Below are 45,836 nucleotides of genomic sequence, written 5' to 3'. Positions count from 1 at the left end.
AGGCAGGTTACCCACGCGTTACTCACCCGTCCGCCGCTCAGTCACAAAAGTCTTCATCCGAAGAATCAAACTTAAGCGCTTCGCTCGACTTGCATGTGTTAAGCACGCCGCCAGCGTTCATCCTGAGCCAGGATCAAACTCTCGTTTAAAAATCTTAATTCCGATTTGACTCGGATTTAAAATCAAAGTTCGCTCCAGGTCAAGAAAACTACTAGCTTTCTTATCCCTTTTACTGTTTTAAGGTTGACATTGTCATTCAATGTCCGTTCTGAATTTTCTCTTAAAGAATCTTCAGGGTTGTTGTCTATTATTTAATTATCAAGGTCCTTTTTCTTTGTTGTCGTCTCATCGACAGCTCATTTATATTATCATATTCGCAACCGCTTGTCAACAACTTTTTTAAATTTATTTTTCGCTTTCTTTACATTAGACATCTCTGTCTTGCAAATTAGCTTTATTAGAATATCACGTTCATCGACATTTGTCAACAACTTTTTTATTCTATTTTTATCTTCTATCTTGTGTTAAGATATCGGATTAACGGAGAAAGAGGGATTTGAACCCTCGCGCCGCTATTAACGACCTACTCCCTTTCCAGGGGAGCCCCTTCGGCCAGCTTGGGTATTTCTCCAAATTGACTTCTCAAAAATTCATTTTTAAATTCGATTTAAAAATTTACTTTAAATTTCTTTAAAATTTACTTTCAAATCAGTCCGTTGATTACTATACAATATCTCGTCACATTTGTCTAGTCCTTTTTTAATTTTTTTGTAACTTTTTGTATGCACTACGCTGAACAATGAATGTGCCTCCTGATAAGTTCTTTCTTAAGAAAGCAAAAAATGTCTGACATGCAAAGAATCTCTCGCCCTCACATACCAGACATTTATTATGATCTTTATACTTTACTTTTTAGTTTACAGCTCTTATTGACCAAAGTTTTGCATAGTCATTGTGCATACAAGTCCAGACTCTGCGTCAAAGTCAATCTCGCAGCTCTTGTAGTAACTGTCATCTGAATACCAGCTATACATAGACAAACTATCTCCGTCATATGTGTCATCTGCTTCTCCATAAGCTCCAGTTACTGCATCTTTTGAAGCGCCCATCTGAAGCCCGCCTGGGAATATTACAGTAAGCCCGCCATTCTCCAGATCATAGTCATCCACAGAAACGCCACCGATCAGGCAGTCTTTTACTTCCATCGCTGTATCTGTATTGTTGATCGCATATGCCATAATCTCATTATCATTGGCATCCATGAAATAAACCAACTCATATTCGTTAGCATTCACCATATAATTTTCCGCTGTATATTCTGTATCCATACTCAGACCTGCTGCCTCAACATCGGCTTTTGTGCACGGAAATGTCAGGACTTTATCATTAATCTGTACTGTATAACTGTCCCAACTTGTGCCCAGTCCACTGCTGGCTGCTGCCGGTTCTGTAGTCTTTGCTGTTTTATCCGACTTATCGCTGTCATCCGCTTTTTTAGAATCATTCTTATCTTCGATTACATTTTCCACAACATTAGATACCGGATCGTCGTCGAAATCGCTGCTTCCAATTCCGATCACAATTGCAAATATAATATAAAAGATAGATACTACAAGCGCAGCTACTGTTCCGATAATCGTAAACATCTTCGCTTTCTTTGCTGCATTCTGCGCTCCTGCATAATCTCCACTTCTCTGCAGAGAATTGATTTTGCAGGCATATACAATTGCCACAATGCCCAGTGGCAGACAGCACAGTAATGTTGAAATGATAGCGAATATTAAATAGGTTGTTCCATTGATCGGCTTCTGCGGCTGACCATAAATCCCATTATTAGCATTATAATCTGCAGACGTGTTCTGTCCTGTACTTCCATACTGATACGGGTTCTCGTTATTCTGTCCTGCGCTTCCATACTGATATGGGTTCTCGTTATCCTGTCCTGCGCTTCCATACTGATATGGGTTCTCGTTATTCTGTCCTTCACTTCCATACTGGTACGGGTTCTCGTTATTCTGTTCCGCACTTCCATACTGATATGGATTCTCATTCTGTGCTCCACTTCCATTATCTGTTCCTGGCACGCCATATTCATAAGGATTCTGGTTTTCCTGCTGCTTCGCTTCTGCTGATTGTTCTGACTGTTCCTGCTTCTCCTCCGGCTCTACCGGTGCGCCACATGACGGACAGAACTTTGATTCTTCCGGCAAATCATTTCCGCAAAATTTACACTTCATACTCATTCCTCCTTTTATCTGACCCTTGTCGGGGATAGTAACACAAATGGATATGCATTTACATTTCTCAAAACTCCGTATATCAGTATAACTGCCAATATTGTCCATAATATCCACATCGGTATCCGTCGGCTTATGCTTTCTCTGCCTGTAAATAGCCACTGGCACGCGCATAATGCCAGGTATGCGCCTATCCACGGCAACAAAAGTACAAGCAACGGGTTATAGCGAAATGCCTGATAAATCTGACCGTGCAAAATGCAATAGCACGCGCGGCCTGCTCCACACCCCGGACAATAATAACCAGTCAGAGCGTAAATAATACATATCAACCATTTTGTATCTTTAGGACTATGATAATATAAAAATCGGCTTTCAGCAAGCATTATTGATAATATAGCTGCTGATAAAATCAGGCGGAACTGCCACTTGATTCTTCCGTCTTTTTCACAAATGTAATGTTTTATTTTTTGTGTCATTTTTCCGTCCCCCGTTATGCAAAAAGGAGTTCCGCATCTGCGAAACTCCTGAAACGGAGAGGGTGGGATTCGAACCCACGCGCCCTTGCGGACAAACGGTTTTCAAGACCGCCTCGTTATGACCACTTCGATACCTCTCCATCTATGCAATTGATATCGCTCTGTCAGCGACGATAGTTATCATATCATATACCCTTTGCACTGTCAAGAATAATTTTTGATATTTTTTCTTTTTTGTGAACCTTTTTTATGAACCAGCATAAACTATTTATGATATTTTTCTTTGCGTTTCGCAAGAAATACTTTTGCGATTTCCAAATCTTCCGGTGTTGTGATCTTGATATTTTCGTAAGAGCCTTCATATAATTTAACCGGTACTTTCATCATCTGTTCCACTACCATAGCGTCGTCAGTGATATTATCCGGCACCTCTTCCATCAGCTTTGCATAAGCATTTTCTATGAGATCTGCCTTAAAAATCTGTGGAGTCTGTACCGCCCAGATTAATTTTCTTGGCGGTGTATTCACTGCAAACTGATCTTCATCCACCAGTTTGACCGTATCTTTGCTCGGCATTCCGGCTACACAGGCACCGAATTTTTCTACATTTTCATATCCACGCGTAAGAATCTGCTCGTCCACGAACATTCTGGCGCCATCATGAATGAATACGTATTCCGGCTGTTCTTTGAGAGCATGAAGTCCGCGTAGTCCTGCCCATACGGAATCATAACGTTCTTTTCCACCTGGGATGATCGAGCATACTTTTGTAAGCTGATACTTTTCTACGATCTCGTCACGGACCCAGTTTTCCTGCCCTTCACCTACTACAAGTACAATATCATCGATGATCGCGGACTTTTGAAATGCATCCAAAGTATAAAAAATGATTGGTTTTCCGGATATTTCAATATACTGTTTTTGTATGGCGGTTCCCATACGTTTCCCCTGACCGGCAGATAATACGATTGCCGTACATTTCTTCTTATCCATATATTTCCCTCATTTTCCTCGTTTATATTGACGTTTTTATTCTTAATTTCTGTATCTGCTTTTACGTATTGCCTTAAGGTTCTTCTACCGTTCGCCCAGTTTCAGATTCGGCACTGCATTGAGATCCCATCCGCTTCTTGTGCCATTGATATACTCATAGTAAGCTGCCACGCCGATCATTGCTGCATTGTCGGTACAGAAAATCGGAGACGGATAATAGAATTCTACCCCTCTCTTTTCGCACGCCTCTTTCATAGCTGCGCGAAGTGCGCTGTTGGATGCAACACCACCGGCAATCGCCAGCTTGTCCACATGAAATTCTTCCACTGCATGCATCGCATTTGCCACAAGAACATCTGTCACGGCTTTCTGGAACGATGCCGCAATATCTGCCTGGCTGTATTCGATTCCTTTCATCTGGCAGCCGTTGATATAGTTCAGAACTGCGGATTTCAGACCACTGAAGCTAAAGTCATATGGTGCATCTTCAACGTGTGCGCGTGGAAATGCAATGGCTTCTGGATTTCCTTCTTTGGATACTTTATCAATCTTTGGTCCGCCCGGATACCCAAGTCCGATCGCGCGTGCGACTTTATCAAATGCTTCTCCTGCCGCATCGTCTCTTGTGCGTCCGATAATGTCAAATTTGCCATAATCTTTGACTCGCACAAGATGTGTGTGTCCTCCTGAAACGACCAGTGAGAAAAATGGCGGTTCCAGATCTTTGTGCTCAATGAAATTTGCTGCAATGTGACCTTCAATATGATGCACTCCGACTAATGGTTTCTTTGCTGCATATGCGATGGCTTTTGCCTCTGCTACACCGACCAGAAGTGCGCCTACAAGCCCCGGTCCGTAAGTAACTCCGATGGCAGTAATATCGTCTAATGTAACATTTGCCTCATCAAGAGCCGCCTGTACGACCTGATTTATCTTCTCTATATGCTTTCTTGATGCAATCTCCGGCACAACACCTCCGTAGAGAGTATGCAGTGCGATCTGGGAAGAGATCACATTGGAAATGACTTCTCTTCCGTTCTTTACGACTGCTGCTGCCGTCTCATCACAGGAGCTTTCAATTGCAAGAATCAATACATCTTCCTTCATATTCTATCCCTTCAATCTTCTGAATTCATTTTCATTAATCTGAAAATGTCAGTTCTACCGTTCGTTTATCTTTTGCTGCTATGGAATTCGGGAAGATTTTCTTCACCTCGTCCATATATTCTTCCGGGTGCGTCAGCGACGGACTATAATGCGTCAGCCACATTTCTGCGACTTCTGCTTCTTTTGCAAGCTGCGCTGCCTCGTAAAATGTCATATGCTTGTATTCTTTTGCTTTTTTCAGCTTATCCTTCTCACCGTACATTCCTTCGCAGATAAATAGATCGGAACCTTTCGCGTTGTTGCGGATAGAGTCCGTCGGTCTCGTGTCTGTGCAGTATGTCAGTTTAATTCCTTTTCGCGCAGGTCCAAGAACCATGTCCGGTGTGTATAAATTGTCTCCGGCCTGGACATTTTCACCTTTTTGCAGACTGCCCCAGAACTTCTGCGGAATTGCCGCTTCATTTGCACGATCCACGTCGAACTTCCCGGCGCGGTCGATTTCCATCGTGTAGCCATAGCAAGTGACGTTATGATTTACGCGAAATGCTTTCAGGCGATAGCCATTCATCTCAAATATCTGCTCCGGCTGTGTGATTTCGATGTATTTTATCTGAAATGGCAGTTCCGGCGCAATAACGCGAAGTGAGTTGACTACCCGCTCCAGTCCTTTCGGTCCAATCAGAGTCAACGGTTCCGTGCGGTCTGCATTTCCCATAGTCAGGAGCAGGCCCGGGAGTCCGCTGATGTGGTCGCCGTGGTAATGTGTGAAGCAAATCACATCGATGGGTTTGAAACTCCACCCTTTTTCTTTTATTGCAATCTGCGTACCTTCTCCGCAGTCAATTAGAAGACTGCTGCCGTTATATCTCACCAGAAGCGAGGTGAGCCAGCGGTACGGGAGGGGCATCATGCCGCCCGTTCCCAACAAACATACGTCTAACATATTTTACCTCTTATCCGGAGCCGCCAGGCAAATGTCCTGCCGGTCCGCTTGTTTTTGATTTTCTTCAGCGTCCGGATATTCGTGCAGACTCTGAATCAGATTTTTATTTTAAATTCGCTTATAATTTCATCGTAGCACTGCTCGCAGAGGTCAAATTCGTCCAGCCGGTTGTCTTTTTCCGAGAAATAGCCCCAGCGCTTGGATACTTCCAGTACGTCCTCGCGGGGAACCCCTTGGATTACCGGAATACTTCTGCCACAACGGTTGCAGATGATCTTATCGATTTCTTTTGTTTCTTTTACAGTTGTATGATACTGGCGCATACAATTCCTCCTTGAAGTCTGGTGTGCCTGTGTGGAAAATGTGTGGTATCTGCCACCTGGGCACCGGATTGATTCATTACGCCTATATTATATCTGGTCAGATGCGCATTTCCCAGTGGGAAGTGTTGGAGCATCTGCCAGTTCATTTCCAACTTCATTTTTCATGCAGCCGCGCCTGTGTTTTGGACAGGCTTCAGGCTCGGTCGCTGCCTGACTTTTGGACAGGCTTCAGGCTCGGTCGCTGCCTGAAGTTTCGACTTCACAACTCATAAGTATAGCATCTTCCGGCGGGTTTGCATAGAAATTCTTTCGCACACCGTCTTCGGCAAATCCTGCTGACTTGTAAAAATGTATTGCTGTTTCATTGGAAATACGAACATCCAGCAGCCATCTTGTAATATTCTGCTCGTAACTAAATGCACGCATTTTTTCAAGAAGTCTTACAGCTACCCCCTGCCGGCGATGTTGCGGCGATGTCGCAATTCTGGCGATTTCTCCCTCATCTAAAACATAATAAAAAATCACATAGCCAAGGAGTTGTGGCTTGCCTGCATGCTCCGGCGCCGTTGAAGCGCAGGAAACTGCAGTCTCACTTGCATGCTCCGGCGCCGTTGAAGCGCAGGAAGCCGCAGTCTCGCTTGCATGCTCTGGCGCCGTTGAAGCGCAGGAGCATGGCGGCGCTTGTCTGCTTATAATAGCCCAAATCCGTGCCTGAGGATTTTCAAGCGTATCCCTGATACTTTTTTCACTCCATGGATCCGGAAAGATATCGGATTCCAGCGTTGCAATCTCAGAAATATATTGCTGTTGGTCTTTTTTTATTTCTATTATTTCCATGTCTTCTGTCTTTTGATTTTTCTGTCTTTTGACTTTTCTGTCTTTTGGTTTTTCTATATTGCTTCTAGGCTCCATCTTATTATAGCTTCTTAAATATCCTGGATCAGCTCGTCTATTGCTTCTTCACTTGTTGCCCAACTTGTGCAGAAGCGCACTGCCGCATAGTCTTCATCTATCTGTTCCCAAAAACTAAACTGATATTTCTGTGCTAATTTTTCGCGGTCTTTCTTTGACAAGATCGGATACTGCTGGTTCGTGTAAGAATCAAAATACATTTTATATCCTTTTTCAAGAAATGCATTTTTTAACTTCATAGCTAATTTGTCTGCGTGAGCTGCAATTTTGAAATATAAATCGTCTGTAAACAATGTATCAAACTGGATTCCCAGAAGACGTCCTTTGGCCAGCATTGCTCCACTCTGCTTCATGCAGTAACGAAAATCTTTCTTAAGAGCGGATTTTGTGATTACGACTGCCTCGCCGAAAAGTGCTCCTACCTTCGTTCCTCCAATATAAAATACATCTGTATTTGCTGCAATATCTGCCAGTGTCATGTCTGATTTTTCAGACATTAATCCATATCCCATTCTTGCTCCGTCCATGAATAATGGCAGGCCAAGTTCTTTACAGGTTGCGTAAAGTTCCTGTAATTCAGACTTGCTGTAAATTGTTCCATTTTCCGTCGGATGGGAAATGTAGACCATGCCCGGCTGTACGATGTGCTCATGATCTGCGTCATTCCAGTGTGCATCGTAATATGCGCGCACCTGTGATGCTGTGATTTTTCCGTCTTTGCTTGGAAGTGCCAGGACTTTGTGTCCAGTTGCTTCGACCGCGCCTGTTTCATGCACGTTGATATGACCGGTCACTGCTGAAATTACGCCCTGATACGGACGGAGGATCGAGCGGATCACTACATAGTTCGTCTGGGTCCCTCCTACCAGGAAATGTACATCTGCCTCTGGTGCATCACAGGCTTTTTTGATCTTTTCTCTTGCCTGCTTGCAATATTCATCTTCACTATATCCAACCGTCTGCTCCAGATTCGTCTCCACCAGACGTTCCAGAATCTGTGGGCATGCGCCCTCTTCATAATCACACTGAAACTGAATCATTTCTTCGATACCTCTCATGTTGCTTTTTCTATATTATAGTTGCACGGGTTTTCAACATATCTGCTTATGCTTACGCCCCGCGGGTTTTTGATACATTTTTACTGTATAGATTTCGCTTCGCGCTCCTTGCGTTCGCGTTCTGCCTGTGACAGTCGCAGATAATCCGGCTCGTGTTCCATGGCAGTCTCTGTCTTTCCGGCAGCATAATAACGAAGTCCTAATGTTCCTACTGATGCTGCTCTTTGACGGTTCATGTTGGCCGGTGCAAACTGAATGTCTCTGCCTGCTTTTATTTCTTCTGTCAGAATCTCGTCTGTCAATCTCGCACGAAATACCGGCACACCATCTCCCAGGAAAATGATGCGTTTGTCATATTTTTTCAAATGGTCGCCTAATTCTTCGATGCTGATCGCCATCTGATCTTCCAGGACAACCAATTCATTTCCACAAAACTCGTAAATTCCGGTGTAGACCTGTCCGCGGCGCGCATCCATGATTGGGCACACGATGGCGTCTGTTCCGCACAGATTGTACGCCAGTCCTTCCAGTGTCGGGATGTGGATCAACGGCTTGTTCATGGCAAGTCCCAGACCTTTCGCTGTGGCGGAGCCGATGCGAAGCCCGGTAAATGAACCCGGTCCGCCGGCAACTGCGATGGCGTCGATCGTTTTCAGGTCAAGCTCGATCATGTCGGATACTGTGTCCAGCATCGGGAGCAGCGTCTGTGAGTGCGTCTTCTTATAGTTCACTGTATATTCCGCAATCACCTGTTCCTCTTCTTCTATCTTTTCAACAACAGCTACGCTGGCTACAAGGCCGGAGCTGTCCAGTGCTAAAATTCGCATATACTTATCCTCCGATAATCAAATCCTTTTTCCAAATTCTTTTCTATCTTAATCTCGGTGAAGTGTTCCGGCAATATTTCCTCGATCAGATTCGCCCACTCGATCAGGCTAACCCCTTCGCCGTAGACATAATCCTCATAACCGATCTCGTCCATCTCTTCCACATCACCAATCCGGTAAACATCAAAATGATAGAACGGCAGGCGCCCTTCATCATACACCTGCACAATTGTAAATGTCGGGCTGCTGACCGGCTCTGTAATGCCAAGTCCGGCGGCCAGTCCTTTTGTAAATACGGTCTTTCCTACGCCCAGATCACCGACAAGCGTGAACACTTGCCCCGGCTTCGCATGCTGCCCCAGTTCATATCCCAGGTCATAAGTATCTTGTTCTTTATTTGACTCTATGATTTTTTCCATCATCATGTCCTCCTTTTGCAAAGCAAAATTTTATACGAGGGCTACCAATGTTACCATCTACAATATTTCAGCAAACAGTAACGCTCTACCAAGATTTAAGTATAGCATATCTTTCATTTCCTTGCCATAGGTGTTATGTAAGTGATATATTATAGACAATACAGATTCAAATTATATTTTCACAGGAGGATATCACTATGAAATTTACATTTTTTCACAATAACATCAACGTCCTGGATCTGGACAAATCTGTAGAGTTTTACAAAAAAGCTCTCGGACTTGAAGTTACAAAAGAATTCCATGCACCGGACGGAAGCTTCAAACTCGTCTATCTCGGAGACGGCACAACACCACATTCACTGGAGCTGACATGGCTTCGCGACATGGACCGCCCGTATGATCTCGGAGATAACGAATCTCATCTGGCATTCCATGTCGATGACATGGACGCTGCCCTGGCACTTCACAAAGAAATGGATTGCGTGTGTTTCGAAAACCCGGACATGGGAATTTATTTCATCAATGATCCTGACGGCTACTGGGTAGAAATCTGTCCACAGTAGACAATTAAGACAATTCAAAAAGGGACAGGTTAAATTTTAATTGGGGACGGGGTTTTTTTGAAAAAACCCCGTCCCCAATTAAAATTATGCATCATACACATACAATTCGTGTAGTGCTCTTGTTGCGCAGATGTATTGATATCCTTGGTACATTTTGTTGTTACGGTCGCCGCCTACAACAAATACCTGGTCGAATTCTAAGCCTTTTGCCAGATAGTAGGTGGTTACTGTCAGGCCTTTTTTGAATTGTGCGCTGTCGCGGTTGATGTAATGTGCTTCTGCGCCTAGTTTGTGCATGATTTCTTGAATATGTTCTGCTTCTTTTTCTGTCATGGTGAGGATTGCTGCTGTTTCGTATTCTTCTTCTCCTAATTTCAATTTTCCGCTGATTTCTTTACATGTTTTTTCTAGTGTTTTTATGGTATGTCTTTCGACTGCTTTTCCGTGTCTTGCTACATACTGGATGTCTTTGGATCCGCCGACGGATTTGGCGTATTCTGCGATTTCGCTTGTGTTGCGGTAACTTTTGTTCATGACGATACGTTTGACTTTTTTCCCAAATATTTTTGGTAAAAATGTGAGAACGTCTTGTTGTTTTCCGGCGATGGTCTGTGCCTTGTCGCCCAGTATTGTCATGTTGCATGAAAACATTTTCGCGAGAAGTACGTACTGTAAATAGGAGTAATCCTGCATCTCATCAATGACGAGATGGCGGATGTTCTTGCGCTGGCCGGCTGCTGTCAGGCTGTATTTTAGATAGAGAATCGGGTAAACGTCTTCATATTCCAGTACGCGGCGCTCTGGCGGCATGTCCGGAAGTGCCGGGAATCCGTAGTCTTCCAGGAACCAGTTGTATATTTGACAAATGTCTCTGGTTACGTACATATTCATGAATTTTCTGCAAATGATTTCTTGTTCTTCGTCGTTTAAGCTGCGTCCGCGTAAGGTTTCGACTTCGTCGATAAAATAATCCATGACCGCGCCCATTCTATCTAAAAGTGGTGTACCGGTATATTTTTCATAAAAAAATTCCATGATTTCGCTGGCACTTTTGCGAATGCCCTTGAATTCTACATCTTCAAAATCTACCAGCCGGTCTTCCAGCTCGATCAGAAAGCCTTCGATTGCCTGAACGTATTCCACGGACTGCTTCCATTCGTAACGTTTTTGATCTGCATCATCCACTCCTGCGATTTCACGCTCGATTTGATGATACTTGTCTTCACAGTCGGCGGCTATCATTTTGCTATTCCAACCAGTCCCGGCTGAACTACTTTTTGAATTTCCACTTGGATTTTTCCCTTGATTTCCGCCTTGATCTCTATTTTTATTTCTATATATCGCATTTTCCTGATTCACAGCATTTCCATATATCGCATTTTCCTGATTGCCAGCATTTCCATATATCACATTTCCCTGCGTTGCAGTATTTCTCCTGAGTTCATGATATGCAAACAGATCAAAACTCATTTCCTGTATATTTTCCTCGCCAAGTTCAGGAAGAATATGGGAAATGTAGTCGGCAAACACGCCGCCTGGCGAGAGGATCAGGATATTTGATGAATTCAGATGCTCTCTGTCATGATACAAAAGATAGGCGATCCGATGTAGCGCAACGGACGTCTTGCCACTGCCTGCCACTCCTTGAATAGCCAGAATCTTGTCCTTCGTGTTGCGGATAATTGCATTTTGTTCCTTCTGGATTGTACGCACAATATTTTTCAGTTTCGTGTCGCTGTTGGCGCCAAGTTCCTGCTTTAAAATGTCATCGTCAATCTTCACATCACTCTCAAATTCATAGATCATCTTGCCGCCACGGATTTTGTACTGCCATTTGGACAGAATTTCTCCGTCCATGCGCCCACCCGGCGCTTCGTAGGACGCCTCGCCTTTGTCATAGTCATAAAACAGGCTGCTCACCGGGGCTCTCCAGTCGTAAATGAGTGGCAATGCGCCACGCTCTCTTGCGAAATTACCGATTCCGATGTAAAAATCTTCCGGCTCGTCTTCTCCGTCATAGACGAATTCTACACTTCCAAAAAATGGTGCATCCAGCATACGTTTCAGACGCCGGCGCATTTTCCAGTTCTCCTGATTGGCATTCACCTGCATTTTCAGTGCCTGCTGGTTGTCGTAATCCTCATATCCATACTGGTCCATTTCTGTATAATTATCCCAGTAATATTCATTCATACTGTTAATGTCCTGGCGTACCGCCTGTATATTTTCATCAATTTCTCCCAGACGTTTTTCTATCAGACCAAGTACCTCCGGCAGAAATTCACTTCCTTTACTCACAATCAATCCTCCAATTTTAATCATTGTAACTGAATTATCATAGCATTATCGGCAAAATATATCCACTTTTCTCGCTTGGAAATCGTGGAAAAATCATGGTATATTTTGCCGATAATTGTTTTTTCTGACACAATTTTTAAAAATCATTTCTAAAAATCGAGGGGCTGTAAAAAAAGAATAGTCCCCCAAAAAAGAAAGGACGCATGAAAAAACTCTCGTTTTTTTCACACGCCCCTCAATTGAATCAATGTTGGAAGAACATCTCCCATCCGTTATTTAATTTCTGCTGTTTCTACGATGAACTTGACGCTTCCGCTTGCGCCTTCTCTGATCCCGCCATAGTTGGTGTATGTCTTTTCTGCCTCTTTTACTGCCTTGAAATGATTCAGAACATTTGCAAGGTCATCTCCTGCAAGTTCTCCCAGTTTTTCAATTCCTTCTTCGTCGAATGTCTTCATTCCGGCTTCCAGAAGGCTGGCGCCCTGGGCGAGTGTTCCTGCGCCCGTGTTAAGCTGTGTACCAACGGAGCTTAACTGGCTTGTTCCGGTGCTGAGTGTAGCCGCCCCCTGGGCAAGCTGGCTGATGGCTGACTGGAGTTTTCCGCCGATTTCGGCCATATCCGGCATGTCAGAAAGGCTGTTAGATAAAGCCGTAAACTGAGTCACTAAATCCGCAAGAGCCTTCTGGGCTGTAGTCGTATCCACCTGCATGGCCTTTACTTCTGCCAGCGCATTTACCGCCTGGTCTATCGCTGTCTTAGCGCCAGACGCATTCGTAAGGGAAATATTCATGCTGTCACATTCTTTTTCAGCTGAACTTGATGTACCACTGGCCGTATTTACTGCATTTTCCAATTCTTCTTGTTGTTCCGATGTCAGCGATTTATAACTTTCTGTTTCTTTTAAACGATCCATGACATTCTTCTTTGTAGATGCTTCCGTTTCGGAAATTGCTGTATTTACTGCATTTTTTGCTTTTTCTTTCGCCTGATTCGACGCTTCTGTCTCCAAATCTGTAACGTTGATTTTATCCAGTTTGCTCTTGGCAGTGGTTACATTCTCACTGATTGTATTTACATACTCCGCCAGTGTTGTGACGCTTCCAAGCTCCTGCTGTAATATTCCAAGATCTTTCTGAATCTGTGTAACTGCCTGCGCAGTCGTATCATCATTGCCTGCTGCACTTAAGCTGCCCATGAGTGTAGTTACTTGTTCATCCAGTTCACTCAAGCCTTCCGCCAGTGCCTGTGCTCCCGCATCCACCTGTGAAACGCCGCTTGTATACCGACTTAAATAATCCTGCAGTGTTCCGGCTCCGGTGCTCAATTGTCCCATGGCGTCCACCAGTTCATCGGAAGCATCGGTCATTTCTTTTACGCCATCAATCATGTCATTGACCTCGTCAAGGTCACCGTCCTTCATATCGCTAAGCCCACATGTGGAAATTGCAGTCGCTGTGAAATCCAGTTCAAAGTTTTCCACATCCGCGGTTATTTCCACATAGTCTTTCAGGTCAATATCTTTTGTTGCCTCGTAATCTTTCAACTCCAAACTGTCTGCAAGTCCTGGAAATGCGGTTCCGATCACAATGCTCTGATCCTGGTCTGCCATGACTTTTCCACCGGAAACTTTCACATTTTTAAACTTATCCCCAGGAAGCATGAGTATGGACGCTGCAAGAAATGGAACTTTTACTCCTACGTCTTTACCATCGATATTCACCGTCCGGCTCTCATTATTCGTATAGTCAAACCGAATTTTCACCTTGCCGCTTTTTCCTGCCAGATCTTCCGGCTTGATTTCCTTGCCGTCCAGATAATAGGTTACTTTTGTAGTCACCGGAAGCTGCTGATTGGAAGTACCTTCATAGGAAATGTCTTCCCCTTTGTTCTCCCATGTGATAGTTCCGTCTGCATTTTGCGTATATTCTTCGTCTCCTTCCGTGTTTTTGATGTCTTTCAAATTGGAAAAATCGATGATCTCACCGTCACCATTCCGGCGCAGCCAGTCTTTGACCGTAATCTTCTTAACTGAACCGTCTGCATTTGCATCGACATAAACTGTTTCTGTCTTATCTTTCCATTCACCTGCATCCTCGTCACTGGATGTCTCTGCTGTCACGTCATTGGATGTCTTTACTGCCGCGTCATTGGATGCCTTTACTGCTGCGTCATTGGATGTCTCTGCCGGCGCGGTATTGGATATCTTTGCTGCCGCGTGTACAACACTTACATTGCCTGCCACTGCCGGAAGTGCTGACGGCGCTATCATAGACAACGTCAGCGCACCTGCTAATAATATCATTACAACTGGTCGTTTCATATTCTCCTCCTTCTGATTCTCATCTTTCTAACATTCCTTATTCATTTTTTCAGCATACTGTTTCAAGATTTCTACGAATCTCTATTCTACATTTTTCAATGCTTCACCCATTGGATCACTATTCTACATTTTTCAATGCTTCATCCATTGGATCACTATTCCACATTTTTCAACGCTTCATCCATTGGAATTTTTCGGATCCTTCGATATTCAATTGCTGCCACAATGGCATATGCCGCCACGCCGATCACAAACATTTCCACGAAAATTTTCGGATCTATGTAAAATGTGATCCAGCCGGTAATGCTTGTCAGCATCATTTCCCGGAACAGAATCTGCATGATTTCCAGCTCCAATGGCAGGCTGATCAAGATGAACAGCACGACCACGATAGACGTGGACATAATGTACAGCCGGCTGATTTCGCCGTTTGTATATCCCAGGATTTTTGCCATGGAAATAGACTGCGCATTTTTCTCGATGATGATCTTGGACAGGAGATAAATCAATACGAGGAAAATGATCACGGAAAATCCGTCCATCAGATTCATCATACTTCCCATGGACACGTCGAGCTGTCTGGAAATCTTGGTCAGATCCTCAACATCAATGGTGGAACCGATATATTTTTTATCAATATCCGTAATTTCAGAATCAGAGAAATATCCACTGAAGCTGTCTTTGTCCATATCAAATGTTTTGTTGAGTTCCTGTATTGGCATAAATATGGAGAGTGAACCTACGTAATCATATACACCTGCAACTTTAAACTTGTATTTTTTATTTTCATACTTTTCCTTTAAAGTAATTGTGTCACCTTTTTTCAGACTAAATTTTTCTGCATAGCCAGAGGAGAGGTATACCTCAGGGATATTCTCCACATTTTTCACATCTGTATCAGATGCGGAATCTGATGTTTTCCACTTAATGTTGATATATTTGCTATTGTTTTCCACACCGTAGAGGATAATTTCCTCACTCTTATATTTTCCAGGAAGGGTGCTCAGTGAATAGGCGCTGAATTTTTCTGCATCCGGATTTTCTGTCTCTACTGCCTGACTGAACATCATCATGGACACCATCTGCTCAAGCTTACTGTCTCCACCTGCCATGCTCGCCGGCATCTGCAGCATGTACTGATATTTGCTGAGCATGCCATTTTCCATTTCCACTTGATAATGGTCCAGCACAGATGGAAGCATCAGTCCGAACATCAACAACATATTTGCAAAAATAATTCCCACAAACAATACCGCGTAGTTACTCATATTCTGAAGGATCACACGTATCCGGAATCTGTGGAAAAAGCCAAGGTGCTCACTCAACGGCAATGCATGTTTCTGGTTACGTCTGCTTAAGTCCCTTCTCAGGAACTTCAGTGGTGATAGTTTTAATTTGTACCACAGCAGCACAGAATTCACCACAAGCATAATGAGGATCGGCACTACTGTTGTCAGAAGAAATGCTTCCGCGTTCCAGATGGTCACGTAGGTCGGCAGGCTGTAGCTTCCATAGTAAAGTCCCGCGCAATAATCTTTTCCTACCGTATAGCCGATAATATTCCCAATAATCGCTCCGATAAATGTGACAAATACCGGGGCTGCCATGTAATGCCGGATCAGTTCACCTCTTGTATAGCCGGATGCCCGCAAAGTGCCGATTACATTTGCCTCTTTTCGGATCGTGTTTCTGGTAGTGATTGCAAAGACAAATGCCATGATCACGATGATGATATAAAGAAGCACGATCATCATCGAACGGTCACCGCCCATATCATCCCCAGTGAAAATGATTGCCTGGTTCGTGTATCTTGGGACAAATTCTTCCAGTGTCACTTCTTTTGCCACATCTTCCATCAGATCTTCCGAAATGTCTTTTTCTGCTTTTTCATTTTTGGGTTCAGTATTGTATTTCCATGCGTAGCTGTAATTCAACTGATCGGCCTTGTAGCTGTCGAACTCCTCTGGGCACACTACCGACACGCCAAATTTTACCGAGTCAAACATGGAATCATTATTATCGGAAAACAAGGCACTGTAATCTGAAAGCGCCACAAGACCGGTAATCTTCCATGTATGTCCGCCACTTTCAATCTCATCACCCACGCTCAGATCATTATTGTCTGCATACATACGGTCAATACCGATTTCTCCCGGTTTTTCAGGCATTTTCCCCTTCATCAGGCACACCTTATTGACCTCATCACGATTCTTGGAAATGCGCATTGTACTTCCATTTGTTAAAACTTCCTCTACATAATAATTCTCGTACAATTTGATGCCCAGATCTTCGATATCCTGAATCTGAGCATTGTTCATTTTCTTTTCTGTCCGGAAATGTCCATTTTCAATGTTATATTTCTCAAAGCTTTCCTCGTACGCCTGGATCATACTTCCATCGGCCACCAGAAATCCTGACACCATTCCGATCGTCAGCGTCATCAAGATAAAAATGACCGGATATTTTCCAAATTCTCCACGAAGCTCCCGGAACAGACGTTTATTTAACGGGCTTCTCATCACGCGTCCTCCTTACCACTCCAGCTCTCTCGCCGGGATCTTCTTCTCATTGCGGTAACTTTTTCTCACCGCACCGTCACGGAGACGAATCACAATATCCGCCATGTCTTTGATTGCGTCATTGTGTGTGACCATAATGACCGTGTTACCGTACTTCTGGTTGACACGCTCGATCAGCTCCAGAATATCCTTGGACGTGTTATAATCCAAAGCTCCTGTCGGCTCATCGCAGAGCAAAATATCCGGATTTTTGACAATTGCCCTTCCGATTGCCGTTCTCTGCTGCTGCCCGCCCGACAACTGGTTCGGTAACTTTTTCCTGTGTTCATAAAGTCCCAGCGTCTGTAACAATTCATCAACATCCAGCGGTCTGTCACTTAGATAAGCCCCAACCTCAATATTTTCCCGGACAGTCAGATTCGGAATCAGATTGTACATCTGAAACACATAGCCCAGATGCTTTCTCCGATATGCCGTCAGTTTTTTCTCATTCATATCGGCCATGCGCTCACCTCCGATGGAAATGTATCCCGCATCCGCATCATCAATTCCACCGATAATATTTAACAGTGTAGACTTTCCCGAACCAGACGGTCCAAGTAATACACAAATGTCACCCTTCTCTATAGAAAAATCCACACCCCGCAGCACTTCCACACGGTTCGAATCACTGCCAAAACTCTTTTTCAGATTATTGATCTCAATAAACATATATTGTTTCCTCACTCCCTGTAGTTAGTTTTATGCAACTACATTTTATCACAGAATCAAAATGCAGAAATAGAAAGGCCTGAAAAAGCGGTGCTCCTATTGAGAACTTTTATCAATAATTCAAAAATGCCTCGGCATTCTTGCTACGAGGTGCGCGTCATGCAATTGCATGACATACTTCTACTGCGCACCTCTACAAGTCTACACTCCGTTTCGGTCGGCGCAAAACCATTGTCCACCGGACAATGTGCGCCCTGCCGGAGGCTATATCAGCTGGGAAATTGTAGATGAAAATGATGCAATTTAAGGGAAATGAAAAAGGGACAGGTTGAAGTTTAATTGGGGACGGGGTTTTTTTGAAAAAACCCCGTCCCCAATTAAATTGTTTTAAATACTTACACATCTTTCATGGTGAGTTGTATTCTTTTTTTCTTTAAGTCTACGCTCATGACTTTGACGTCTACGATGTCTCCTACGCTGACGACTTCTAGTGGATGTTTGATGAATTTTTTGTTTGTCATCTGGGATATGTGTACAAGTCCGTCCTGGTGGACTCCTATGTCTACAAATGCTCCAAAGTCGATTACGTTTCGGACGGTTCCTTTTAAGATCATGCCTTCTTTTAAATCTTTCATTTCCAGGACGTCTGTGCGGAGGATTGGTTTTGGCATCTCGTCTCGTGGGTCGCGTCCTGGTTTTTCCAGTTCTTTTACGATGTCGCGCAGTGTGATTTCTCCGATTTCCAGTTCTTCTGCGAGTTTTTTGTAGTCTTTGATGGTGAGGGATAAGCCTGCCAGTTTACCGGCACAGATATCTTCGGTGGTAAATCCTTGTTTTTTCAGGAGTTTTTCTGCTGCCTCGTAGCTTTCTGGATGTACGCTTGTTGTGTCCAGTGGATTTTTTCCATTTTGAATGCGTAAGAATCCGGCGCATTGTTCAAATGCTTTTGGTCCTAATTTTGCTACTTTTAGGAGTTGCTTTCTTGTCTCGAATCTTCCTTGTTCTTCCCGGTATGCCACAATATTTTTCGCTATGGCTGAGGTAATGCCGGATATGTAGGAAAGCAGTGGTGCGGAAGCTGTGTTCAGGTCTACGCCTACGCGGTTTACACAAGACTCTACGACTCCGGACAATGTATCATTTAACTTTTTCTGGTTCATGTCGTGCTGGTACTGACCGACTCCGATGGATTTCGGATCGATTTTTACTAGTTCTGCCAGTGGGTCCTGCAGTCTTCTTGCGATGGACGCTGCGCTTCTCTGTCCAACATCAAAGTTCGGGAATTCTTCGGTTGCAAGTTTACTTGCAGAATATACGGAAGCTCCCGCCTCATTTACGATGATGTACTGTACTTTCTGTGGAATTTCTTTCAGAAGGTCTACAATGATCATCTCGGACTCGCGTGAAGCTGTTCCGTTTCCAACGGAAATGAGGCTGATATTATATTTTGCAATGAGTTTTTTTAACGTGTCTTTTGCAGCCTGGATTTTCTGTGGTGTCGTCGGTGCTGTAGGGTAAATGACGGTAGTGTCTACAACTTTTCCGGTTGGGTCTACGACAGCCAGTTTGCAGCCGGTACGGAATGCCGGATCCCAGCCAAGAACTGTGTGTCCCACGATTGGAGGCTGCATGAGAAGCTGTTCTAAATTCTTGCCAAATACTTCGATGGCTCCATCTTCTGCTTTTTCGGTCAATTCACCTCGGATTTCGCGCTCGATCGCCGGAGCAATGAGTCGCTTGTAGCTGTCTTCGATTGCTTCTTTGAGAATCTGTGTTGTACTCAGGTTTTCACCATGGATAATTTTCTTTTCCAGATACCGGAGAATGTCCTCCTGCGGTGCCTCGATTTTCACGGTCAGGAATTTTTCTTTCTCGCCACGGTTTAGTGCCAGCGTGCGATATCCAGCCAGACGGTTCACCGGCTCATCGAATTCATAATAATTCTCATAAACAGACTCTGCCTTCTCGTCTTTTGCACTGGAAATGATATGTCCTTTCTGCATCGTCTGCTTCCGGATCCAGCTTCTATAATCCGCCTCATCGGAAATATTCTCAGCGATAATATCTCTGGCACCTTCCAACGCTTCCTGTACATTTGCCACGCCTTTTTCTTCATTTATATATTGCTTTGCAACTTCCTCTAAAGACTCTTTTGTCTTCTGCAGCATGATCAGTGTGGACAAAGGCTCCAGTCCTTTTTCTTTTGCGATGGTCGCGCGAGTCCGTCTCTTTGGCCGATACGGACGATACAGGTCTTCTACAACAACCTGAGTCTGTGCTTCCAGAATCTGCTTTTTCAGTTCTTCAGTAAGTTTTCCCTGCTCTTCGATGGACGCTAATACCTGTTCTTTCTTTTCTTCCAGATTGCGCAGGTAAACGAGTCTTTCATATAATTTACGGAGCTGTTCATCATCCAGCGTTCCGGTTGCTTCTTTTCGATATCTGGCAATAAATGGAATTGTGTTTCCCTCGTCGATCAGCTTCACCGCTGCCTCGACCTGCCAGAGTTTCACACCGAGTTCTTCTGTTATCTTCTGATTAATATCCATATATAGTATCCTTTCTCCATTATCGTGATGCCTGTATCAAAAAGCAGCATCATATTGCATTATTATACTCGAACTACTTTTTATTTACAACATTTTCAAAAATCCTTGGCGCAATCCTTAACGCATCTTCCTATTCTGTATTCACATTTTGCTGAAATATTTGCTGAAACATATTTTCACATTTTGCTGAAATATTGGCTGAAAAACATTTTGCATTTTTTTAGAAAAGCTTTGTAGAAGCAGTTTATTTCAAGTCGAACGTCCGTGAGACTTGGCGCGTGATTCTGGTCAGAGAAGCTGACATATTCCTATCAGAATCACTGCGCATCCTCGCGGAGCGTTTATCTCAGTCGGAGATTGGACTCCCACTGAGACAAATTTGCTATTACTCACCACCTGAAGAGGTTGGAGTCTTCTCGACTGAGATAAAAAGTTCCTATAAAAAGTGTATAAACAGAGTCTGCTCTGTTTTCTTGATAATTTTCTCCTTCTATGTTATACTACGCATAGAATTAAACCGAAGGGATTTTTAAGAAAATGAGTGAAATATTATCGAAGCAGCAAGTGAAGTCAAAAGAGACGAAAGCTAAGATTTTCCGGGCTGCAAAACACATTTTGCAGAAGCACGGATATGAAGCGCTCTCTATCAAAAATATCTGTGAAGAAGCCGGCGTTTCTAACGGAAGTTTTTATCATCATTTTAAGACTAAAGATGATCTGCTTTCCTACTATATTGAAGAGCAGCCGAATATTAACCCAGATCTTCTTGATATACCAAAGAGTGCTGATGAAGTTAAATCTGCCATTGTATATGTCTACCTGAATTATGTGCATTATTGCCAGGAACTCGGCGTTGAATTTATGGCGAATTATTATACTCCAAAAAACCAGTCTCTGAACCCATTGATCCGTACCGAACGTCCGTACCCGATTGTGACTGTACACAATTATCTGCAGAAATGTATCGGTGCCGGAATCATTTCCCCGAATCAGGATATTGAGGATATCACGACAGATATTCGTATGATCGTTATTGGAAATGTTTTCGAATGGTGCCTGAAAGAGGGGAACGCAGATTTTGAGGGAAATATGAAACGTTCCCTGGAATCTTATATGAATGGAGTCTTCTAACAACTGATGTTGTACGAAAAATACAAATGTTTCAAAAGCATTTTTTTCGTGCAGCATCATTTTTTATCATTATGGAATCAACAGTCAGCAATGAATTTATTAAATACAAATATTTTATTGAGAACAAATATTTTATTGAGAACAAACATTTTATTGGAAATAAGCATTTTGTTGCAGTGAACTTTATTTGCAGACATAAAAAGAACCTTTAAGTGAGCGTTCTTAAAGGTTCTTTCTATTTTAGAAGGGAAATGGCATTTCTTAATGCCAACAATAATATCTTTATGTTTGTATTATAGTCCAGGTTGCAAAAAAAATCCAATTGCTTATTATTATATAGCAGGTAACTTATAGATTTTATCTATATTTTTAAAATACTCTTGTTTTTCTGGTCTAAATGAACTACAACTATCATCGAGATCCCACCACGAAACAATGATTGAATTCAAGGATTTTCAAATATTAAGCAGGACATTCCGGCAATATAATGATACACTAGAATTATATCAGCTGGGAGATGACTCCCACCTCTATAGGGGACGCCACTGAAAAAGTGGTAAGTTTAGTCCCACAGGGCGTCAAATATGTGTAAAAATGTTCCTTGATAATAAAATATTGCTAAAATAGTGTTTTGAGAGATGCAAAATCTACCCTTTTGAGAGATGATTTTTCCTATTTTTCCTCATTTGGGCAGACTTCTCCCTTTAGTTTTAGAATTCGTTTTAAATTGACTGCAAATATTGATACTGCTCCTTGAAGTTGCATATTTGATAGTCCAGCAGCATCACAACGACTATATCCGTGTATATTTTTTAATTCACTATTTTTTGCCTCTATCATATAGCGGGTTTTGAAACGTTCCTTGAAATATTGTGTTTTTTGAAACGCCTCTTGATTTTTATGATAATCCGATTTAATAGTGATACTATACGTTTTCGTTTTTGCATTTTCTTTATAGCAGCCATTACGATAAGGACAGACATGGCATTTATTAATATCGAAAAAATATTTGATACGTGTATTCTTTTTCTGATTACTACGTTTGTCAATTCGATATTTTATAGCCAAATGCCCCGCTGGGCACTGCATGGTATCCGCATCTTTATTAAAGATAAAGCCGTCCTCTGAACGAGTCCCTTTTATGATGCTCGGGTTAAGCTTTGAAATTAATTTATAGTCATTGCTTTGTGCATCTTTTAAATTTTCCAGTGTGGAATATGCGGTATCTGCTATTACTTCATTAACGGTTGCACCTGCTGCTTTACTTTTTTGAACCAGTACTGGAAGTTCCTGACCATCAAATGCTTCACCGGATGTGATTGTTGCTGCTGTGATGATCCGTTCATCTGTCATGGCCAAATGAGTTTTGTATCCGTAAAAAGAAGAATTGACCGTTTTATGGCCAATCCGGGCATCCGGATCAATGGATTGATCATAACAATCAATCTGATTATCCAAAATTTCGGATAACATAGAAGATTCTTCTTTAATCGTTGGCAGTTCTGAATACGGACTTTCCTGAACTGTGTTTAATAATTCATGACAGTATTCATTATACTCATCTAAAGAAGCTCGTTTTTCAGGTTCATCTGGCAGATAAATGTCTTTATCAGAATCTTTTAAATCTGCTTTTAAAGAAGTAGAGGCTTTTTTCAACATTTCTCTCTGAGTAGTTTTATGATAACGGGCTTCTGTATGAGTTGAGTCAACAATTATAGTATTGCTTTTTAAAACACCTTGATTTATGGCAAGTTCTACACTTTTATTTATGAGCAGATCAAGTATATTTTCATCTTTTAAACGCTGCTTTCTGAATTTGGTTAAAAGACTGGGATGGATAACCTCTTCTTCTGGCGTTAATTCCAGAAAGTATTTAAAAGACATATCATATCGTGATCTTTCAACAACACCATTATCAGAAAGGTTATAAAGATATTTTAAAAGCAGATATTTAAATAGCAATATAGGGTTTTTTGCATTACGTCCATTATCAAGGCAATATTTATTTTTTAATTCATCATATATAAAAGAAAAATCGACCAATTCCCTGATTTTTCTTAGAATATGATCTTTTGGAACAATCATGTCATATAAATCTGAATAATAACTAAGGCTAAGTTTAAGTTGGGATGATAACATTTCAACCTCCGACAATTATGATACCTTAATTATATCAGATATATGATTTTACGACCACTTTTTCAGTAGCGTCCTATAGGTTGTGAAAAAAACTGGTATCAGTGGTGGGAGTCAATCCCCCAGCTGATATAGCCTCCGGCAGGATTGCAGCGGTGCGCAGTAGAAGTATGTCATGCAATTGCATGACGCGCACCTCGCAGCAAGAATGCCGAGGCATTCTTGAATTCAAACACAAAAGATTAGGTGGAGGAACGACTATGTATGCATTTATCGTAAATCCGAATTCCAGATCCGGCCTCGGCCTTAAGATTTGGGAACAATTAGAACTTATATTAAAAGAAAGACATATCGATTATCAGATTTATTTCACCAGACGTCCGGGACACGGTACCAAGCTTGCTGCGCAAATCTGTGACACCGATGCTGACACGCTGGTCGTTCTTGGCGGAGATGGCACTATCGGCGAAGTTGTTGACGGAATTCGTGATCTCACAAAGCTGACCCTGGCTTATATCCCGATTGGCTCTGGAAATGATTTTGCCAGATCTATGAAGCTGACAAAAGATCCGACGAAAGCCCTCTTACATATCTTAAATCCCACAGACTACGCGTACATTAATGTGGGACTTTTGAAAACACCACAAATAGAGAGACGCTACGCCGTCAGTTCCGGAATCGGTTTTGATGCAGATGTGTGCTACCACAATAATCTGTCTTCGAAACTGAAGCATTTCCTGAATAAATGTAAACTTGGGAAGCTTTCCTATACTGCCATTGCGCTCCATTTGCTTTTGATTTCCAATCCAAAATCCATGCGGATTACACTGGATGATCAAAAGCCGATTACATTTCCAAAAGTATATTTTATTGCAGCTATGAACCAGAGATACGAGGGCGGCGGCTTTGAATTCTGTCCGAAAGCGGATCCCAAAGACGATCTGCTGGATATTATTGTCGTGTCTGGCTTAAGCAAATTCAAGATTCTCTGTCTGCTGCCGACCGCATATAAGGGAAAACACACGAAATTTAAAGGAATCTATACCTACCAGTGCAAAAGTGCTAAAATTGAAAGCGTGCAGGTTCTGCCTGTACACACGGATGGTGAGGCTGATCTTCGCTCCGACACTGCTACATTTGCATTGGAGCCGGACCGGATCCGATTCATCCGCTCTTAATGATATGAAACAATAAAGGAGGCATTTTTTCATGCATGTTGTCATCATACTGTTGATTCTTTTCATATTATTATATTGTTTTGCGATTTTCCCGGAAATGTCCAGACAAAAGCGCATGAAAGCATTTCATGGAATTATGTTCGCCCACAGAGGGCTTCACAGTAAGACTCACGGAATTCCGGAAAATTCCATGTCAGCTTTTCGCGCCGCAATTCAAAAAAATTACGGAATTGAGCTGGATCTTCATCTGACACGCGACGGTGAGCTGGTCGTCTTCCACGACGATGACCTGAAACGTGTCTGCGGACGACCGGAACGTCCGGAGGATCTGACTGCTGCGGAGCTGACAAAATGTACGCTTCTTGGTACGAAAGAACATATCCCGCTGTTTCGCGATGTGCTTGCACTCGTAAATGACCAGGTTCCACTCCTTGTAGAGTTAAAAATTCCGGAACGAAACATGCAGATTTGCCAAAAAGCATACGAAATGCTACGCTCTTACCACGGTGCATTTCTTCTTGAATCCTTTAATTCCGAAGGTCTGTACTGGTTCCGGAAAAATGCTCCGGAAGTCCTAAGAGGACAATTATCTTCCAGACTGACAAAGGAGAAATCCGATGTATCCTGGTTTTTACGGTTCTTTGTGGAAAATCTGTGGTGTAATTTTCTTGGGCGCCCGGACTTTATTGCTTATAAATTAACTGACCTGCCCAAACTCACGGTGACATTGCTGCGCATTTTCTCTGGAACAACCATCGCAGTGTGGACACTTCGCACAAAAGACGCTATCCACGAGGGGAAACAGGAATACGATATTCAGATTTTTGAAAATCCGGTAAAAATTATTAACAAATAGTGAACTTCCTTGTTGCACAGATGATTTCATGTTATAATCCGTTTGAAACAAAAGAACGTAACCTGATTAAGATTTATCCGTTTGAAACAAAAGAACGTAACCTGATTAAGATTTATTCGTTTGAAAAGGGGATTCATATGAAAGCGATATCCAAAATGAAATCGTTGATTCTGAAGTACCGGCATGCATGGGTTCTGTTATATGGTCTGATTTATATGCCATGGTTCTGCTACCTGGAAAAGCGTCAGACGATCCACTATCTCATCCACTCACCACTGGATGATTATATCCCATTTGTCGAATACTTTATTATTCCATACTTATTATGGTTCGTATTTCTCGCCGTAACCGGTGCATACTTTTTCTTTACGAACCGCAGAGACTTTTACCGGCTGGCAGCATTTCTGTGCAGCGGTATGACCATTTTCCTCATTGTCTGTACCATTTTCCCAAATGGACTGAACCTGCGTCCAGTCACATTTCCACGGGAAAATATCTTCACGGATTTGGTGCGAATGATATATTCGATGGATACCCCGACCAATGTGCTGCCGAGTATTCACGTTTATAACTCCATCGGAGCTATGGCAGCAATTGCCCACAGCACATCCCTGAAAAAGCACCGCGGAGTTCAGATTAGTTCCTATGTACTTGGAATTTTGATTATTTTCTCTACAGTATTTTTGAAACAGCATTCCATCACAGATGTGATCGCTGCCCTCGCAATGGCATGTATGATTTATCCATTTGTATATGCAACGCAGGAAAAGAAAGAGACAAAACTTTCACAGCAATTGATTTAATATTTGGTTAAAACAGGAGATGTCTCCTGTTTGATATACACACGAAAGAAGGGGTAAAATAAATATGAGAGCAGAATTTACAGATGATCTGATTACCGGAAACGAATTAATCGATTCACAGCACGAAGAATTAATCGGTCGAATCAACAAACTCCTCGACAGTTGTGAAGCAGGCGAAGGAAAAATAAGTGCAATAAAGATGTTAGACTACCTTGCCAAGTACACAGACACACACTTTGGCGATGAAGAAGCACTTCAGAAAGAAGTCTGTTATCCGGATTACGACAAACACCATGCAAAACACGAAGAATTCAAACAGACGATTCAAGAGTTGAATGAGATGCTCCAGGAAGAAGAAGGTCCTTCCGATGCATTCGTTCAGAAGGTAGAAGAACATGTAGTAAAGTGGTTCTATCGCCACATCAGCAGTTTTGACCGTTCCGTTGCAGAATATATTAATATGCGCGAAAGCGGCGGAAGATTATAAGCAGGATTCATACATGGATCTTAAACATATGTAACCTCAAATCGTATTCCTTAAAAAAGGAATACGATTTTTTTGTACAATTAAGACAATTTTAATTGGGACAGGTTAAATTTTAATTGGGGACGGGGTTTTTTTGAAAAAACCCCGTCCCCAATTAAAATTATATCAATTTCATATACTTTTCGAACGCTGACGGGATGGGATACTCTTTTTGAATTTCTTCTGGGTGAATGAAAAGATATTTCTTGTTGTTTGTTTTTTCCAATTCGTCTACGCGTATATCATATCCGATCATCTGCCATTCGATGTGGCTGAAAATGTGTTTTGCTGCGGGCAATTTTTTTATGTGAATCGGCATGAGTCCAATCTCTTTGCAATACTGTGTTATTTCTTTTTTGTTCAAGTGTTCTTCTATGTTCGGGAGTTCGTAAAGTCCTGCCAGAAGTCCTTTTGCTGGTCGTTTGCAAATAGCGATCTTGTCTTCATCTCGCAAGATGAGTACTGTCTTTTTTTCGATTCGTCTTGCTTTTGCTTTTTCTTTTACTGGAAGTTCCTGGATTTTTCCTTGTATTCTTGCCTGGCAAAATGGTGCTGCCGGACATTCTTCGCATTTGGGTTCTCCATTTGGAACGCACACAATTGCGCCGAGTTCAATGAGTCCCTGGTTAAAATCTCCTGCGCAATCTTTTGGAATAACTTTTTTAAGTTTTTCTTCGATTTGTTTTCTTGTACTTTGCTTCATGATGTCGCTGTCGTCTGCAGTGATTCTTGTTATAACGCGCAGAACGTTGCCGTCTACCGCTGGATACGGAAGTCCGAAGGAAAATGAACTGATTGCTCCGGCAGTGTAATTGCCAATGCCGGTGAGTGACTGAATTTCTTCATATGTCTTTGGAAATGTCCCATTGTAATCTACCATGATCTGTCTGGCTGCTTTTTGCATATTCCGGACACGGTTGTAATATCCAAGTCCTTCCCATAATTTTAAGAGCTTGTCTTCTTCAACATTTGCCAGAGCATTTACATTCGGAAGTGCTTCCATGAACCTTGCATAATAGCGCTTTACTGCTTCTACTCGTGTCTGCTGAAGCATTATTTCTGAAACCCAGATTCGATATGGGTCTGTGGTGTGACGCCATGGAAGATCTCTTCGTGCTTTTTGATACCATGGTACCAGCACCTGGCTCAGTTCATGCAATTCCGGGTTTTCTAATATTACCGGGACTGGATCTTGTATCCGGATTTCATCTTCTCTGACCGAACAATCGTAAGCAACTACATGTACTCCGGCTTCTGCTGCCTCTTTAAGTGCTTCTTTAAATTCCGGATGTGTGTCCGTGTTCGGCGTAAAATAACGCACGCCAGACATTTGTATTACAAAAAACACATAGCATTCGTAACCTTCTTTTAATGCTTCTTTTAGTTCATAGACATGCTTTACCGCGCGCTCGCTTGGGGCATCCGGAAATCGCACAACACCATTTTCTTCTAATGTTACACCTTTGACTTCAATCAAAATTTTTCGATTCTGGGCTTCTACATAGAGATCGATCCTTGATTTTCCATATGTGTACTCCGGCTGAATTTTTGTGATACCATGAATTCGACCACTCTGGTTGTGCAGATTGTGATTCCATTTTTCCTGTTCCAGCCATTCTTTTACGATTTTATTGGGAATCTGGGAGTCCATATTAATCAGCCTATCCCCTTTTCTTACAGCAATCAAGTCCCAGCGCGTCTTACGTTTTTTCCCAATATTCGTAGATTTTGAACTAACCGCCATCTGCATTTCACCTTGTAAAAGTTCATTATCTGACAACCAGCCTTCGGCTTCCTGCTGGCTGTCCTGGACATAGACTTCTGCCCCTGGTACCAGCAGTTCCGCACATCGTCCGGTATTCTTTACATGAACTGTCTCTTCTGCGCCTTCAATCTCTATTTTTGCAATAAATCGGTTCGGACGGCTGATAAAATGTCCTACTCGGATATTCTGATATTTCATATATTTCCCTTTCCCAATTATTTCCTGAAAGTAGCACTTTCCCAAATATTTCCTGGAAATAGCATTTCCCAATTATTTCCTGAAAGTAGCACTTTTCCAAAAGAAAGCCTGAGTATATTAACTCAGACTTTCTTCATTCGTACGATTTTCTTTCTCTTCCTGCTCCAGGACACACGTCTGGATTGCCTCGTTGAGTGACAACATCTTGTCATCTAACGAAGATACCATCTCCGCACATTCCCGCAACTCCCGGCTGATGTAATCCGGTGCATTTCCCTCAAATTTATAATATATCTTATGTTCCAGACTTGCCCAGAAATCCATGGCAATGGTCCGAATCTGTATCTCAACTTTTGTATCAACAACACTGTCAGACAAGAAAATCGGCACAGACACCAGCATATGATAACTCTTATATCCACTTTCTTTCGGGTTCTTGATATAATCTTTAATGGACAGAACCTTCAAGTCGCTCTGATTACCAATCATCTCTGCAAGACGATAAATGTCTGATGTAAAGGAACAAATGAGCCGCACACCTGCAATATCGTTGATATACTTTACCATATTCTCTATGGAAGTCTCATATCCGTAACGTTTCAGTTTCTTTACGATACTCTCTGCTGTCTTTACTCTTGTCTTAATATGTTCAATCGGATTATACTGATGAACATGTTGAAATTCATCATTCAATATCTCCAGTTTTGTTCCGACTTCTTTTAATGCCGACTGGTATAAGAACATAACCGTTTTCCAACTATCGACATCTTCATAATTCTTTATTACACGCTCCATATTTCACTTCTCCTCTCCATATTGAAGAGAAAAATTCGTACTTGTTTATTATAACACACTCCACTTCACTTGTGGGTCTGTTCACGAAAACTTAATAAATGATATTCGAGGCTGAAGACTCCCCTCTATGATATCCACTGGTTTTTCTTAATATTCAATTCCTTCTCTTGCTGTAATTCCCTGATCATATGGATGTTTGACTTTTCGGATCTCGGTTACATAATCAGCAAGCTCCAGCACTTTATCTGAGACAACATGACCGGTCAGCACAATTTCCAGACCACGTGGTTTGTGCTCCAGAAACTCTACCAGCTTTTCTTCACTTAATACGCCCAGCTGCACTGCACATAATATTTCGTCCAGTACCAGTACATCAAATGGACCGCAAAATTTTATAATCTCATCCAGTGCTTTATTGTTATAATGCTTTAATCTTGCTTTTTCGTCTGCATTCATCTTGCTAACGAACTTCACACGATCTTTTCCCGGCAGACAGGTCACATTCGGGATCTGCTCCAAAATAACACGTTCACTGGAAGAGTTGTCTTTTAAAAACTGGAACATCAGAACATCCAGACCACTTCCTGCCGCACGCAGCACTAATCCCATAGCTGCTGTCGTTTTTCCTTTTCCGTCTCCGTAATATACATGTATCCTTCCAGTTCCTATCATCTACAATTCTCCATTTCTTATTTCAAATTTGCCATAAATAATTCGTAAAAATCATCTTCTCCGGCAAGCATTGGTGAATTTTCTCCCCCACCATTCGTACTTCTTTTCATAGCGGCATGGAATTCCTCTCCTGCGCAAATAATATCCATTTCATAAATTTCATATCCCAGCTCCTGACAGACTCTGCAAAATGCACTAAGCGGTTCTTTTTCCTTCTTTGTGTTCTTAAGCCGTTCCTTAAGTTCTGGTTCTTTTAACGCCCGGTTCTGTAATTCATCTAACACATCTATTACATTTGCCATATTATTTCACATCCACTTTCTTACAAATGTCCTGGAGGCAGCATTTATCGCAATAAGGTTTTGTTCTGGCTGTACATACTTCTCTTCCATGGTTAACCAGTCTGTGGCAGAAGCTGTTTCCTTCTTCTGGTGGTATAATCTTCCACAATGCCATCTCTACTTTTTTCGGATCTTTCATCTTGTCTACAAGTCCGATTCGATTACATAATCTGATGCAATGCGTATCTGTAACAATTGCCGGCTTGCCGAACACATCCCCCATAATCAGATTCGCGCTCTTTCTTCCCACTCCCGGGAGCTTTAATAATTTGTCAAAATCATCTGGGACTTTTCCATTATATTCATCCCGAAGTATCTTCATGCATGCGCTGATGTCTCTTGCTTTACTTTTTCCAAGTCCACACGGTCTTACGATCTCTTCTATCTCCTCCACCGGCGCATCTGCAAGTGCATTTACATCTGGAAATTTTGCATAGAGATCTTCTACGACTACATTGACCCTCGCATCTGTACACTGGGCTGCCAGACGTACACTGACAAGAAGCTTCCAGGCTTCATCATAATCTAATGTACAATCCGCATCCGGATATTCTTCTTTCAGGCGACGGATTACTTCCAGAGCCAGTTCTTTTTTTCGCATGCTAATCTCTCCTTTTATCGGTCTGACAATAGAACAACTTTTGTTCAAGAATGCCTCGAATTTTTTGCTCGCCATCTGCAAAGGCGAGAGCCATCTCATATCTGATATAATAACACACTTTCCGACATGACAAAAGCAGATAACACTAAGTTACCTGCTTTTTGTTGCCAAGCATACGACAAAAAGGTCCGGTGGACCTTTTTTAGTCTGCAAATGCTACTCTTTTATGTTCGTAGTATCCTTAAATCATCTCAAGGAATGCTGCGATTCGTGTATCAAGCTGTCCTACATCTGCCTGTGAGTAGTCTGTCTCGATATGAATATAAGGAAGTCCTTTTTCTTTTACACGCTTCTCGATGCTCTTTGCCTCAATGTTATATGTATGACAGGCCTGAAGGGTCATCTCAACAACTCCTTCTACCTGATACTCGTCAAGCAATCTTTCCAACAATTCATAACGATTCGTGTCTGGAGTCATGACAGAACAGCCAATTGCCAGATAACGTTCTGCTATTGCCTGATAAATGTCTTCTGCATCTTCATCGATCAAGCGATCCACTGACTTCGCACCGCCACAGTTCTCATATACAACGACATTTCCACCATTTTCTTCAATTGCTTTTACAACCTTCATCGGAGCACCGCTGCTTGGGCAGCCTGTCAGGAGAATTCTCTTTCGTCTCTCTGGCTTTTCTCCTTCTTCGTATTCTTTCATGATTTTTTCTGTCAGTGCATCGATTTCTGCCGGCATTGCTTCTTTATCAAATTTGAACTGGCTTCCATAAAGAACATTAAAAAGCTTGGAACCTTCCATTGGCGCCGGATCATTTTTCATTGTCTCATAAAACCTGCGAAGCGCCAGCCGTCCCTGGTTAGCAACATGAACTGCATGGCGAACCTGTTCTTCTGTGATTGTTGTGTTAAATGTCTCTTCAAGATATTCTTTGAATCGTATAATCTCCTTTTTCCAAAGTTCTAATGCTGATTCGTTCTGCGTATTTGGAAGTTCCATAATGTACACATTTTTAAACTCTTTCATTAACTCGTACATTTTTTTCTTTCCATCGCAAGTTGTTTCCCCGACAACCACATCTGAAAAATAGAAAAATGGACATTTGTCAGTTACAGCAAAACCATAACTTGCTTTTACCATCGGGCAAAGGTTCTTTGGAAGATCTTTTTCTGCAACTGGGATTGTCTCATCAGATGTGGAACAAAGTCCGACTGTTACAGCTCCCATAGCCATGGCAATTTCCTGTGGAAAATATGTACAATACGCGCCAATTACTGGAATTCCCTTATCTTTTACCTCTTTCATGACCAAAAATGATTTCTGCCTCTGCTCTGCAAATTCTTCGAAAATCTCAGGCAATTCTTTTACTAACTCCATATTACTTCCTCCTTAAGTTTTCATTTTCCTCAACATATAATTTTTATTGTAGTCTCTTTATTAATATCGGACAAATTGGTATTTATAATATATATGTGTATGTATTTTATTTATCTATAGTTTCAAGAAATCTTATGCGTTAAATACATATTTATCCAGTCTGTCAAATGCTTCTCTCACTCTGGAATTCGGCAGTGCGAGGTTCATACGAATATACCACTCTCCATGAAATGCTTTTCCACTCTGCCAGAACACTCCTGCCTCATAGCCCATTTTCAACAGTTCCTCTGCAGTTTTTCCATGAGCCTTGCACCACTCTTCACAGTCAATGAAAAGCATATATGTTCCCTGTGGTCTGGATACATGCACACCTTCGAAATGCTCGGCAATATAATCGCAGGCATATGTCACATTTTCTCCGATGATCTGTCTGAGTTCGTCCACCCACTCGTAGCCTTCCGGTTTGTATGCACCGATCAGCGCATACATGGACAGCACGTTCATCGAATTATAATGGCACAAAGAGGATTCTTTTACAATGCGCTCCCTGAGTGTCCGATTATAAATAACGTGATAACTGCCAATCAGTCCCGCCAGATTAAATGTTTTGGAAGGCGCATAGAGTGCTACTGTACGGTTCTTTGCATCTTCTGAAACAGACTGCGTCGGAATATGCTGATGTCCGTCCAGAATAATATCAGACCAGATTTCATCAGAAATGACTGTCACATCGTATTTTGCATAAAGTTCCATTGCTTTTTCAATCTCCCAGCGCTCCCAGACACGTCCGGTCGGATTATGCGGTGAGCAGAAAATAGCTGCATGAATTTTATTTTTCACGATTTTTTCTTCCATATCTTCAAAATCCATGCGCCAGATTCCCTCTTCATCTTTTTTCAGATTGCTGTGCACAATGTGATATCCGTTGTTGTTGAGCGTTCCCGTAAATCCAATATATGTCGGTGCATGAACAAGCACATGATCTCCCTGTGAACAAAGTACATGTAGTGCACTTGCTACGCCCCCAAGAACACCATTTTCATAGCCGATATGCTCTTTTTCAAGTCCTGTTACATGATTTCTCATCTCATGCCATCCGATGATGCTGTCAAAATATTCATCTCTTGTCTTAAAATATCCGTAAGTCGGATGTTTTGCTCTCTCGATAATTGCCTCAGTGATCGTCGGTAAAGCCGGGAAGTTCATATCCGCAATCCACATTGGAATCATGTCAAGACCGTCTCTTACCTGAATCGGATTGTTCGGACCAAGAAGATTTGGTAATACATCTACCGCGATCGCATCCTTTCCTTTTCTGTCAATAATACTCGTAAAATCGTATTTCATTTTATTCCTCTCCTGTCTCATACTTGTTTTAATATTGAAAAAAACCATTTATGGAAAAATTATAACATCTATCTTATTCATCGTATAGATGACATGCCACCCAGTGGTCTTTGGAAATCTCTTTTAATTCCGGGCATGTTTCATGGCAAATGTCCATACATTTGCTGCAACGTCCACAAAAACAGCATCCTTTTGGCGGATTGACCGGACTTGGAACATCTCCTTGAAGGAAAATTCTCTTTTTTGTTTTTGCCACATCCGGATCTGCAATCGGCACTGCGGATAACAATGCTTCGGTATATGGATGATATGGATTCTTATAAAGATCTGCTGCCGAAGACATTTCTACCATATTTCCAAGGTACATCACTCCAATTTTGTCAGAAATGTGTTTTACCATAGACAAGTCATGTGCTATGAACAACATTGTCAGATTCCGTTCTTCTTTCAGCCGTTCCAAAAGATTTACAATCTGTGCTTGAATGGATACATCCAATGCTGAAATGGGTTCGTCGCAAAATAAGAATTCCGGTTCTACAGACAATGCTCTTGCTATTCCAATCCGCTGTCTCTGACCTCCAGAGAATTCATGCACATTACGATTGGCATGTTCTGCACTAAGTCCTACCATTTCCAAAAGTTCCATAACTTTCTTTTCTTCTTCCGACTGATTAGATACCAGCTTATGTATCCGCATTCCTTCTGCAATAATATCGTATACTTTCTGATGCGGATCCAGTGACGCATATGGATCTTGAAAAATCATCTGAACTTTACTTGTAAGTTCAAAGCGCTCTTTTTTACTCATTTTATGAATATTTTTGCCTTGATACAAGACTTCGCCGGACTGTGGCTCATACATTCCAATACAGGTCTTGCCACATGTTGTTTTTCCACAACCCGATTCTCCAACAATTCCTAATGTTTCTCCTCTTTGAATCTGAAATGAGACATGATCCACAGCCTTTAACACTCCCTTATGCTTCACAGGGAAATATTTGCACAGGTTCCGTACTTCCAGCTCTATTTCTTTTGCAGAATCACTACTCATCTGTCTTTCCTCCTATTTCATACGGCAGTCCTGACCTGTCTGCCTTTTCGTGCATCAGCCAGCAGCTGATTTCATGCTCTTTTTCCAGCTGCGTTTTCGGCGGCTCGTATTCTTCACATATCTTCATTGCATACGGACATCTTGCGCAAAATCCACAGCCTTTCGGCGGATTGGTCATATCCGGTATGCTTCCTTCAATTGCGATCAGTTTACTGTCTTCTTCATAATCAATTCTTGGAACAGAATTCAGAAGTGCCCATGTATATGGATGCTGCGGGTGATAGAACAGTTCTCTGCAAGGAGCTTTTTCTACAATCTTTCCCGCGTACATTACAATAATTTCATCTGCAATATCTGCCACCACACCCATGTCATGAGTAATCATGAGAATTGACATCTTTGTTTCTTCCTGCAGTTCCTTCATCAACTCCAGAATCTGTGCCTGAATCGTAACATCCAAAGCGGTTGTCGGTTCATCTGCAATCAAAAGTTCTGGTTTTGTAATCATTGCCATAGCAATCATCACTCTCTGCCGCATTCCTCCAGACAGTTCATGTGGATATTTATTCATGCATGTCTCTGGATCAGGAATTCCTACCTTTGCCAGCATCTTGACCGCTTTCGTCCACATTTCCTGTTTATTTTCCTTTTGATGATTTTTTAAGTTCTCTATAATCTGTTTGCCAATTGATTTTGTCGGATTCAGAGAAACCAGAGCATCCTGAAAAATCATAGAACAGTCTTTCCCTCGGAAATCATTCCATTCTTTTTTACTATTATTCAGTATATCTTTTCCCCTAAATAATACCACACTTCCATTTTTTACCTTTCCCGGCTTATCAATCAGACCTAATAACGTCTTGGCTGTTACAGATTTTCCACAGCCCGATTCTCCAACCAGCGCAACTGTCTTTCCTTCACAAATGTTAAACGAAATTCCTCTTACCGCCTGCACTTCTCCAGCATATGTATAATATGATACTGATAAATCTTTTACTTCTACTAATGATTTCATTCCTGTCTCCTACTTCACAATCTTAGGTTCCAATGCTGTTCTAAGCACATCTCCTAACAGGTTAAAACTCAACACTGTAAATAATATCAAAACTCCTGGATAAATTGCCAGCATTGGGGTATCCATAATATGAGACTGTGCTCCCTGTAACATGCTTCCCCAGGACGCCTGCGGAATCTGCACTCCCAGTCCTAAAAAGCTCAAAGAGGATTCCGTTAAGATTGCATTTGCCACGCCAAGACTTGCAGCAACAGTAACCGGTCCCATAATATTCGGAACAATATGTTTCACTGCGATCAGAATATTTCCAGCCCCCAGATTCTTTGAAGCAACTACAAAATCTCTTTCTTTTAAGGACATGGTCTCCGCTCTTGTAATTCTGGCAACCGATGCCCATGAAAACAGACTCAGGACTAATATCAGTGTCACAAGACCCGGACTTAACATAGTATTTAATACAATCATTAAAAGCATACTTGGGAGCGCAAGAAATATATCTGTAAAACGCATCATCAGAATATCTAGTTTTCCACCTACATATCCAGAAATGACACCAATTGCTGTTCCAAGTATCACAGTTACGATCATTGCTGAGAAGCCAACTGTAAGTGACACTCTTCCTCCGTATAATGCCCTTGTAAAGTAATCTCTGCCATAGTCATCTGTTCCAAACCAGTGTGCAGATGACGGTCCTTCTAATTTGTGCGTAACATCAATTACATTCGGATCATACGGGCTTAATGGTGCCAGAAATGATGCAATGATAATCACACATAAAATCACCAGGCAGATAACTGCAATCTTATTGCTTAACAGTTCTTTTTTAATATCTCTCCATACACTGTGACGAGCTACACTCACTTCTTCTTTATACTTTTTATTTGTCCTGACAAATAAATCATCGGTATATTCCAGTTTATTTTCCATTTGCATCATCTATCCCCCGTTTGATTCTCGGATCTACTACAGCATAAAGAACATCTGCCACAAAATTTCCTATTACAAGAATGCAGCCGGACATCATGACATATGCCATAATCATCGGATAATCTCTGGAACCAATTGCACTCATTGCCAAGGTTCCGATTCCAGGCCAGCCAAATATGGTTTCTATAATAAATGATCCACATACTAAAGATGCCATATTCATTCCCAATAAAGTAATAATCGGCAACAATGTATTTTTCATCACATGATTGAATAAAATCTTCATATCCGGTGTTCCTTTTGCTCTTGCTGTCACAACGTATTCTTCACTCAACTGACCAACTGTGTTTGCCCGCACGTAGCGGATGAAAACTGCCAGATTACCAAGACTTAACGTAATACACGGCATTATCATGTGCTTTACAGTATCCCCCAGAGATGTCATTCCCGCAGAATGCATACCTGAAGATGGCAGTATATGAAGCTTTGCCGTAAAGAAAATAATCAATAGCATTCCCAGCCAGAACGATGGTACGGACATTCCTACATAGGAAATGCTGCTGATAAAATTATCAATCCATGTATTTTTCTTCGCACCTGCCACCAGTCCAAGTGGAATAGCCAGAATCAATGACAACAACAATGCCGCTCCCATCAGTTGTATTGTTGCCGGAAGGCGGTTCATAATCTGTGGTGCTACTGAATTTTTATTTGCAAGCGATACACCAAAATCACCCTGAACTGCACGTTTCGCCCACTCTGTATACTGTTCCATCATACTTCTGTCTAATCCAAGATCTTTTCTTACCTGTTCTTTCTGTTCATCCGTCATATCCTGAGTAATGTACATGGAAGAAACATCTCCTGGTGCAAAATAAATGATTCCAAAAGAAAAAAAGGAAATCAATACTAATACAATCAGTAATTGAGCTATCTTTTTTGCACAATATTTTAACATTTCTAATCCTTTCTTTCACTTCATATGTTGATAAGGCAGATATTGTTCGAATATCTGCCTTATCTTCTTTACTCGAATTTGTAATTATTTAAAAGAATTATTTGACTGAAATTTCCAGATAATCATTAAATTCCGGAATAATCTTACATGTATCCAGCCCTGTTACATTTTTCTTAGATACCATAATATAATTGGTATATGTTAGTGGATACTGATAGTACTCATCTAATGTCTTTTGCTGAAGATCTTTTGCTAATGTCTTTGCTTCATCCTGATCTACTGTTGCATTGATCTGCTGTGCCAGTGTTTTAATTTCGTCACTGTATCCAAATGAACTGTTGAAATAAGAAAGGGACTGTCCAAGATCTGTTCCTCTTTCAGAATCCCAACCGTTGGAAGCTAAATCCCAGCTTGTATCTTTCTCACCGCTTCCATACCACATATAGAAGAAGCTCTTAAAGAATGTCGTTGAATCTGCTCCCTGTACATTTACCTTTACACCAATCTTCTCTAACTGCTGCTGAACAACCGTTGCAACTGCCTCCATGTTAGCACGGTCTGAATTAAACTTATAGTTGATTGTCTTTCCTGTAAGTCCGGAAGACTCTGCAAGTTTCTTCGCTGTCTCAATATCCTGGCTGTAACCTTTACAGTCTTTATCATAGAAGCTCTGATCCGGTGTCATCAGACTATTAGCTGGCTGTGCAAGCTCATCTGTACCATATGCTGCATCAATAATCTCCTGAGCATCTAATGCTAAGAAAATTGCTTTTCTCTCATCATCTGTTAAATTTGATGCAGGATTGATCTGCAGATAGTTTAAGCGTGCCTCAGATAACTCATATAATGTATACTCATCAGATGCTTTTTTATATTTTTCAAGCTGATCTGCTGTTGTTACACGCATATAAGAAATCTCATCATTTTCAAGTGCGATATCACTGGTGCTTCCAGAACCAATTGTCTTCATAATGATTTTCTTAACAGACGGTGTTCCTCTGTAATAATCGTCTCTTGCTGTAAATACAATATTATCATCGTTGATTTCTGATACTACATATGCTCCTGAACTTGCAAATCCAGGTTTTTTGAAATAATCGCTATCATTTACTTTTGTAGCATCTCCGTCAAATGCATGTGATGGAAGTACGCACATCTGATCCAGCGTTCTTACATATGTTGCATATGGCTGTGGTAACTGAATTTTTAAAGTCTTATCATCTACTTTTTCAAAATTAATTGGCTGTCCTGCAATTGTGTTTGCTGATGAGCTTCCATTTGAACTGATTCCGGCATAATCAATGGTAAATAAAATATCATCTACTGTGATTGGTTCTCCGTCACTCCAGTTTGCATCTTCATTTAAATGAAGTGTATATTCTTTTCCATCATCTGAAACTTTCAGACTGTCTGCCAGATAATATTCAATACCATCGGCTGTTTCAGCCAGTAATCGGTCTGATACAGGTCTTGTTTTAGTAACCTGATCATCACTCTTTGTACTTGGCTGTAATGATGCCGGCATAGATGTGATTGGCTGAATAAACACGCCTTCTTTATCATTCGTACTTTCAGTTTTCGTATCACTACTCGTACCACTTGCTTCTTTTCCAGAATTTCCACATCCTGTAGCAAGAGCCGCTACCATAGCAAGGCTCAAAAATACTGCTACTACTCTTCTTTTCATTTTTTACTCTTCCTCCTGTTTGTTCTGAATTACATTTCATAACGGATATATGAAATATTTATTTCTGAAAAAGTAACACTTTCTAATTATCGTCGCAAATAGATATTTTTTTATGCATTTTTTTATTTATTTCTTTTGCCTATAAGTAACTGCCAATTTTCAGGCTTTTTCCATTTTTTATACATATATTGTTTTTTTCTATATGTTATTTTCAACTTCTTTTTGCAATACATATAACACTTTTTACAATCTAAATCATGCATTTATTATCATAACATGGTATACTTATACCGTATCTGTTAACATGCATTTTCACAATGAGGTGTACTTATGATTACTCTGAACCGAAAAACTCCAAAAGAAAAATATAACCTTGATTTGAATATACGTTATGTAAAATGTATGCATCACAGTGGATATTTAAATGATGATTTTCACATGAATAAACATGATTTTTATGAAATAAATTTCTGTAAAAGCAGTGATATATTATTTACCCTTGGAAAAGATACGCTCTATCTTACAAATGGTGATATTCTTATTATTCCGCCAAATACAAATCACCATTTTACATCCAGTGAAATGGTTTCGAATTATTTTGATATATATACATTATGGATCAGTAACGATTATTTTGAAATATTAATGAATAAACTTGATGAAATTAATCATGTTAATTTCTCATTTCAGTTTCCGAGCATTCTTCATACTGCAGATAGCGCACTCGAATTTGGAATAGATTTTCCTTCATTATATAAAATTTCAGACACATATGGCTCTTTATCTGAAGCATATTTATGCGGTGCAGTACTCTGCCTGTTAGTCAAAATTGCCAGCTTCGCCACCTCCTGCACAAAGGCAATCACAGAACTACAACCTGAATTGATTAATGAAATTATTGCCTATATTGATGAGCATTTTACTGATAATATCAGCCTAGAAGATTTGTCTATAAAATACCATATCAGCAAAAGTTGCTTGAACAGTTTATTCCAAAAAAAGTTACGTATTAGTTGCTATCAATATATCCGGAAAAAACGACTAGCCGAATCTGTACGACTTATCCGAGCAGGTGTTCCGTTCAAACAAGTTGCTTCACAAGTTGGATTTAATGATTATTCTTCATTTTATCGAGCATTTAAAAATACCTATAAAATTTCACCGGCAGAATATCTTGCTCAAAAAAGTGAAGATGTTCCTATTGAAACACTAGATTGAATTGGGATTTCTTAACCTGGTTTCTGCTTTTCTTAAGGTTTTCATAAGAAATTTCAGATTTGTTTTATTGTTTTAACATATTTTAGACATAATTCTTGGCTATAATAAAGTCAGATAGTTGAGAGAGACATAAATCAACTATCTCCCCCTCATAAAGTGCGAAAGCACTTACTCTCATTCCTTTAGATAACTATAACAACAACAAAAACCCGTTGGTCGAAAGACTAACGGGTTTTTGCTATGTTTTTTCATGACAGGAGTTTTTGGTTCTTATTGCTTTTTAGAGAATCCATCTTACACCGTCCGTCCGGATATCTCCGGCTTCGTCGGACGAATTACCGCGCGATAGAATACAACATGGTCATCTAACACTTTCTGAAACATGGATACGGTCTTTCCTGTGATGAATGCGCAGAGTACTGTTCCGATTCCTACAACAAAGGAAAAGATATATTCGAAGCAAAATGCTTTCTTTAAAATCATAAGTGTTAATACGAGCATTGTCTGGAAAATGTAATTCCATGTTCCAAACGACAGTGCCGGAAATACTTTATTGAATACAAATGGCACAGATGAAATTGTTGAAATTCCAAAGCCACTCTTTGCCATCAGGCACACTCCAAGACTGTTGATGATCCGTACGATGCAAAGAGCCAGTTCTCCAGGGAGATATTTTTTATTCATGATAATCCTCTTTTTTTTAATCTTGTTGTGATATACGCCTCATATACTTTTACTGCATACATCTGATATAGCCTCCGGCAGGATTGCAGAACTCCAACATTATGGAAATGCTGCAAAAGAATTAAACATTTCCCAGCCGGGACTCAGCCATGCGATTCATTCCTTGGAAAAAGACTATGGACTTCCACTTTTTGAAAAGACTGGCAGAAATGTACGACTCAGCCCTTATGGACTAAAATTTAAAAAATATATAGATGTCATTTTAAACAACTTGGACAAATTAGAACAGACCATCTCTGACTTCCACCGAGAAGATAAAATCATCCGGATTGCCAGCGTCTATCCCCTGGCCGGAAGCTTCATTCCGGAACTGATCCAATCCTGTTCTGCAAAATTTCCATTCGCAATTTACAATGGAATGACTCCGGATATTCTTCACGATCTGGAAACTATGACTTATGACCTTGGCTTTTGCTCCGGACAGCCCTCATCAGAACTATTTGAATACTGCCCTGTGCAAAAATCCTATGTTGTAATCGTCGTTCCAAAAGGACATGAATTAATAATAAAAGAAACTTTCAGCTTTCGGGATATTACTACATACCCACAGATTTTCTTCACACGGACAAGCCCAATGCGAAAGCTTCAGGAACAAATTTACAAAGATTATCAAATTTCTGCATCCCCTGCCTGCGAAGCAGAAGAAATAGAAGTAATTTTAAATATGATTGAACATGGCTTTGGCATCTCTGTCCTGCCATATCTGGATATCTTCAAAACCCGGAATGTAGATGTTCTTCCACTTTCCGAAACAAAATGGGAGTCGACCTTTTATGCAATCCGCAGACGCGATGAGGTCAGAAGCCATGGCGAAAAAACAATTTGGAGCCAGATTATACACAATTCAAAAAGGGACAGGTTGGAATTTTAGGAAAGCTCGGAAAATGGCGATTGGAATTTTGACACAATTCAAAAAGGGACAGGTAGAAGTGAAATTGGGGACGGGGTTTTTTTGAAAAAACCCCGTCCCCAATTTTATTTTTTATAAAAATACATATTTCAATACAAACAGTACTGCCAGTACGTACATGAGTATGCTGACTTTCTTTTCTTTTGCTTTTCCTGTGATCAGGTTGAGTGCCACGTATGTGATGACTCCCATTGAGATTCCTTCGGAGATGCTGTAGAAGAATGGCATTGCGATGATGCATACATAGCAAGGGATTGCTTCTGACATATCGTTGAAATCTATGTTTGTTACGTTCGTGAGCATGTAAAGTCCTACAATTACAAGTGCCGGTGCTGTGGCAAATGATGGTATTGCAAGGAAGATTGGTGACAGGAACAGTGACAGTCCGAAAAGGATTGCTGTTGTGACTGATGTAAGTCCGGTTCTTCCTCCTTCGGATACTCCTGATGCGCTTTCTACAAATGTTGTTGTTGTTGATGTTCCGATTACGGCTCCGACTGTTGTTGCGACTGCGTCTGCCATAAGTGCGCCTTTGATTCTTGGAAGTTTTCCGTTCTCGTCGAGCATGTCTGCTTTTGCGGATACTCCGATCAATGTTCCGATCGTATCAAATAAGTCTACGAACAGGAATGCAAACAGGATAACTATAAAGTTCAGGGAGAAGATTCCGCTGAAGTCCAGTTTGCAGAAGATTGGTGACAGACTTGGAATGGATAATCCGTTGCTGAAATTTGGCAGCAGGCTATAGAATCCAAGATCTGCATTTGGTACATAAAGTCCTGTGAACTGGCAGATGATCCCGAGCAGCCATGTGATCAGAATTCCCCAGAGGATATTTCCTTTGATGTTCTTTACTACTAAAATTCCTGTGACGATAATTCCGATGATTGCAAGGAGTACTGTGATTCCTACATCGTTAAATGACGCAGATACTCCGTTTACTTCGTTATATTTATCTACGGAGAATAACTGAAGCAGTGTAGATCCTCCGATTACAATTTTTGCATTCTGTAGTCCGATGAATGCGATGAACAGTCCGATTCCTACGCTGACGGCTGCTTTTAAATTCTGTGGGATTGCATTGAAAATAGCTTCTCGTACATTTGTCGCGGACAAAAGAATAAAGATGATTCCTTCTGCAAATACGGCTGTCAGTGCATATTCCCAGCTATATCCCATTCCTAATACAACTGTGTATGCAAAATATGCATTCAGTCCCATACCAGGTGCCAGTGCAAATGGATAGTTTGCAAAGATTGCCATGAGCAGTGTTCCGATAAATGCTGCCAGAGCAGTGGCAGTAAATACAGCTCCTGAATCCATACCCGTTGCTGAGAGTATGCTTGGATTGACCGCAAGAATATATGCCATTGTCATAAATGTTGTGATTCCGGCAAGTATTTCTGTTTTCGCGTCAGTCTTGTTTTCGCTAAGTTTAAATACTTTTTCTAACATGATGTTCCCCTTTCGTTCCTGTAATGTATAAAGACAACATTTTCATGATAGCATACCACATTTTAAAAAGCTATATTTTAAAAGCGGTTCTTTCATCTAAATCAGATAAAAAACCGCTCCTTTGTCAATTTATTAGTTTACATAATAACTATTATAAAATTTTACTTCTTTCAACACGAAATCACATTTTTCTTTTAAATATTAAAAAGAAAATTCAAGAATGCCCAGCCTGGTATATTATATAGATGTTGGGGTCAAAAGCCCCAACTATGATGCCTATGGATTGTTCCGTGCGTTGCACTCCCACTGGCATCTTATATATTGTTTATTTTAAAGAAAAATGAGTTCATATCCATCTTCGGTCTGCCGCACGGAAGCTTCAAAAAATGTCTTCATAGCCTGGATCATGTAATCTGTGTCTTTCACACTTCCTGTCTCATATGGGGAATGCATGGCGAGCTGAGCCAGTCCGATGTCTACTGTGTTGACTGATACCTGTGTCGTGGAAATATTCCCGAGTGTGGAACCTCCCAGTATATCGGAACGGTTCACGTAGATCTGATACGGTACATTTGCCCGGTTGCAAATTTCCTCAAACACCGCTGCTGATATTGCATCGGTAGTATATTTCTGATTGGCGCTGTACTTGATGACCACGCCATTTCCCGGATATGGCCGATTCGTCGGGCATGCCTTGTCGGTATGGTTCGGGTGTACGCCATGAGCATTATCTGCCGAGAGCATAAAGCTGTTGGCGATACTTTGCCTGTATCCGGCCTCGTCCCGTCCCATGGCATGATTGATTCGAATCAGTGTATCTGCAAGAAATGTAGATGCAGCTCCTTGTTTCGTCCCACTTCCGACTTCTTCGTTATCGAATACGCAGTGAACTGGGATACTTTTTTCATTGATTACATTTTTTCCATCAACTTCGCTTTGTTCATTTGCCTGTACATTTTCCGATGGCAAAGGTTCTTCAGACTGCAAGAAAGCTTCCAATGAAGAAAATGCGCACTGAAGATCATCCAGCTTCGGAATGGAAATGAATTCTTCGCAAGCTCCCCAGATGCTTCCTCTCATGCGATTGTAAAGGAACAGGTCACTTGCAAGAATCGCGTCCTCTTCTACATTTGCCGCCTCTGCAATCTGCTTCATAAATTTTCCTTTTGCTTCGCCGCATCCGTAAAGTGGCAGCATATCTTTCTGTATGTTATAATCGTAGCCTTTATTTGCCTCCCGGTTCATATGAATAGCCAGATTCGGAATCATGACCAAATCCCGGTCTACGTTGATCAGCTTCGTGACAAGTCTGTTATTTTCTTTTACAATCAGACGCCCTGCCACAGACAGTGGTCTGTCAAACCACGGTGCACAGAGCATACCGCCATATTTTTCAACATTCAATTTTACATAATGTTCTTCCACGTTCATTTCCGGATTTGTTTTAATCTTAAAGCTCGGAGAATCACTATGGGACGCCACAATCTGGAACCCACAGTAATTCTGAGAATCCTGCGCCGGAATTCGAAATGCAATGAGTGATGAACCACTGCGGATCACATAATATTTCCCACCTGATTTCAGCTTCCACGCTCCGCTCTCTAAAAGCTGCTCATAGCCAGCCGCTTCCAAATGCTTTCTCATTGTATCAACGGCATGATACTGGCTCGGGCTCTCTTCAATAAATGTAAACAGCTTTTGCACTGTGTCTTTATATTCTCTGCCTTCTTCCACGATATTAAATCCCGTTACTGAAAACTTACAAAAAGTTATAAACTCCCATGTTTCATTCCTACTTCAACGAGTATGCTTTTGATGATATAAATATCTATCTACTCACAAGTTCTTGTACTCTCCATAGGCGTAAATTCCG

General features: G+C 41.3%; 40 protein-coding genes, 2 tRNA genes and 1 rRNA gene. 8 read left to right on the top strand and 35 right to left on the bottom strand.

All coding sequences use genetic code 11. From position 1 onward, the window contains the following. The 14 genes from G593_RS0114605 to tsaE form a co-directional block, all read right to left on the bottom strand. Positions 1-149 (bottom strand): 16S ribosomal RNA (locus G593_RS0114605); the annotation flags it as partial. 392 nt (positions 150-541) lie between these two features. Then, positions 542-631 (bottom strand) — tRNA-Ser (locus tag G593_RS0114600). Positions 632-926: 295 nt separating this feature from the next. After that, positions 927-2,237 (bottom strand): CD225/dispanin family protein, encoded by a 1,311-nt coding sequence (locus G593_RS0114590; RefSeq protein ID WP_029732175.1) that lies wholly within the window; start codon positions 2,235-2,237, stop codon positions 927-929. A 14-nt stretch (positions 2,238-2,251) separates the two neighbouring features. Continuing rightward, entirely contained in the window at positions 2,252-2,716 is a 465-nt protein-coding gene (locus tag G593_RS0114585; RefSeq protein WP_005332129.1) for a DUF2752 domain-containing protein, read from the bottom strand. A 54-nt stretch (positions 2,717-2,770) separates the two neighbouring features. After that, positions 2,771-2,856 (bottom strand) — tRNA-Ser (locus G593_RS0114580). Positions 2,857-2,980: 124 nt separating this feature from the next. Further along, positions 2,981-3,709, bottom strand: coding sequence for a 2-C-methyl-D-erythritol 4-phosphate cytidylyltransferase (gene ispD / locus G593_RS0114575; RefSeq protein WP_029732174.1), 729 nt, complete (start codon positions 3,707-3,709; stop codon positions 2,981-2,983). Positions 3,710-3,793: 84 nt separating this feature from the next. Beyond that, complete coding sequence (gene tsaD, locus G593_RS0114570) at positions 3,794-4,816, bottom strand: tRNA (adenosine(37)-N6)-threonylcarbamoyltransferase complex transferase subunit TsaD (RefSeq protein WP_029732173.1); 1,023 nt, start codon at positions 4,814-4,816, stop codon at positions 3,794-3,796. 34 nt (positions 4,817-4,850) lie between these two features. Further along, on the bottom strand, positions 4,851-5,759 hold the full coding sequence (locus tag G593_RS0114565; RefSeq protein ID WP_029732172.1) for a ribonuclease Z: 909 nt from the start codon (positions 5,757-5,759) through the stop codon (positions 4,851-4,853). A gap of 95 nt (positions 5,760-5,854) precedes the next feature. Further along, complete coding sequence (locus tag G593_RS0114560; RefSeq protein WP_005332133.1) at positions 5,855-6,082, bottom strand: hypothetical protein; 228 nt, start codon at positions 6,080-6,082, stop codon at positions 5,855-5,857. Next, positions 6,058-6,240, bottom strand: coding sequence for a hypothetical protein (locus G593_RS20270; RefSeq protein WP_155961827.1), 183 nt, complete (start codon positions 6,238-6,240; stop codon positions 6,058-6,060). Before G593_RS20270 ends, G593_RS0114560 begins: the two co-directional genes overlap by 25 nt. A gap of 70 nt (positions 6,241-6,310) precedes the next feature. Then, complete coding sequence (gene rimI / locus G593_RS0114555; RefSeq protein WP_242827105.1) at positions 6,311-6,994, bottom strand: ribosomal protein S18-alanine N-acetyltransferase; 684 nt, start codon at positions 6,992-6,994, stop codon at positions 6,311-6,313. 14 nt (positions 6,995-7,008) lie between these two features. After that, positions 7,009-8,034 carry a threonine aldolase family protein gene (locus tag G593_RS0114550; protein ID WP_022279593.1) on the bottom strand — a complete coding sequence of 342 codons (1,026 nt, stop codon included), beginning with the start codon at positions 8,032-8,034 and terminating at the stop codon, positions 7,009-7,011. A gap of 98 nt (positions 8,035-8,132) precedes the next feature. After that, positions 8,133-8,879 carry a tRNA (adenosine(37)-N6)-threonylcarbamoyltransferase complex dimerization subunit type 1 TsaB gene (tsaB, locus tag G593_RS0114545; RefSeq protein ID WP_029732170.1) on the bottom strand — a complete coding sequence of 249 codons (747 nt, stop codon included), beginning with the start codon at positions 8,877-8,879 and terminating at the stop codon, positions 8,133-8,135. Continuing rightward, complete coding sequence (tsaE, locus tag G593_RS0114540; RefSeq protein WP_022279595.1) at positions 8,867-9,298, bottom strand: tRNA (adenosine(37)-N6)-threonylcarbamoyltransferase complex ATPase subunit type 1 TsaE; 432 nt, start codon at positions 9,296-9,298, stop codon at positions 8,867-8,869. Before tsaE ends, tsaB begins: the two co-directional genes overlap by 13 nt. 197 nt (positions 9,299-9,495) lie before the next feature. On the opposite strand from tsaE, the gene G593_RS0114535 reads away from it, so the two are divergent. Beyond that, positions 9,496-9,861 (top strand): VOC family protein, encoded by a 366-nt coding sequence (locus G593_RS0114535; RefSeq protein WP_005332140.1) that lies wholly within the window; start codon positions 9,496-9,498, stop codon positions 9,859-9,861. An 84-nt stretch (positions 9,862-9,945) separates the two neighbouring features. On the opposite strand, the gene G593_RS0114530 is transcribed toward G593_RS0114535, so the two are convergent. The 5 genes from G593_RS0114530 to G593_RS0114510 form a co-directional block, all read right to left on the bottom strand. Beyond that, on the bottom strand, positions 9,946-12,183 hold the full coding sequence (locus tag G593_RS0114530; RefSeq protein ID WP_044994562.1) for a HelD family protein: 2,238 nt from the start codon (positions 12,181-12,183) through the stop codon (positions 9,946-9,948). A 248-nt stretch (positions 12,184-12,431) separates the two neighbouring features. After that, the gene (locus G593_RS0114525) at positions 12,432-14,480 is read right to left on the bottom strand and encodes a hypothetical protein (protein ID WP_029732168.1); all 2,049 of its coding nucleotides are present in this window, start codon (positions 14,478-14,480) and stop codon (positions 12,432-12,434) included. Positions 14,481-14,635: 155 nt separating this feature from the next. Next, positions 14,636-16,999, bottom strand: a complete 2,364-nt coding sequence (locus G593_RS0114520) for an ABC transporter permease (protein ID WP_029732167.1) — start codon at positions 16,997-16,999, stop codon at positions 14,636-14,638. A 12-nt stretch (positions 17,000-17,011) separates the two neighbouring features. Further along, the gene (locus G593_RS0114515; protein WP_005332148.1) at positions 17,012-17,710 is read right to left on the bottom strand and encodes an ABC transporter ATP-binding protein; all 699 of its coding nucleotides are present in this window, start codon (positions 17,708-17,710) and stop codon (positions 17,012-17,014) included. Positions 17,711-18,105: 395 nt separating this feature from the next. Beyond that, the gene (locus G593_RS0114510; protein ID WP_005332150.1) at positions 18,106-20,259 is read right to left on the bottom strand and encodes a Tex family protein; all 2,154 of its coding nucleotides are present in this window, start codon (positions 20,257-20,259) and stop codon (positions 18,106-18,108) included. Positions 20,260-20,796: 537 nt separating this feature from the next. Between G593_RS0114510 and G593_RS0114505 the strand changes: the two genes are divergently transcribed. Further along, positions 20,797-21,390 (top strand): TetR/AcrR family transcriptional regulator, encoded by a 594-nt coding sequence (locus G593_RS0114505; RefSeq protein ID WP_029732166.1) that lies wholly within the window; start codon positions 20,797-20,799, stop codon positions 21,388-21,390. 672 nt (positions 21,391-22,062) lie between these two features. Here G593_RS0114505 and G593_RS0114495 read toward each other — a convergent pair. Continuing rightward, positions 22,063-23,529 carry an IS1182 family transposase gene (locus tag G593_RS0114495; RefSeq protein ID WP_029732164.1) on the bottom strand — a complete coding sequence of 489 codons (1,467 nt, stop codon included), beginning with the start codon at positions 23,527-23,529 and terminating at the stop codon, positions 22,063-22,065. A gap of 257 nt (positions 23,530-23,786) precedes the next feature. On the opposite strand from G593_RS0114495, the gene G593_RS0114490 reads away from it, so the two are divergent. The 4 genes from G593_RS0114490 to G593_RS0114475 all read left to right on the top strand — a co-directional run bounded on the left by G593_RS0114490 (position 23,787) and on the right by G593_RS0114475 (position 26,850). Next, a complete protein-coding gene (locus G593_RS0114490; RefSeq protein WP_029732163.1) occupies positions 23,787-24,704 on the top strand; it encodes a diacylglycerol/lipid kinase family protein in 918 nt (305 codons plus the stop codon). 31 nt (positions 24,705-24,735) lie between these two features. Next, positions 24,736-25,560, top strand: coding sequence for a glycerophosphodiester phosphodiesterase (locus G593_RS0114485; RefSeq protein WP_029732162.1), 825 nt, complete (start codon positions 24,736-24,738; stop codon positions 25,558-25,560). After that, a complete protein-coding gene (locus G593_RS0114480; protein WP_081646571.1) occupies positions 25,560-26,363 on the top strand; it encodes a phosphatase PAP2 family protein in 804 nt (267 codons plus the stop codon). The genes G593_RS0114485 and G593_RS0114480 overlap by 1 nt, the downstream gene beginning before the upstream one ends. A 64-nt stretch (positions 26,364-26,427) precedes the next feature. Next, positions 26,428-26,850, top strand: a complete 423-nt coding sequence (locus tag G593_RS0114475; protein ID WP_029732160.1) for a bacteriohemerythrin — start codon at positions 26,428-26,430, stop codon at positions 26,848-26,850. 160 nt (positions 26,851-27,010) lie between these two features. On the opposite strand, the gene mutY is transcribed toward G593_RS0114475, so the two are convergent. From mutY to G593_RS0114415, 12 genes are all read right to left on the bottom strand, one after another. Next, a complete protein-coding gene (gene mutY, locus G593_RS0114470) occupies positions 27,011-28,852 on the bottom strand; it encodes an A/G-specific adenine glycosylase (RefSeq protein WP_029732159.1) in 1,842 nt (613 codons plus the stop codon). Positions 28,853-28,969: 117 nt separating this feature from the next. Beyond that, positions 28,970-29,647, bottom strand: a complete 678-nt coding sequence (locus G593_RS0114465; RefSeq protein WP_029732158.1) for a GTP pyrophosphokinase — start codon at positions 29,645-29,647, stop codon at positions 28,970-28,972. A 147-nt stretch (positions 29,648-29,794) separates the two neighbouring features. Continuing rightward, positions 29,795-30,319 carry a cob(I)yrinic acid a,c-diamide adenosyltransferase gene (locus G593_RS0114460; RefSeq protein ID WP_005332173.1) on the bottom strand — a complete coding sequence of 175 codons (525 nt, stop codon included), beginning with the start codon at positions 30,317-30,319 and terminating at the stop codon, positions 29,795-29,797. A gap of 17 nt (positions 30,320-30,336) precedes the next feature. Beyond that, complete coding sequence (locus tag G593_RS0114455) at positions 30,337-30,621, bottom strand: hypothetical protein (RefSeq protein ID WP_005338844.1); 285 nt, start codon at positions 30,619-30,621, stop codon at positions 30,337-30,339. A gap of 1 nt (position 30,622) precedes the next feature. Then, entirely contained in the window at positions 30,623-31,261 is a 639-nt protein-coding gene (locus tag G593_RS0114450; protein ID WP_005338846.1) for an endonuclease III domain-containing protein, read from the bottom strand. A gap of 241 nt (positions 31,262-31,502) precedes the next feature. Next, positions 31,503-32,651: a double-cubane-cluster-containing anaerobic reductase gene (locus G593_RS0114445; RefSeq protein WP_029732157.1), complete on the bottom strand. Its 1,149-nt coding sequence runs from the start codon at positions 32,649-32,651 to the stop codon at positions 31,503-31,505. 132 nt (positions 32,652-32,783) lie between these two features. Continuing rightward, entirely contained in the window at positions 32,784-33,998 is a 1,215-nt protein-coding gene (locus G593_RS0114440; RefSeq protein ID WP_029732156.1) for a MalY/PatB family protein, read from the bottom strand. Positions 33,999-34,071: 73 nt separating this feature from the next. Continuing rightward, positions 34,072-35,049: an ABC transporter ATP-binding protein gene (locus G593_RS0114435; RefSeq protein WP_029732155.1), complete on the bottom strand. Its 978-nt coding sequence runs from the start codon at positions 35,047-35,049 to the stop codon at positions 34,072-34,074. After that, positions 35,042-36,064: an ABC transporter ATP-binding protein gene (locus tag G593_RS0114430; RefSeq protein ID WP_029732154.1), complete on the bottom strand. Its 1,023-nt coding sequence runs from the start codon at positions 36,062-36,064 to the stop codon at positions 35,042-35,044. The genes G593_RS0114435 and G593_RS0114430 overlap by 8 nt, the downstream gene beginning before the upstream one ends. A gap of 9 nt (positions 36,065-36,073) precedes the next feature. Next, the gene (locus G593_RS0114425; RefSeq protein ID WP_081646570.1) at positions 36,074-36,997 is read right to left on the bottom strand and encodes an ABC transporter permease; all 924 of its coding nucleotides are present in this window, start codon (positions 36,995-36,997) and stop codon (positions 36,074-36,076) included. Next, positions 36,981-37,949, bottom strand: coding sequence for an ABC transporter permease (locus tag G593_RS0114420; RefSeq protein WP_029732152.1), 969 nt, complete (start codon positions 37,947-37,949; stop codon positions 36,981-36,983). The genes G593_RS0114425 and G593_RS0114420 overlap by 17 nt, the downstream gene beginning before the upstream one ends. Positions 37,950-38,046: 97 nt before the next feature. Then, on the bottom strand, positions 38,047-39,636 hold the full coding sequence (locus tag G593_RS0114415; RefSeq protein WP_029732151.1) for an ABC transporter substrate-binding protein: 1,590 nt from the start codon (positions 39,634-39,636) through the stop codon (positions 38,047-38,049). 330 nt (positions 39,637-39,966) lie between these two features. On the opposite strand from G593_RS0114415, the gene G593_RS0114410 reads away from it, so the two are divergent. Next, a complete protein-coding gene (locus G593_RS0114410) occupies positions 39,967-40,854 on the top strand; it encodes an AraC family transcriptional regulator (RefSeq protein ID WP_005338892.1) in 888 nt (295 codons plus the stop codon). A gap of 294 nt (positions 40,855-41,148) precedes the next feature. On the opposite strand, the gene G593_RS0114405 is transcribed toward G593_RS0114410, so the two are convergent. Further along, positions 41,149-41,538 carry a DUF6198 family protein gene (locus tag G593_RS0114405; RefSeq protein WP_005338894.1) on the bottom strand — a complete coding sequence of 130 codons (390 nt, stop codon included), beginning with the start codon at positions 41,536-41,538 and terminating at the stop codon, positions 41,149-41,151. A gap of 43 nt (positions 41,539-41,581) precedes the next feature. Here G593_RS0114405 and G593_RS0114400 point away from each other — a divergent pair, with 43 nt between their 5' ends. After that, positions 41,582-42,469, top strand: coding sequence for a LysR family transcriptional regulator (locus tag G593_RS0114400; protein ID WP_330360867.1), 888 nt, complete (start codon positions 41,582-41,584; stop codon positions 42,467-42,469). 111 nt (positions 42,470-42,580) lie between these two features. Here the strand turns inward: G593_RS0114400 and G593_RS0114395 are convergent, their stop codons facing one another. Then, the gene (locus tag G593_RS0114395; RefSeq protein WP_005332204.1) at positions 42,581-43,963 is read right to left on the bottom strand and encodes an NCS2 family permease; all 1,383 of its coding nucleotides are present in this window, start codon (positions 43,961-43,963) and stop codon (positions 42,581-42,583) included. 330 nt (positions 43,964-44,293) lie between these two features. Then, the gene (locus G593_RS0114390) at positions 44,294-45,697 is read right to left on the bottom strand and encodes a M18 family aminopeptidase (RefSeq protein ID WP_029732148.1); all 1,404 of its coding nucleotides are present in this window, start codon (positions 45,695-45,697) and stop codon (positions 44,294-44,296) included. Positions 45,698-45,836: the final 139 nt, after the last annotated feature.

Origin of the sequence: Dorea sp. AGR2135 (assembly GCF_000420885.1) — a bacterium.
Lineage (GTDB): Bacteria > Bacillota > Clostridia > Lachnospirales > Lachnospiraceae > Dorea > Dorea formicigenerans.
Note: the sequence above shows the minus strand (reverse complement) of the source record. Positions and strands in the feature narration are given on the sequence as shown.

Coding starts and splice junctions, on each gene's coding strand:
- G593_RS0114590 (WP_029732175.1), bottom strand. CDS start 2,237: ATGAAGTGTAAATTTTGCGGAAATGATTTGCCGGAAGAATCAAAGTTC.
- G593_RS0114585 (WP_005332129.1), bottom strand. CDS start 2,716: ATGACACAAAAAATAAAACATTACATTTGTGAAAAAGACGGAAGAATC.
- ispD (WP_029732174.1), bottom strand. CDS start 3,709: ATGGATAAGAAGAAATGTACGGCAATCGTATTATCTGCCGGTCAGGGG.
- tsaD (WP_029732173.1), bottom strand. CDS start 4,816: ATGAAGGAAGATGTATTGATTCTTGCAATTGAAAGCTCCTGTGATGAG.
- G593_RS0114565 (WP_029732172.1), bottom strand. CDS start 5,759: ATGTTAGACGTATGTTTGTTGGGAACGGGCGGCATGATGCCCCTCCCG.
- G593_RS0114560 (WP_005332133.1), bottom strand. CDS start 6,082: ATGCGCCAGTATCATACAACTGTAAAAGAAACAAAAGAAATCGATAAG.
- G593_RS20270 (WP_155961827.1), bottom strand. CDS start 6,240: ATGAAGTTGGAAATGAACTGGCAGATGCTCCAACACTTCCCACTGGGA.
- rimI (WP_242827105.1), bottom strand. CDS start 6,994: ATGGAGCCTAGAAGCAATATAGAAAAACCAAAAGACAGAAAAGTCAAA.
- G593_RS0114550 (WP_022279593.1), bottom strand. CDS start 8,034: ATGATTCAGTTTCAGTGTGATTATGAAGAGGGCGCATGCCCACAGATT.
- tsaB (WP_029732170.1), bottom strand. CDS start 8,879: ATGCGAATTTTAGCACTGGACAGCTCCGGCCTTGTAGCCAGCGTAGCT.
- tsaE (WP_022279595.1), bottom strand. CDS start 9,298: ATGGAAAAAATCATAGAGTCAAATAAAGAACAAGATACTTATGACCTG.
- G593_RS0114535 (WP_005332140.1), top strand. CDS start 9,496: ATGAAATTTACATTTTTTCACAATAACATCAACGTCCTGGATCTGGAC.
- G593_RS0114530 (WP_044994562.1), bottom strand. CDS start 12,183: ATGATTAAAATTGGAGGATTGATTGTGAGTAAAGGAAGTGAATTTCTG.
- G593_RS0114525 (WP_029732168.1), bottom strand. CDS start 14,480: ATGAAACGACCAGTTGTAATGATATTATTAGCAGGTGCGCTGACGTTG.
- G593_RS0114520 (WP_029732167.1), bottom strand. CDS start 16,999: ATGAGAAGCCCGTTAAATAAACGTCTGTTCCGGGAGCTTCGTGGAGAA.
- G593_RS0114515 (WP_005332148.1), bottom strand. CDS start 17,710: ATGTTTATTGAGATCAATAATCTGAAAAAGAGTTTTGGCAGTGATTCG.
- G593_RS0114510 (WP_005332150.1), bottom strand. CDS start 20,259: ATGGATATTAATCAGAAGATAACAGAAGAACTCGGTGTGAAACTCTGG.
- G593_RS0114505 (WP_029732166.1), top strand. CDS start 20,797: ATGAGTGAAATATTATCGAAGCAGCAAGTGAAGTCAAAAGAGACGAAA.
- G593_RS0114495 (WP_029732164.1), bottom strand. CDS start 23,529: ATGTTATCATCCCAACTTAAACTTAGCCTTAGTTATTATTCAGATTTA.
- G593_RS0114490 (WP_029732163.1), top strand. CDS start 23,787: ATGTATGCATTTATCGTAAATCCGAATTCCAGATCCGGCCTCGGCCTT.
- G593_RS0114485 (WP_029732162.1), top strand. CDS start 24,736: ATGCATGTTGTCATCATACTGTTGATTCTTTTCATATTATTATATTGT.
- G593_RS0114475 (WP_029732160.1), top strand. CDS start 26,428: ATGAGAGCAGAATTTACAGATGATCTGATTACCGGAAACGAATTAATC.
- mutY (WP_029732159.1), bottom strand. CDS start 28,852: ATGAAATATCAGAATATCCGAGTAGGACATTTTATCAGCCGTCCGAAC.
- G593_RS0114465 (WP_029732158.1), bottom strand. CDS start 29,647: ATGGAGCGTGTAATAAAGAATTATGAAGATGTCGATAGTTGGAAAACG.
- G593_RS0114460 (WP_005332173.1), bottom strand. CDS start 30,319: ATGATAGGAACTGGAAGGATACATGTATATTACGGAGACGGAAAAGGA.
- G593_RS0114455 (WP_005338844.1), bottom strand. CDS start 30,621: ATGGCAAATGTAATAGATGTGTTAGATGAATTACAGAACCGGGCGTTA.
- G593_RS0114450 (WP_005338846.1), bottom strand. CDS start 31,261: ATGCGAAAAAAAGAACTGGCTCTGGAAGTAATCCGTCGCCTGAAAGAA.
- G593_RS0114445 (WP_029732157.1), bottom strand. CDS start 32,651: ATGGAGTTAGTAAAAGAATTGCCTGAGATTTTCGAAGAATTTGCAGAG.
- G593_RS0114440 (WP_029732156.1), bottom strand. CDS start 33,998: ATGAAATACGATTTTACGAGTATTATTGACAGAAAAGGAAAGGATGCG.
- G593_RS0114435 (WP_029732155.1), bottom strand. CDS start 35,049: ATGAGTAGTGATTCTGCAAAAGAAATAGAGCTGGAAGTACGGAACCTG.
- G593_RS0114430 (WP_029732154.1), bottom strand. CDS start 36,064: ATGAAATCATTAGTAGAAGTAAAAGATTTATCAGTATCATATTATACA.
- G593_RS0114425 (WP_081646570.1), bottom strand. CDS start 36,997: ATGCAAATGGAAAATAAACTGGAATATACCGATGATTTATTTGTCAGG.
- G593_RS0114420 (WP_029732152.1), bottom strand. CDS start 37,949: ATGTTAAAATATTGTGCAAAAAAGATAGCTCAATTACTGATTGTATTA.
- G593_RS0114415 (WP_029732151.1), bottom strand. CDS start 39,636: ATGAAAAGAAGAGTAGTAGCAGTATTTTTGAGCCTTGCTATGGTAGCG.
- G593_RS0114410 (WP_005338892.1), top strand. CDS start 39,967: ATGATTACTCTGAACCGAAAAACTCCAAAAGAAAAATATAACCTTGAT.
- G593_RS0114405 (WP_005338894.1), bottom strand. CDS start 41,538: ATGAATAAAAAATATCTCCCTGGAGAACTGGCTCTTTGCATCGTACGG.
- G593_RS0114395 (WP_005332204.1), bottom strand. CDS start 43,963: ATGTTAGAAAAAGTATTTAAACTTAGCGAAAACAAGACTGACGCGAAA.